The organism is Bacillus nitratireducens (assembly GCF_036320425.1).
Taxonomy (GTDB): Bacteria; Bacillota; Bacilli; order Bacillales; family Bacillaceae_G; genus Bacillus_A; species Bacillus_A nitratireducens.
Map to the genome: position 1 here is coordinate 1 of NZ_JAUMJO010000006.1, position 56,170 is coordinate 56,170.

The 56,170-nt window shown below is 34.6% G+C and carries 62 protein-coding genes, 7 pseudogenes and 1 riboswitch (1 of these 70 cut by a window edge); of the genes and pseudogenes, 29 read left to right on the forward strand and 40 right to left on the reverse strand.

Annotation, left to right across the window (positions count from 1 at the left end; genetic code table 11):
- Positions 1-169: 169 nt before the first annotated feature.
- Positions 170-460: pseudogene (locus Q3V31_RS21940) on the reverse strand (Tn3 family transposase); the annotation flags it as partial.
- 151 nt (positions 461-611) lie between these two features.
- On the opposite strand from Q3V31_RS21940, the gene Q3V31_RS21945 reads away from it, so the two are divergent.
- Positions 612-941, forward strand: a complete 330-nt coding sequence (locus tag Q3V31_RS21945) for a hypothetical protein (RefSeq protein ID WP_000566283.1) — start codon at positions 612-614, stop codon at positions 939-941.
- A 267-nt stretch (positions 942-1,208) separates the two neighbouring features.
- Here Q3V31_RS21945 and Q3V31_RS21950 read toward each other — a convergent pair whose 3' ends face one another.
- From Q3V31_RS21950 to Q3V31_RS21985, 8 genes are all read right to left on the reverse strand, one after another.
- Positions 1,209-1,388, reverse strand: coding sequence for a DUF4177 domain-containing protein (locus Q3V31_RS21950; protein WP_002186527.1), 180 nt, complete (start codon positions 1,386-1,388; stop codon positions 1,209-1,211).
- A 385-nt stretch (positions 1,389-1,773) separates the two neighbouring features.
- A complete protein-coding gene (locus Q3V31_RS21955) occupies positions 1,774-2,211 on the reverse strand; it encodes an NUDIX hydrolase (protein WP_001202613.1) in 438 nt (145 codons plus the stop codon).
- 75 nt (positions 2,212-2,286) lie between these two features.
- Complete coding sequence (locus tag Q3V31_RS21960) at positions 2,287-2,943, reverse strand: uridine kinase family protein (RefSeq protein ID WP_016128862.1); 657 nt, start codon at positions 2,941-2,943, stop codon at positions 2,287-2,289.
- Between the two features lie 811 nt (positions 2,944-3,754).
- Entirely contained in the window at positions 3,755-3,856 is a 102-nt protein-coding gene (locus tag Q3V31_RS21965) for a YjcZ family sporulation protein (protein WP_000505688.1), read from the reverse strand.
- Positions 3,857-3,964: 108 nt separating this feature from the next.
- Positions 3,965-4,165, reverse strand: coding sequence for a hypothetical protein (locus Q3V31_RS21970; protein ID WP_000161623.1), 201 nt, complete (start codon positions 4,163-4,165; stop codon positions 3,965-3,967).
- Positions 4,166-4,220: 55 nt separating this feature from the next.
- Positions 4,221-4,631 (reverse strand): hypothetical protein, encoded by a 411-nt coding sequence (locus Q3V31_RS21975; protein WP_002188570.1) that lies wholly within the window; start codon positions 4,629-4,631, stop codon positions 4,221-4,223.
- Between the two features lie 2 nt (positions 4,632-4,633).
- On the reverse strand, positions 4,634-4,891 hold the full coding sequence (locus tag Q3V31_RS21980) for a helix-turn-helix transcriptional regulator (protein ID WP_033670057.1): 258 nt from the start codon (positions 4,889-4,891) through the stop codon (positions 4,634-4,636).
- 397 nt (positions 4,892-5,288) lie between these two features.
- Entirely contained in the window at positions 5,289-5,618 is a 330-nt protein-coding gene (locus Q3V31_RS21985) for a hypothetical protein (protein WP_033728818.1), read from the reverse strand.
- 669 nt (positions 5,619-6,287) lie between these two features.
- On the opposite strand from Q3V31_RS21985, the gene Q3V31_RS21990 reads away from it, so the two are divergent.
- Positions 6,288-6,575 (forward strand): AbrB/MazE/SpoVT family DNA-binding domain-containing protein, encoded by a 288-nt coding sequence (locus Q3V31_RS21990; protein WP_329767192.1) that lies wholly within the window; start codon positions 6,288-6,290, stop codon positions 6,573-6,575.
- Positions 6,576-6,912: 337 nt separating this feature from the next.
- Here Q3V31_RS21990 and Q3V31_RS21995 read toward each other — a convergent pair whose 3' ends face one another.
- Entirely contained in the window at positions 6,913-7,833 is a 921-nt protein-coding gene (locus tag Q3V31_RS21995) for a Nif3-like dinuclear metal center hexameric protein (protein ID WP_097810367.1), read from the reverse strand.
- Between the two features lie 233 nt (positions 7,834-8,066).
- Between Q3V31_RS21995 and Q3V31_RS22000 the strand changes: the two genes are divergently transcribed.
- Together Q3V31_RS22000 and Q3V31_RS22005 are read left to right on the forward strand one after the other, a co-directional pair.
- Entirely contained in the window at positions 8,067-9,497 is a 1,431-nt protein-coding gene (locus tag Q3V31_RS22000; protein ID WP_329767193.1) for an IS4 family transposase, read from the forward strand.
- A 416-nt stretch (positions 9,498-9,913) separates the two neighbouring features.
- Positions 9,914-10,141: a hypothetical protein gene (locus Q3V31_RS22005; protein WP_329767194.1), complete on the forward strand. Its 228-nt coding sequence runs from the start codon at positions 9,914-9,916 to the stop codon at positions 10,139-10,141.
- A gap of 264 nt (positions 10,142-10,405) precedes the next feature.
- On the opposite strand, the pseudogene Q3V31_RS22010 reads toward Q3V31_RS22005, so the two are convergent.
- Positions 10,406-11,631: pseudogene (locus tag Q3V31_RS22010) on the reverse strand (phospholipase D-like domain-containing protein).
- 210 nt (positions 11,632-11,841) lie between these two features.
- On the opposite strand from Q3V31_RS22010, the gene Q3V31_RS22015 reads away from it, so the two are divergent.
- From Q3V31_RS22015 to Q3V31_RS22030, 4 genes and pseudogenes are all read left to right on the forward strand, one after another.
- Positions 11,842-12,042 (forward strand): DUF1657 domain-containing protein, encoded by a 201-nt coding sequence (locus tag Q3V31_RS22015; protein ID WP_000218933.1) that lies wholly within the window; start codon positions 11,842-11,844, stop codon positions 12,040-12,042.
- A 114-nt stretch (positions 12,043-12,156) separates the two neighbouring features.
- Positions 12,157-12,390 (forward strand): annotated as a pseudogene (locus tag Q3V31_RS22020) (DDE-type integrase/transposase/recombinase); the annotation flags it as partial.
- Positions 12,391-12,482: 92 nt separating this feature from the next.
- Positions 12,483-12,692 carry a glycine zipper domain-containing protein gene (locus Q3V31_RS22025; RefSeq protein WP_000764047.1) on the forward strand — a complete coding sequence of 70 codons (210 nt, stop codon included), beginning with the start codon at positions 12,483-12,485 and terminating at the stop codon, positions 12,690-12,692.
- Between the two features lie 439 nt (positions 12,693-13,131).
- A pseudogene (locus Q3V31_RS22030) lies at positions 13,132-13,341 on the forward strand (hypothetical protein).
- Between the two features lie 205 nt (positions 13,342-13,546).
- On the opposite strand, the gene Q3V31_RS22035 reads toward Q3V31_RS22030, so the two are convergent.
- The 7 genes from Q3V31_RS22035 to Q3V31_RS22065 all read right to left on the reverse strand — a co-directional run bounded on the left by Q3V31_RS22035 (position 13,547) and on the right by Q3V31_RS22065 (position 23,563).
- Positions 13,547-14,455, reverse strand: a complete 909-nt coding sequence (locus Q3V31_RS22035; RefSeq protein ID WP_098561849.1) for an alpha/beta fold hydrolase — start codon at positions 14,453-14,455, stop codon at positions 13,547-13,549.
- 393 nt (positions 14,456-14,848) lie between these two features.
- Positions 14,849-15,499, reverse strand: coding sequence for a hypothetical protein (locus tag Q3V31_RS22040; protein WP_329767195.1), 651 nt, complete (start codon positions 15,497-15,499; stop codon positions 14,849-14,851).
- A gap of 121 nt (positions 15,500-15,620) precedes the next feature.
- Positions 15,621-17,360 (reverse strand): S-layer homology domain-containing protein, encoded by a 1,740-nt coding sequence (locus Q3V31_RS22045; protein ID WP_329767196.1) that lies wholly within the window; start codon positions 17,358-17,360, stop codon positions 15,621-15,623.
- Positions 17,361-17,584: 224 nt separating this feature from the next.
- Entirely contained in the window at positions 17,585-19,969 is a 2,385-nt protein-coding gene (locus tag Q3V31_RS22050) for an immune inhibitor A domain-containing protein (protein ID WP_000739681.1), read from the reverse strand.
- 261 nt (positions 19,970-20,230) lie between these two features.
- Positions 20,231-21,229, reverse strand: a complete 999-nt coding sequence (locus Q3V31_RS22055; protein WP_090814404.1) for a YdcF family protein — start codon at positions 21,227-21,229, stop codon at positions 20,231-20,233.
- 326 nt (positions 21,230-21,555) lie between these two features.
- Positions 21,556-22,512 carry an ATP-grasp domain-containing protein gene (locus Q3V31_RS22060; protein ID WP_016128855.1) on the reverse strand — a complete coding sequence of 319 codons (957 nt, stop codon included), beginning with the start codon at positions 22,510-22,512 and terminating at the stop codon, positions 21,556-21,558.
- Positions 22,505-23,563, reverse strand: coding sequence for an LLM class flavin-dependent oxidoreductase (locus Q3V31_RS22065; RefSeq protein WP_090814405.1), 1,059 nt, complete (start codon positions 23,561-23,563; stop codon positions 22,505-22,507). The genes Q3V31_RS22060 and Q3V31_RS22065 overlap by 8 nt, the downstream gene beginning before the upstream one ends.
- Positions 23,564-23,645: 82 nt before the next feature.
- A riboswitch (SAM riboswitch) is annotated at positions 23,646-23,752 on the reverse strand.
- Between the two features lie 257 nt (positions 23,753-24,009).
- Here Q3V31_RS22065 and Q3V31_RS22070 point away from each other — a divergent pair.
- Both Q3V31_RS22070 and Q3V31_RS22075 read left to right on the forward strand, forming a co-directional pair.
- Complete coding sequence (locus Q3V31_RS22070; protein WP_000792082.1) at positions 24,010-24,216, forward strand: hypothetical protein; 207 nt, start codon at positions 24,010-24,012, stop codon at positions 24,214-24,216.
- 240 nt (positions 24,217-24,456) lie between these two features.
- A complete protein-coding gene (locus Q3V31_RS22075) occupies positions 24,457-25,014 on the forward strand; it encodes a DUF4352 domain-containing protein (protein WP_329767197.1) in 558 nt (185 codons plus the stop codon).
- Positions 25,015-25,134: 120 nt separating this feature from the next.
- Here the strand turns inward: Q3V31_RS22075 and Q3V31_RS22080 are convergent, their stop codons facing one another.
- Positions 25,135-25,305 (reverse strand): DAK2 domain-containing protein, encoded by a 171-nt coding sequence (locus tag Q3V31_RS22080; protein ID WP_390830877.1) that lies wholly within the window; start codon positions 25,303-25,305, stop codon positions 25,135-25,137.
- A 191-nt stretch (positions 25,306-25,496) separates the two neighbouring features.
- Positions 25,497-26,003: an RrF2 family transcriptional regulator gene (locus tag Q3V31_RS22085; RefSeq protein ID WP_016128850.1), complete on the reverse strand. Its 507-nt coding sequence runs from the start codon at positions 26,001-26,003 to the stop codon at positions 25,497-25,499.
- Between the two features lie 210 nt (positions 26,004-26,213).
- On the opposite strand from Q3V31_RS22085, the gene Q3V31_RS22090 reads away from it, so the two are divergent.
- Positions 26,214-26,855: an FMN-dependent NADH-azoreductase gene (locus Q3V31_RS22090; protein ID WP_001044352.1), complete on the forward strand. Its 642-nt coding sequence runs from the start codon at positions 26,214-26,216 to the stop codon at positions 26,853-26,855.
- 226 nt (positions 26,856-27,081) lie between these two features.
- Here Q3V31_RS22090 and dhaK read toward each other — a convergent pair whose 3' ends face one another.
- Positions 27,082-28,833, reverse strand: a complete 1,752-nt coding sequence (gene dhaK, locus Q3V31_RS22095; RefSeq protein ID WP_329767198.1) for a dihydroxyacetone kinase subunit DhaK — start codon at positions 28,831-28,833, stop codon at positions 27,082-27,084.
- Between the two features lie 178 nt (positions 28,834-29,011).
- Between dhaK and dhaS the strand changes: the two genes are divergently transcribed.
- The 3 genes from dhaS to Q3V31_RS22110 all read left to right on the forward strand — a co-directional run bounded on the left by dhaS (position 29,012) and on the right by Q3V31_RS22110 (position 30,998).
- Positions 29,012-29,578 (forward strand): dihydroxyacetone kinase transcriptional activator DhaS, encoded by a 567-nt coding sequence (gene dhaS / locus Q3V31_RS22100; protein ID WP_000204220.1) that lies wholly within the window; start codon positions 29,012-29,014, stop codon positions 29,576-29,578.
- A 19-nt stretch (positions 29,579-29,597) separates the two neighbouring features.
- The gene (gene dhaQ, locus Q3V31_RS22105) at positions 29,598-30,596 is read left to right on the forward strand and encodes a DhaKLM operon coactivator DhaQ (protein WP_016128847.1); all 999 of its coding nucleotides are present in this window, start codon (positions 29,598-29,600) and stop codon (positions 30,594-30,596) included.
- Between the two features lie 294 nt (positions 30,597-30,890).
- On the forward strand, positions 30,891-30,998 hold the full coding sequence (locus tag Q3V31_RS22110; protein ID WP_000505673.1) for a YjcZ family sporulation protein: 108 nt from the start codon (positions 30,891-30,893) through the stop codon (positions 30,996-30,998).
- 243 nt (positions 30,999-31,241) lie between these two features.
- Here Q3V31_RS22110 and Q3V31_RS22115 read toward each other — a convergent pair.
- Together Q3V31_RS22115 and Q3V31_RS22120 are read right to left on the reverse strand one after the other, a co-directional pair.
- Positions 31,242-31,877 (reverse strand): annotated as a pseudogene (locus tag Q3V31_RS22115) (hypothetical protein).
- 141 nt (positions 31,878-32,018) lie between these two features.
- Positions 32,019-32,636, reverse strand: a complete 618-nt coding sequence (locus Q3V31_RS22120) for a VanZ family protein (RefSeq protein ID WP_329767199.1) — start codon at positions 32,634-32,636, stop codon at positions 32,019-32,021.
- A gap of 244 nt (positions 32,637-32,880) precedes the next feature.
- Between Q3V31_RS22120 and Q3V31_RS31005 the strand changes: the two are divergent.
- The 3 genes and pseudogenes from Q3V31_RS31005 to Q3V31_RS22135 form a co-directional block, all read left to right on the forward strand.
- Positions 32,881-32,982 (forward strand): annotated as a pseudogene (locus tag Q3V31_RS31005) (TetR family transcriptional regulator); the annotation flags it as partial.
- A 194-nt stretch (positions 32,983-33,176) separates the two neighbouring features.
- Positions 33,177-33,488 carry an ArsR/SmtB family transcription factor gene (locus tag Q3V31_RS22130; RefSeq protein WP_000433538.1) on the forward strand — a complete coding sequence of 104 codons (312 nt, stop codon included), beginning with the start codon at positions 33,177-33,179 and terminating at the stop codon, positions 33,486-33,488.
- Positions 33,489-33,742: 254 nt separating this feature from the next.
- A complete protein-coding gene (locus Q3V31_RS22135; RefSeq protein ID WP_329767200.1) occupies positions 33,743-34,918 on the forward strand; it encodes an MFS transporter in 1,176 nt (391 codons plus the stop codon).
- A 1,128-nt stretch (positions 34,919-36,046) separates the two neighbouring features.
- Here the strand turns inward: Q3V31_RS22135 and Q3V31_RS22140 are convergent.
- Together Q3V31_RS22140 and Q3V31_RS22145 are read right to left on the reverse strand one after the other, a co-directional pair.
- The gene (locus Q3V31_RS22140) at positions 36,047-36,310 is read right to left on the reverse strand and encodes a DUF3937 family protein (RefSeq protein WP_002094700.1); all 264 of its coding nucleotides are present in this window, start codon (positions 36,308-36,310) and stop codon (positions 36,047-36,049) included.
- 113 nt (positions 36,311-36,423) lie between these two features.
- Positions 36,424-36,730: pseudogene (locus Q3V31_RS22145) on the reverse strand (barstar family protein).
- 153 nt (positions 36,731-36,883) lie between these two features.
- Here Q3V31_RS22145 and Q3V31_RS22150 point away from each other — a divergent pair.
- Positions 36,884-37,225 carry a YolD-like family protein gene (locus Q3V31_RS22150; RefSeq protein ID WP_000543929.1) on the forward strand — a complete coding sequence of 114 codons (342 nt, stop codon included), beginning with the start codon at positions 36,884-36,886 and terminating at the stop codon, positions 37,223-37,225.
- 406 nt (positions 37,226-37,631) lie between these two features.
- Here Q3V31_RS22150 and Q3V31_RS22155 read toward each other — a convergent pair whose 3' ends face one another.
- Positions 37,632-37,802, reverse strand: coding sequence for a hypothetical protein (locus Q3V31_RS22155; RefSeq protein WP_170959306.1), 171 nt, complete (start codon positions 37,800-37,802; stop codon positions 37,632-37,634).
- Between the two features lie 1,148 nt (positions 37,803-38,950).
- On the opposite strand from Q3V31_RS22155, the gene Q3V31_RS22160 reads away from it, so the two are divergent.
- Complete coding sequence (locus tag Q3V31_RS22160) at positions 38,951-39,274, forward strand: hypothetical protein (RefSeq protein WP_329767201.1); 324 nt, start codon at positions 38,951-38,953, stop codon at positions 39,272-39,274.
- 119 nt (positions 39,275-39,393) lie between these two features.
- Here Q3V31_RS22160 and Q3V31_RS22165 read toward each other — a convergent pair whose 3' ends face one another.
- Entirely contained in the window at positions 39,394-39,852 is a 459-nt protein-coding gene (locus tag Q3V31_RS22165) for a putative iron-sulfur cluster-binding metallochaperone (RefSeq protein ID WP_329767202.1), read from the reverse strand.
- A 260-nt stretch (positions 39,853-40,112) separates the two neighbouring features.
- Positions 40,113-40,313, reverse strand: coding sequence for a hypothetical protein (locus tag Q3V31_RS22170; protein WP_002158997.1), 201 nt, complete (start codon positions 40,311-40,313; stop codon positions 40,113-40,115).
- Between the two features lie 331 nt (positions 40,314-40,644).
- Here Q3V31_RS22170 and Q3V31_RS22175 point away from each other — a divergent pair, with 331 nt between their 5' ends.
- Positions 40,645-40,746, forward strand: a complete 102-nt coding sequence (locus Q3V31_RS22175; RefSeq protein WP_000505688.1) for a YjcZ family sporulation protein — start codon at positions 40,645-40,647, stop codon at positions 40,744-40,746.
- Between the two features lie 123 nt (positions 40,747-40,869).
- Here the strand turns inward: Q3V31_RS22175 and Q3V31_RS22180 are convergent, their stop codons facing one another.
- The 4 genes from Q3V31_RS22180 to Q3V31_RS22195 form a co-directional block, all read right to left on the reverse strand.
- Complete coding sequence (locus tag Q3V31_RS22180; protein WP_088007445.1) at positions 40,870-41,241, reverse strand: ATP synthase subunit I; 372 nt, start codon at positions 41,239-41,241, stop codon at positions 40,870-40,872.
- Positions 41,242-41,447: 206 nt separating this feature from the next.
- Positions 41,448-41,936: a DedA family protein gene (locus tag Q3V31_RS22185; protein ID WP_000424600.1), complete on the reverse strand. Its 489-nt coding sequence runs from the start codon at positions 41,934-41,936 to the stop codon at positions 41,448-41,450.
- Positions 41,927-42,460, reverse strand: a complete 534-nt coding sequence (pssA, locus tag Q3V31_RS22190; RefSeq protein ID WP_000120448.1) for a CDP-diacylglycerol--serine O-phosphatidyltransferase — start codon at positions 42,458-42,460, stop codon at positions 41,927-41,929. Before pssA ends, Q3V31_RS22185 begins: the two co-directional genes overlap by 10 nt.
- Positions 42,461-42,505: 45 nt before the next feature.
- On the reverse strand, positions 42,506-42,964 hold the full coding sequence (locus Q3V31_RS22195) for a MarR family winged helix-turn-helix transcriptional regulator (RefSeq protein WP_000198620.1): 459 nt from the start codon (positions 42,962-42,964) through the stop codon (positions 42,506-42,508).
- A 519-nt stretch (positions 42,965-43,483) separates the two neighbouring features.
- On the opposite strand from Q3V31_RS22195, the gene Q3V31_RS22200 reads away from it, so the two are divergent.
- Positions 43,484-44,032 (forward strand): DUF4352 domain-containing protein, encoded by a 549-nt coding sequence (locus Q3V31_RS22200; RefSeq protein WP_016128831.1) that lies wholly within the window; start codon positions 43,484-43,486, stop codon positions 44,030-44,032.
- A gap of 278 nt (positions 44,033-44,310) precedes the next feature.
- Here Q3V31_RS22200 and Q3V31_RS22205 read toward each other — a convergent pair whose 3' ends face one another.
- On the reverse strand, positions 44,311-44,547 hold the full coding sequence (locus tag Q3V31_RS22205) for a hypothetical protein (protein ID WP_000013685.1): 237 nt from the start codon (positions 44,545-44,547) through the stop codon (positions 44,311-44,313).
- Between the two features lie 199 nt (positions 44,548-44,746).
- On the opposite strand from Q3V31_RS22205, the gene Q3V31_RS22210 reads away from it, so the two are divergent.
- From Q3V31_RS22210 to Q3V31_RS22225, 4 genes are all read left to right on the forward strand, one after another.
- Positions 44,747-44,872, forward strand: coding sequence for a YjcZ family sporulation protein (locus Q3V31_RS22210; RefSeq protein WP_016128830.1), 126 nt, complete (start codon positions 44,747-44,749; stop codon positions 44,870-44,872).
- A 288-nt stretch (positions 44,873-45,160) separates the two neighbouring features.
- Positions 45,161-45,502 (forward strand): PadR family transcriptional regulator, encoded by a 342-nt coding sequence (locus tag Q3V31_RS22215; RefSeq protein ID WP_000683184.1) that lies wholly within the window; start codon positions 45,161-45,163, stop codon positions 45,500-45,502.
- Positions 45,495-45,977, forward strand: a complete 483-nt coding sequence (locus Q3V31_RS22220) for a hypothetical protein (RefSeq protein WP_000606930.1) — start codon at positions 45,495-45,497, stop codon at positions 45,975-45,977. The genes Q3V31_RS22215 and Q3V31_RS22220 overlap by 8 nt, the downstream gene beginning before the upstream one ends.
- On the forward strand, positions 45,974-46,501 hold the full coding sequence (locus Q3V31_RS22225) for a permease (protein WP_329767203.1): 528 nt from the start codon (positions 45,974-45,976) through the stop codon (positions 46,499-46,501). Before Q3V31_RS22220 ends, Q3V31_RS22225 begins: the two co-directional genes overlap by 4 nt.
- Before the next feature lie 42 nt (positions 46,502-46,543).
- On the opposite strand, the gene Q3V31_RS22230 is transcribed toward Q3V31_RS22225, so the two are convergent.
- On the reverse strand, positions 46,544-48,019 hold the full coding sequence (locus Q3V31_RS22230) for an MDR family MFS transporter (RefSeq protein WP_329767204.1): 1,476 nt from the start codon (positions 48,017-48,019) through the stop codon (positions 46,544-46,546).
- 142 nt (positions 48,020-48,161) lie between these two features.
- Here Q3V31_RS22230 and Q3V31_RS22235 point away from each other — a divergent pair, with 142 nt between their 5' ends.
- Complete coding sequence (locus tag Q3V31_RS22235; RefSeq protein WP_090814031.1) at positions 48,162-48,737, forward strand: TetR/AcrR family transcriptional regulator; 576 nt, start codon at positions 48,162-48,164, stop codon at positions 48,735-48,737.
- A gap of 49 nt (positions 48,738-48,786) precedes the next feature.
- Here Q3V31_RS22235 and Q3V31_RS22240 read toward each other — a convergent pair whose 3' ends face one another.
- From Q3V31_RS22240 to Q3V31_RS22255, 4 genes are all read right to left on the reverse strand, one after another.
- Positions 48,787-49,446 (reverse strand): NAD-dependent epimerase/dehydratase family protein, encoded by a 660-nt coding sequence (locus tag Q3V31_RS22240; protein WP_329767205.1) that lies wholly within the window; start codon positions 49,444-49,446, stop codon positions 48,787-48,789.
- A gap of 11 nt (positions 49,447-49,457) precedes the next feature.
- The gene (locus Q3V31_RS22245) at positions 49,458-50,096 is read right to left on the reverse strand and encodes an SDR family oxidoreductase (RefSeq protein WP_329767206.1); all 639 of its coding nucleotides are present in this window, start codon (positions 50,094-50,096) and stop codon (positions 49,458-49,460) included.
- A 69-nt stretch (positions 50,097-50,165) separates the two neighbouring features.
- On the reverse strand, positions 50,166-51,074 hold the full coding sequence (locus Q3V31_RS22250) for an alpha/beta hydrolase (RefSeq protein ID WP_329767207.1): 909 nt from the start codon (positions 51,072-51,074) through the stop codon (positions 50,166-50,168).
- Positions 51,075-51,121: 47 nt separating this feature from the next.
- Positions 51,122-52,255, reverse strand: coding sequence for an NADH-dependent flavin oxidoreductase (locus Q3V31_RS22255; RefSeq protein ID WP_329767208.1), 1,134 nt, complete (start codon positions 52,253-52,255; stop codon positions 51,122-51,124).
- Positions 52,256-52,540: 285 nt separating this feature from the next.
- On the opposite strand from Q3V31_RS22255, the gene Q3V31_RS22260 reads away from it, so the two are divergent.
- From Q3V31_RS22260 to Q3V31_RS22270, 3 genes are all read left to right on the forward strand, one after another.
- Positions 52,541-53,086 carry a TetR/AcrR family transcriptional regulator gene (locus Q3V31_RS22260; protein ID WP_329767209.1) on the forward strand — a complete coding sequence of 182 codons (546 nt, stop codon included), beginning with the start codon at positions 52,541-52,543 and terminating at the stop codon, positions 53,084-53,086.
- Between the two features lie 171 nt (positions 53,087-53,257).
- Complete coding sequence (locus Q3V31_RS22265) at positions 53,258-54,145, forward strand: DMT family transporter (protein ID WP_088007424.1); 888 nt, start codon at positions 53,258-53,260, stop codon at positions 54,143-54,145.
- A gap of 230 nt (positions 54,146-54,375) precedes the next feature.
- Positions 54,376-55,272, forward strand: coding sequence for a hypothetical protein (locus Q3V31_RS22270; protein WP_329767210.1), 897 nt, complete (start codon positions 54,376-54,378; stop codon positions 55,270-55,272).
- Positions 55,273-55,310: 38 nt separating this feature from the next.
- Here Q3V31_RS22270 and Q3V31_RS22275 read toward each other — a convergent pair whose 3' ends face one another.
- Both Q3V31_RS22275 and dnaB read right to left on the reverse strand, forming a co-directional pair.
- A complete protein-coding gene (locus tag Q3V31_RS22275) occupies positions 55,311-55,556 on the reverse strand; it encodes a hypothetical protein (RefSeq protein ID WP_328023127.1) in 246 nt (81 codons plus the stop codon).
- A gap of 178 nt (positions 55,557-55,734) precedes the next feature.
- Positions 55,735-56,170 carry the 3' end of a replicative DNA helicase gene (gene dnaB / locus Q3V31_RS22280; RefSeq protein WP_329767211.1) on the reverse strand. It continues 854 nt past the right edge of the window, so only the last 436 of its 1,290 coding nucleotides appear in the window; the start codon falls outside the window, past its right edge; it ends in the stop codon at positions 55,735-55,737.

Consider the following 56,170-nt stretch of genomic DNA (forward strand, 5'->3'; position numbering starts at 1 on the left):
ATTCTCGTCTAACAACTAAAAAAGAAAAATACTTCAGAGCAAAAATCATTTGCAACTTTAAAACAAAGTCATTTTTTTCGTTTTGGGGGTAAATTGTTTTCTTAGGTTGATGGCAATGGGGGAGCACCAACAAAACGCGAATTTCGTACGCTAAGAGATCATCGGTTTCTTACTGTTTAGTTGTTTCTAGTGGTTGTAGAAAGTCTACTGGTGCACTTTCTCTTTTGCTAAATCGGTATTCTCCTAGAAAGTTAATGTGTTCCCAACTTACTGGAGAACTATGTTTTAATAATTCTTCATCAAATTGTTCTTTTTTCTTCAAAGCTTTTATTGCTTCACTTAAATAAATAGTATTCCACATACTAATTGCATTAATTAAGAGGTTTAGTGCACTACTTCTTTGAAGTTGATCTTGTAGCACTCTTTCTCGTAATTCACTATGTTTTTCAAAGAAAATAGCGAAAGGCAAGACGATGAATACATTTACAAAGTGACAAAACTGTAAGAATGCACGAATGTTTGTAAGAAAGTTCGATGTTTTCCTTTTTCATTTTTTATTATAGTGAAAAAGAAGAACGAAATATTCTCTTATGTAGGAAAGGAAGATAATAATGATTGATCTATTAAATAAATGGATGTTAGAAAGTACAGGCAATTTCAATATCGTTGTAGGACTTACAGCACTTCTATTTTTGGGTTCAGTAATTGCACTTATTATTATTTACAAAAAAATTGGTAAACCAGATGAAAGAACAAATCCTATTTATTTTAAAATTATTTCTTGTATGTTTACTACTCAAATTCTAATGAATTGCATATTTATTTCTTTAGTTGGTAAAGATATCGAGAATTTCCGTCAAATCTTTATATTATTTGAAGCCTTTGTATTCTTCGTTGGAGCTATTTATTCGTTTAAATTATATAGACAAGAATTTAAATAATTTACATTTTTAGTTAATTGTATATTCTATACATATGAGGTTAACATAACGTCTCATTATCGGGATTCAATGTATTTAGAAGACTATTAAAAGTCCTCCAGATTGTTTAACTGGAGGACTTTAGTGTTCACATAATTTTTGTTATTAGAAGTTGATTAATATTAGCTTATTTGTCTTATAAGTTAAATTGAGAACAATTAGATCCCCAAATATTCCAGTTCTTTTTGTATGTTATTTAAAGCAAACCTCTCTTGTTTTTGAAAGGAGTTATTTGGTTCGTTTGAAGATAATCTCCAAAGAACTCGTGTATCCTGCCATTGTTAGAGTAAGGACTTGAACAAATTCCCAACCATCTTCAGCATGTTCGGTAATAATACGTTTATAATCTTCTTTAGGTTGCCCTTTCCATCCACCAATTTCGACTTTCACGAATTTGTAATCGTACATATTCTCCCCCCTTTTCCTAATTGTACCATTTAGAAGAAGCGATGTATTGTACCTTTTTGACTGTATACTCTATACATGTGAGGTTGACATAACGTAACATTATCAGTAGCAAGAATAAGGCGGAACCCTAATCTCACAAGTAAATCACCTTTTTTTGTTCTATGGATCTATGCATTTTTTTATCCATTCCTATCCTGGCATGGTTTTTAAGTTACTGGATTAGCAGAAAAACTGTATAAAATCTTGCATGCTCTTAGCGGGGGAGCACCAACAAAACGCGAATTCGTACGCTAAGAAAAAAGCCTTGCTACATAGGTAATGTAGCAAGGCTTTTTAAGTTGTTTAATTCTCGCTCCACGATCGGCTTTGTTAACTAACACTTTAATTATTTTAACAGCCTTTTGTTTAATTCCCACAAAGCCGTTTTGTTACTATCCCATTTTAAAAGCGTTACGGCTTCCTCAAAGCACAGCCATTTATAATTGAAGTGTTCTTTAGATAATTTAATATTTTTTGTAGGAACTTTAACTCCAAAAGAAAATTCTTTTATTACATAAACATCTTCGCCCCAAAGAAATTCACCAACTACATCCTCTACTGGTAGTGAAGACACAGAATCTAGTTTTATATATGGACTTTCTCTTGTAATACCAGCCTCTTCAAACGCTTCTCGTTTTGCTGATTCAATAGGAGTCTCACCATCTTCTCCACCACCAGCTATTCCTTGCCAATAACCATAATCACTTCGATTAAAAATGGCATATTGAATGGAATCATCAGTTTTTATATAAGGAAATATCAATACTTGATACGGTGCTCTCATTGCTTAACCTCCTCTCGAAAAAATATGAACAATTTATTCAATAACTTGCTATTTTAGTAAATAAAGTATTTGCATTTAAACTTTATAAAACTCAAATGTATTTTTTTCTAAACATATTGTTTCATTGGAATTTTTGATAATAATATCAAAACGTTGACTATACGGATGCATAAACACTTCATACTGAATCCGACGTTCTTCATGAGACTTCCTTAAGTAATTAATATCGGCTCCTCTTTCAATAATATCACGGCTAGACCTTCTCATTAATTCTGTTTCTCCATCTGTATAGAAGTAAATTTTCAAATCAAATAAATTTGGATTAATAAATGCGACACTCATTCCTTCTACAATCGTCACCTTATTTTTCGAAGAAATTAACTCACTTTTCATATAATGTGTATCCATTGTATAAAAATCTAAACCAGCTCTTACCATTTGAACATCTCTTTCTAACGCAGACAAATGATGGGCTGATGGATGACAAGCTGTCATTTTATCATAATGATTTTCATTCTGATATGTATAGTGGATATTTGTATACTTTCGTACATTTGAACTAATAATGTATGGATCTGTATTAATATAACTCACTTTATTTTGATTTAATTGGTTTATGAGCTTATTGGCGAACGTTGTTTTTCCGGCAGCACCGTGTCCTGAAATGCCAATAACAATCTGTTCATCGGTCATACTAATCCAATTTATAATTTCTTGTAATAAATTTTTCATTATTCTCCCCCTGTTATTAATATATCCCCTTATTTATATCATCTTAATATAGAGGTATCCTACTGTAAAATCATACATGAAGTGAAAAATGGTATGATTATCCATCATATCATCTCTATTTTTAAAAAACTATATTAATTTTCGAAGGATTTTATTGTTATTTGGGGTAGTACCACATGCCCATCAACCTAAGATTTTGAAGTATCCCAAAAATGAAAATTTCATCTTTTCATAGTTGTCCATAGAAATTTAGTTCATTTTTTTCATTTTGGGGAAGAATGTATTTCTTAACTTGATAGCGGTGTGGCGGTACCTCATTTAGAAGACTAGTATATGCTGCTAGTTTTTTTATTAATTTACAAATTGAAGTAATAAAGAAAAGACACCCTAAGGTGCCTTCCTCCGACTTGAACCACTTTAATTTTAATAATATGTATTGGACATTAAGCAAACACATCCTATAAAACAGAATCATTTATTTTCATCAGATTGTTAGTGTACAAATACAAGAGAATCGAGATCATTTGTTTGGCTAGATTAAAGCAACGCCACATCTATATGGTTGAGATGTGTTACGCCTTCTAATCGAGGAATCTGCTTTATAGAACGTGTCCACAAGTTATATTTTACTACATGTAATATTTATTTGGTGTAATTTTACCGAATATGTATAATTGCATTAAGTTTACGAGAAAATGAGAGTATACTTTGGTATTGTGTAATAAAGATAAAGCCCACCTACGGAAATAGGTGGGCTTTTTAACGCATAAAGAAAAGACACCCATATAAGAGTGTCTTTCCCAATAGTTTTTTAGCAGAAGCAGCTAGCTCCAACGATGATTAATAAAATAAATAATACAACTAATAAAGCAAAGCCGCCACCACAACTACTACAACTACCACCAAATCCCATAATAGTTCCTCCTTTAGATAGGAGGGGAAAACACGGGGTCATTCATGTATTTTAACGGGTTCACTTTACCTTATGTTTTTAGGCATTAATTGAGCAGGTCCCTTTTCTTTATAATTTTGCGGTTATTTTCTTTTGTTTATTAAAGAATTTTTGCATTTCGGGACTATTTGGAAATATCTCTTCAGCTTTATAAGAGTGAAAGTCTACTGGCTTAATCCGTTGTCGTTGTGTTAATTTTTCTTCGCCACGCATTACTCTAAGTACGCGCTGAACAGATTTAGGAAGTTCGCTTATTTGAATTTTAGTCATAATATCAACACCTCACTATTTGAATCATTATAAAAAGAATAGTTCCTTTTTTTAATCATTGATCCCTTTTCTTTGCGATTCTTGGACCAAAAGTTAACCCGACAAAGAAAACTAGGAACACATAACCAAGAACATAATCTACTCGGATTACAGCTTCTCTATTCATAAAATACAAAACAAACAGTACGACAAAGGCGATAAAAAGACTAAGGGCGAAAATTTGAGAAACAATTCTAAAAGTTAAACTTTCAATTCGTTCGTCCGTTTCGGGTAGTGGATAAGCACCAGATTCATTTTTCTTCTTAAAAAACAATCTTCCTATAAGCCCGAAAATTGCTGAGAAGATAATAAATCCTATTACATACTGAAGACTCAATTCAATCCCGCCTTCAAAATAGAGAAGTACAGCTCCTATTAAACAAAGAACAGTATAAGACGTCATTCTTTCCATATTTTTATTTCTCATTGTTATTCCTCCCCAGTTTTATCTAATTGAAATAAGTCCTCCACTTTACAATCAAAAAACTCACATAATTTTAGGGCTAATTCTAAGCTGGGGTTGTATTTATTCTTCTCAATGGCGATGAGGGATTGCCTGGTGATATTAACAGAAGAAGCTAATTGCTCTTGGGTGATGTCTCTAATAACACGGTATTGTTTTACTTTGTTTATAACCAAATTCACTAATTCTCCTTTTTGTAAATTTGTTACATTTATTTTATCCAATTTAAGTAAAAATGTAAATATACATTTACAAAAAGTATATAAAACATTACAAAAAGTAAAGGAAACACTACATAAAATATTAAAACCACCAAGTTTATTTTACTTGGTGGTTTTGTTGCCCTTACGGCTTATATTGTGTTGTTTTTTTTTTGCTTATTGAAGAAACTCAGTTATTAGTATTAGGGGTACCGCCACATCGCTATCAAGCTAAAGAATCAAAATTCCCCAAAACGAAAATTCTATCCATTATTGTCTATTGATAATGAGACGTTATGTTAACTGAGCATGTATAGAATATACAGTTAACTAAAAATGAAAAGTTTACATTTGAAAATGAACAATAAAAAACAGTAGTGTATAAAATCACTACTGTTTTTTATTGTTTCTTGCAAGTAAATCATTTAAGTTCTTGTCTATATAATTTAAACGAATAAATAGCTCCAACGAAGAATACAAAGGCTTCAAATAATATAAAGATTTGACGGAAATTCTCGATATCTTTACCAACTAAAGAAATAAATATGCAATTCATTAGAATTTGAGTAGTAAACATACAAGAAATAATTTTAAAATAAATAGGATTTGTTCTTTCATCTGGTTTACCAATTTTTTTATAAATAATAATAAGTGCAATTACTGAACCCAAAAATAGAAGTGCTGTAAGTCCTACAAAGATATTGAAATTACCTGTACTTTCTAACATCCATTTATTTAATAAATCAATCATTATTATCTTCCTTTCCTACATAAGAGAATATTTCGTTCTTCTTTTTCACTATAATAAAAAAAGAAAAAGGAAAACATCGAACTTTCTTACAAACATTCGTGTATTCTTACAGTTTTGTCATTTTGTAAATGTATTCATCGCCTTGCCTTTCACCATTTTCTTTGGAAAACATAGTGAATTACGAGAAAGAACGCTACAAGATCAACTTCCGCGAACGATAATTATGTAAATGTGGTTACCAAGTCGGGGGAAGGCACCTTAGGGTGTCTTTTCTTTATTTTCAAAAGGACCTGCTCAAATTAAGAGAGTAGTCTGTCCAAAATAAAATCTGTATTTTATATAGAATTATCCAGTGGTTTGTTCTATATAGATAGTGTAAAATATCTTAACTAAACATTGGTAATAGTTTAACTTAACATTATCAATTTACTAAATATTGAATTAATGTGACAATAAATGTGCGCGAACATAACATTAATGTGTAAAAGGGATATTCTTTGAAATTAGTTATCATACAAGTAAACTATTTTTTTGAAGATAGTTTGATACAGTATCGTTTATTCTTTATATTAAAATTCATTAGGTGAGAAGGAATACTTTCTTTTAGGTGATACTATGATTGTCATTTGGATGAATGTATTGAACAACAGATTAAAACAGGAGGAATCTATGAAATTCACAGGTATTATTCGACGTGTAGATGAGAAAGGGCGTATAAACATCCCTATAGAACTAAGAAATATTATAGGTATGCAAGAAGACACAGTGCCTATAGAATTTATTGTAGTAGACGAAATGCTTATTCTACAACGGTATAGAGGAGCTTGTGCCATAACTGGAAAAATATCTAGACGTAATATTTCATTGGCAAATGGACAAATCAAAGTACATCCCAAGGAAGTGAAACAATTGATAAAAGAGTTAAAAGAGTATCTAGGAAAAAATAGATTAATATAAGAGAACAGAGATTTTATTATACTTGCGGTACCCCATATTATTAAAATTAAGATGGTTCAAGTCGGAGGAAGGCACCTTAGAGTGTCTTTTCTTTATATATGGGGTACCTCCACATGCCCATCAAGCTAAGATTTTAAGACACCCCCATAACGAGAATTTTACTTTTTTACAGTTATTTATGAAAATTCCGCTTGTTTTTTTCATTTTTGGGGTGCTAGACCTAAAACTTCAGCAATATGCATAGACTAAAACATCTGGTTTTCACGATATAATTCTCAGCTAAATTCGAAAAAAAGAGCTTGAATTCCCAAGCTCTTTTAAATATTACTTAATAACTTTATAACCACCATTTTTCCTGTGGAATTAAAACTGTTTCAATATCAAAGTTATTCTCAAACCATTCCTTCATCAATGTTTTATGGACCAGATATTCTGATGCAGAATGGGAAACGCCGATTAAAGACATCGAAGTATTAGAAACATAATCCATCATTTGTTTGTATCTTTGTTTACCATATTCGTTATCAATATGGCAATGGATTTCGCCAGTGATATAGGCTTGAACTCCTCTTTTTTCAGCTTCCTCCATCCAACTTACTTTATCGCCACAACCTGCAACAATAGCTATTTTCTTTACGTTATTTATGTTCTTACCTTCAAAATCAACATATGGAATATCGAATATTTCTTTTAAGTGAGAAGTTAGTTCACTTGTACTCTTTTCTTCAATGTTACAAATTAGAACTAGGTCTTCATTATTTATAGAACTTGTTAAAAACCCATCAATAATTTCTGCATTTAATTGTTTAGCAATAGCCACACTTGTACCTAAATTGGCATGATAATCCATTGGTACATGGCATGTATAGAATGATAATTCCTTTTCTTTTATTTGTTTAATGTATTTTTCTTTTATAGGAACAAAGCCTTTGCCCCATACTCCTTTAGGATCTCCACATTCCATCAATAAGGGATGGTGCATAAAAAGTAAGTCGCCGCTATTACTTTCTTCTATAAAACGTTCCAACACTTCATCTGTAGGGAAAACGGCAAGAAAAATTTTCTTTACATTTTCATCTCCTTTTAACATTAGACCATTAAATAATTCCACAAAGTCTTTTTCAAAAACTGATTTCCAGTCAAACTTTAAAGGTTCATAGACCATTGGTATGAATTGACTGAAAGCAGAATCCTTCCCAAATGATTTTATATCAAGTTCAATGTCCAGTTTAGACACTATTTCACTTAGTTTAACCATAAAATTATTCCCCCAAAAATTTTATAATTCAATACAAACGGTTAGAAAAATAACAATTATTATATTCTTTTAAATATTTTAACATATAAATCCATTTTTCTTCATGAAAAAATCACTCCTGTTCTTTAAAGTGGTCCCTCCACATTCCCTTCAAGCAAAGTTAAAATCATACCTTCAAAATGAAAAAACGCTATGCTTATTGTAAACAGTTTATAAGAAAGGATGGCGTTTTGATGAAACCTATCATTTTAAATAGATTGAATCTTTTCGCTCAAGAGCTACAATACTTTTTATCTCCAGTGGTCCTACAAGATATTGCCAAACAAGTTGGCTTTGTACAGCGATCTAGTAAGTATCAAGCAAAAGAACTCATTGCACTTTGTGTATGGCTTAGTCAAGAAATTGCTAGCACATCACTTACACAATTGTGTAGTCAGTTAGAAGTTTCCACTGGGGTACTTATGAGCTCAGAAGGACTGAATCAACGCTTTAATCCAGCAGCTGTCGCATTTCTTCGAGAAGTCTTTACTTCTCTTCTCACACAAAAACTCTGTTCAAATCACTCACTTTCTGCACACATGATCCCTACTTTCAATCGTATCCGTATTTTGGATGCAACAGTGTTTCAACTGCCTGACCATTTCGCCACTGACTATCAAGGTTCAGGTGGGAGTAGTAATACCGCAGGCGTGAAAATCCAATTGGAATATGATTTACTTAGTGGTCAATTTCTTAACGTGCAGCTCGGACCAGGAAAGAATAATGATAAAACATACGGTACCATCTGTCTTGAAACTGTAGAGGCGGGCGATTTGTGTTTACGTGATCTTGGTTACTTCGATTTAGGAAACTTACAAACCATTCATGATAAAGAGGCTTACTATATCTCGCGGTTGAAGTTGAATACACGCATTTATATCAAGAACCCTGAACCAGAATACTTCAACAATGGTAAGTTAAAAAAGCAAACAGAATACATCCAGCTTGATATGACACAAATGTTGTCTGGTCTAATCTCTGGTGAAACGATGGAAATCCCAGAGGTATACATTGGCCAAAATCAGAAGCTTCCAGCACGTGTCATTATCCATCGTTTAACCGATGATCAAACGCAAACACGTCTGAAAAATCAATCGATACGTGAAAAGAAGAAAGGCATTGTCATGAAGGATAAAAGTAAACGTTTAATGGGCATGAATGTATATATCACGAACACGTCGCTAGAAAATGTACCGACGAAATACGTGCATTCGTTATATTCACTTCGTTGGCAGATTGAAATTTTGTTTAAAACGTGGAAGTCATTCTTTGAAATTGATGAATGTAAAAATATAAAAAGAGAACGCCTAGAGTGCCATTTATACGGACAACTCATTGGCATTCTCCTCTGTTCTTCTACGATGTTTCAAATGCGACAGTTTCTACTTGAAAAGAAAAAGCAGGAGCTGAGTGAATACAAAGCGATTTATATGATTAAAGATTACTTTCCGTTACTGTTTCAAGCGATAGCCGTTGGCACAGAAGAACTTTTAAAAATTCTGCATCGCTTTTATCAGCTGCTCGAAAAGAACGGTCGTAAATGTCATAGATATAAGAAGGTGACCGTCTTTGATATTCTAGGGATTGTGTATAAAACGATGGTGAAGGATAGACAAGCTGACTAGCGAAAAAATCACGCTTTAATAGGCTTCTTTCGTATGCCTACTTTTCTATCAATTACTAGATATGAAACAAGGATCGTTTCATATCTAGTAATTTACTTGTTTAGCTTGATGGGCATGGGGTACCGCCAGCATTTCGAAAAAAAACCAGGCTAAGAGTATGCAAGATTTTATACAGTTTTTCTGCTAATCCAGTAACCTAAAAACCATGCCAGGATAGGAATGTATAAAAAAATGCATAGATCCATAGAACAAAAAAAGGAGATTTACTTATGAGATTAGGGTTCCTCCTTATTCTTGCTACGGATAATGAGACGTTATGTAAACATGAAATGAATACTTTATGCAATCAAAATACCTTTCATTATCTATATTCTTGATGTGGTACAATCTGGATAAAGGGTAGAAGGAGAAAGACAATGAAAGAAATCATTAAAGAGATTGTTTCCCCAAACAAAAGATACAAGGTTCAAGTTATCAAACGAAATAATGACTTTTTCACTACAGAAGTTTTTGCTTGGTTTGAGGATTACGGATATGAGTATTGGGCTCCTATTAAACAGGGAATATCGTTAATTGATACAGAAAAACATGCTATAGCCATAGCAATGGAAGATTTAAAAGTGTATTCAGGTGAGAATGATTAGTAGTGTGGATTACACTTATCTCTGAACAAGAGAGGGGATTGCTGTAATATTAAAAATTAGCTTCCAATAACGGTAATTATGTAAATGAGCTGTCCATATGGACAGCTTATTGTATTTTTGCTTAGCGTGGTTTTTTTGATGCATGTTGATTGTTTTTATCGTTTTGGAGTAACTCGCCCTTGTTAGCTTAAAGGATATGGGGTATTTGCATTTCTTATCTTGATGGCAATGTGAAACTATCCCTAATATAAAAATACTTTGTCTTTACAAATAATACTCAAACATTTTTGCAACCTTTTCTTTCATTTTTTCTTTTATAGATAATTGATTGACGTCAGAGGATGTTACTTGCTTTGAATTTTGTAAGTCTGCATTAATCACTGGTTTTATTCTCGAAATATAAATAGGGTCATGAATATAACAGTTCATTTCTTCATTTAAATGAAACGAGCGTGAATCAAAATTCACGGTCCCAACCATCAATACTTTTTCATCAATCAAAAATACTTTACCGTGTAACACCCCATTTTTATAACCATATACTTCAATCCCCTGTTTTAATGCTTTTCGGATATATGGATATGCTGCTTCTTTAACTAATAGTGCATCCGAATGAGGTGAGAATAGAATTCTGACACGGACTCCCCTCTTTCTTGCATCTACTAATGCGTTCCAAATAGTTCTGTCTTTTGGTATAAAATAAGGTGTTAATATAATGATGGATTCTTTTGCTTGTTGAAACAGCATTGCATAATCTTGCCCAAGTTTTTCTCCACTATAATATGCAGTAAATCGTTGCGAGGTTGCTCCCTTTTCCTTTACCGCATTGTGTATCGGAATCGGTTTCTCTGAGTTTTTATTCCAGTCTAATACAAATTGGTGTTCTAAATCTTGAACTCCTTCTCCTCGTATTTGAAGATGATAATCTCTCCAATAACCAAGTTTTTCTTTTTCCCCCAAATACTTCTTTCCAATGTTGAATCCGCCAATGTAACCAACCTTTCCATCAATAACTGAAATACGACGATGATTCCGATGATCCAAAGAAGAAAAAAGATAAGGGAAAACAGGTTTATTGTAATATGTAAAATGAACTCCTTTTTTAACTAATAATTCTCTTTCCTTTTTCTTTAGTAAAATTCCACCTAACCTGTCCACTGCATAGTATACTTCTACACCTTCCTGACTTTTTTTCCGCAATAGCTCTAGAAACTGATGACTTACTTTATCATCAGCAATAGAAAAAAAGTTAATATGCACGTAATGCTTTGCTTTCTCTATATCTGAGAATAATTGATTGTTTAACTGTTTCCCATCTGTATACATAGTAATATCACTTTGACGCATAGGGTATTGACTAGAATTCTGGCTAAATACCCCATTTTTTTCAGCTATTGTTCTGTCAATTCCCCCCCAAACAAACAGAACTAAACATCCACCGATAAATAAAAAGAGGAATATTCGGAAAACTCTCCTATCTTTTTCAGCATATTTAATCTCCTTTATATATTATCGTTTTATTTCTGTTAGTTTTTGTTATTGGGACAAAACTATTCCATACATCTATTAGCTAAAAAATTCTCCTTTGAATGATTAACTATAAAATTTCTCATTCGCATATCCCTAAAATTGGAAATCGTACTATGATAACAAAATAGGCATTCTATATTTTGAAGTACATTTACAAGGAGGAATACTACATGACAGTAAGTACTAAACTTAAACAAACTATCGCTGGATTAAAGAGTGCTCAAGCATGCCTAGAAGGATTTGTTCTTGATACTGATAACAAGCAAGCAAAACAATTATATAAAGGTGCAGCACAACAAACTCAAGAAATTATTGAATCTTTAAATCCTCGTCTTCAACAAATTGAACATGAAGAGCCTCAGTACAAGTAATAACATAATACCTTTCACATAGAATATCGTCCCCATGGAAGAGTGCCCAGCTTAAATAACGATTATCATAATGCTGATTACGATTAAAGGATATCGCCATATGCCCATCAACTTAAGAAACGGAATACACAATCTGCGTATGCTTTTATGAAACGACTCGTTCAAACTTTTGGAGAACCAGCGGTTCTGACAACAGATAAGGCCCTTTCTTTACTTTGTTCACTCAAAAAATTAAAGATGAATGACTTTTATAAAAGTACTACTCATTCTACAATCAAACATTTCAATAATTACATAGAACAAGATCATCGCTATGTAAAGCACCGGTTTGCTAAATCCTCAGGATTCTAACACTTCGCATAAATCTGTCCTTATAGGTCAAAATATGTAAGGTATTGTGCTGGAATGCACTTGCCTATTCTAAATAAGGAGTGAGATGAGTGGCTGATAAAAACGAACGTAACCGTGTTGATAATGATACTGGTGAAGCGGTAGGAACTGGTGTCGGTGCTGTCGCTGGAGCTGCTTTGGGTTCTGTTCTTGGTCCACTTGGTACCGTTGCAGGAGCTGTTGCAGGAGGAGCGATGGGTAACAAAGTCGGCGAAGGTGCCGATGAGGCTAATGACAGTGTTGCGAACCGAGAAGATTAGACTTTAACCAAAGTGACACTGAATGAATTGGATTCCCAAAAAGGGAGTCCTTTTTTTATTAAGTTAATTCAGCTTTTTTAGGTAAATTCCCAGTAAGATTGTGAATCAATTCACTTAAAGTAACGTGTGCGTTAGTTCAACAAGCTATAAGCAGCAATCATAATCATTTTCTTGGTCTTCCGCAATCGGGCGCTATTGCTGAATAAACCTTAGATTATCAATCGACTTTATTGTTATATTTTTGAGTACAGTGAAGTATCTTATATCGGAAATTAAACAACCATATTTTAACCCCGTCCTAAATTTAGAACGGGGTTAAAATATGGTTGTTTTAGCTTTTTAAATTTAATAGCACCACCTAAATGGAAGTTTTATCTCGAAACGAAGAGGTAACTCCAATTCTAAAAGAAGGGCCTGAATTGTTTTGGAGTTTGTAGAGTTGATAGATGCTTTAAAATATGTTTCACCAAGTCGTGATAAACCTTTTAAAGCTTATAAGCATATTACTGAAAATTGGGATGATAACTGGGATAGTGTAAATTCACAGTGGAAAAATATAATTGGATGATTATCAATTTCTAGTGTCCAAGGTGAAGCATTCAAGGAAGTTACTAGTACCATAGAAGGTTTCTTTAAGGAACAGGAATGACTTAATAGTCATTCCTGTTTGTTTTTTTGCGGTATCAAGTTAAGTAGCACATTCTTCCCCAAAAATCATAAAAATGAACTTCGGTGCTACAAAAAAATTCCATTTAGGGGGTACTTTAATATCCTAAAACAAAAAATGAGCTAAATCCTCCTAAATAGCTATATAGAGATAAAGTTGTTATTACAACATATTTTCCACTTTCAACTTAGTTATCATTAGAATGTTTTTCTATAAAATCAAGGATTCTGGCATTAACTTCGTTAGAGAACTCACCATTGATTGCGTGTGATGCATTTTTCCAGTTAACTATATCTATATCTTTAACGTATTTTTTCCCAGTTTCAACTGCTTTTACGGAATTGTGCATTGTACTTTTTTCAGCCATTAATGCAAGCACTGGAACATTGATATTTTTCAAGTCTTCTTTACTAAATAGATCCGGTGCTGGTGTTTTAAGTTTATAGTTACGCATACCCGACTCGATTAACTTAGCGATAGGCTCATCGTCATTTGTTTCTGCTCCCCCAGATACATAGCTTAACATCTTTTGTCTTATAAACTTAGGTACAATAGGGACGGCAGCTGGAATAGATGCAAGAATCATCTTTATGGGCATTTGCGCAAATACAAAGACTGGGTCCAATAAACTAGCCGTAGCAATATGCTCTGGATTATATCTGGCCAAATTCATTGTTGTCCAACCTCCAATGGAGACACCCACGATATGCACTTTTTCTAAACTTAATCCTTCAATTACTTCATTTAACCATTCTGCTTGTTGTTTTTGGTTTTCAATCACCTTCGTTTGCACACTCATTCCAGGTTCACCGAGTAAATCTATCGTGTAAACAGGTCTTTTCTCCCTTAGCCCTTCTAAATTGGGTACCCACATTGGAGTAGATGCACCACGTCCAGGGAGTAAGAGTATTGGCTCCTTATGTTTGTTTTCCTCTTTAGTAAAGTAATAAGCACGAATTGTGCCGTATTTAGTTTTTATATCTTTCGTATCGTTAGGTTTTGGAAGAAGTGCCATTGATTCATCGTAGGCAATTTGAAAGTCTTCCTTTCCTTTTTCAGATGTAAAGTGACCAATCCTATTATCATCTCTCTTCACTTGAATTCCTCCTTTCTACAAATATATTGATGAACTTTATCAATATATTCATGACAATAATCCGTTGAAAATTTATCTTCTTTAAGCCAAAACTCTCATTTAGAAAAAAGAAAAGACACCCTAAGGTGCCTTTCTCCGACTTGAACCATCTTAATTTTAATAATATATATTGGACTCCCATCCAAATATTATTTTACCATGTTAAGTTGTTTTGTTCATTGAGAAATACAATAGTTTATTTATGCTGGTCGTCTGTATTAGGTCTTTTTGTAGTCCATGCAGCGATTAATAAGAGAACAATAGCAGTGATGACACCTAAAAGTATATTAATGATAATCATCCCCATTATCCATACCAAAAACGCTACCTTTTTAAAAGATAGCGTTTTTAGTATTACCCTTGCTTATTCTTCGCTTTCATTTGCTCTTCATAAACAAACTTCACTGTCATAAAGTCATTTGAAAAATCTTTCAATGCATTCTTCATCACATTTAATTCTTCTTGTGATTTGATTTCTACTCCATTTAAGAAGTCAAAAGCTTTTGATTGCTCCTCAGCAACAAAGTTTTGCGTCATATAGTCATCTTGGAAGTCTTGCTTTGCCTTTTCTTTCACTTTATTCATTGCCTCTGTTTTATTTATACTTTTCACAGGATTTGCGAATGCACCCGTAGACTGTTCTGGTTTAGGCTCTTCTTTCGTTTCTGGCTGTGGAGCTGGTGCTGGTTGCTCTGGTTGTTGTTTCGGCTGTTCTTGTTGAACTGGCTGCTGCGCTACTTGTTGCTCTTTTTTCGCTAATTCATCTTTTAACTTCTTAACTTGTGCATCAAGAGATTTATTTTCAGTTTCTAATGTACTCTTATCACCTTTTAACTTTTGCGTTTCTTCAAAATGCTCATCTACTAATTTATTATATTCTTTCTCAGTGTACATTCTTTCACTAGTTGATGTTGATGTCGTTTTCCCTTTCGTGACAACTACATTAATAATTACAAGTAAAACTACGATTCCTATTAACGCAGCAAAAATCTTCTTTTTATTCATTTCTAATCCTCCAAAATGTCAAATTTTTAAGGTTATCATAACAGATGCAGTTATGTCCCTTTGTCACATTATGTCGAACTGAAATAATAAAAAAGCATCTGAAACAGATGCTTTCTCATTATCAATATATAAACGTAATCGTCACCAAAGAATACCCTTCTTTTGCATTATACGGCTCCGCTTTATAAGAAACACGGTTTGATCCTTTTGGATAACCGATTTCTCCAATTGCCTTTTTCACATCTTGTAATGCACCATTCATTGATTGCTTATACAACACTTCAATCTTTTCTGGCTTTGCACTATAGCGCTGCTGCATTTTACTTTTTAATTCATTATAGCTATTCGCGATGTATTCATTTCCTAAATAATTTAACTTTGTATCTTTCAAAATTTGTTGGTATGCAGGAGTTTTCGTACCACCTGCCGCAATTTTATTTGTTAATGTACTATAATAGTTTGTTGTAGCTTGCGGATAGTCCCCTCGGTTCCACACGTGATTCTTCGCAATTTGCTCATCTGATAAGTTGAAATAAGAATACGTTACGCGGCCTTGTACATCTGGCACTGGATCATCAAATGTTGTATCGAGATGGTACCATTTTTTATCGATTTTCACTAAATTCCAAGCATGAGGCTGACCGTCTCCAGTCCCTACTACAAAATGATTCTCAATTCCAGCTTCTTTTAATAATTGATAGGTTAATAGTGTGTAACCTTGGCAAACGGCAGAACGATTCGCGAGTGCCTCATATGCTGTATACGCTTTATAAGACGTATCGTAAGAAACATGTTTTACAACATAATCATGAACCGCCTTCACTTTTTCATGGTCATCCATTCCCGTTTGAATAATAGAAGAAACGATCGCTTTCGCCTGTTTCATCACATACTCTGTTTGTTCTTTCGTTTCGCGATATGTAATATTTAGCTTAAATGTATAATTTCCTGGTGATCCAGATAGTGAGTATGAAACATTCGATCTATTATAATTTGTATACTCATTTTTACTTGCAACTTCTTTATAGGCGTTAAAAAGTGTCTTCATTACTTCTTCCTGATTACTATTTTTCGTTTTATATGGAAGTGTAATATTCGTTTCGTACGCATTAATACGCTTTTGCACTTCATCTTTAAATGCTGCTAATAATGCCGCATCTCCTGTATCTTGCACCGCAACCTCAGGCTTTTTATATTTCAATGCATTATATAAAAACTGTGCATACTGTTCACGCGTTACCGTTTTAGCTGGTTCAAATTTCCCGTCCCCTGTACCAGATGCAATCCCGTTTGACTGCACCGCACTAATCGCGTTTTCTGCCCAAAATCCATTTGGAACATCATTAAATGTATGTTTTTGTTTAGCTGAAACTTGGAACGCATTTTTAATAATTTGCGCCATTTCTGCGCGGCTAACAGAATCTTTCGGTCTAAAACCGCCATTTCCATCACCTTTAAAAATTCCCAATTTCGTTAACGTTAAAACCTCTTCCGGAAACATTGTAGAACCTGAGCGAATATCACGATACGGATTGTTTAAAATAGACCCATCTTGTAATACATAACGAGCACCATCATTACTAAACGTACCACCTTGCTTATTCGGTACTAACACACGATAAATTAACGCTGCAACTTGCTCCCTCGTCGCAACATCACCAAAACCAAACTTTCCATTTCCATAACCTGAAATAATATTTTTACCCGCTAAATCTTTAATCGCCGGATAGGACCAGTGCGATGTTGGTACATCAGAAAAAACGCCCGCTTCAGCAGCTTTCACATCACTACCATTTGTATATAATAAAGCACCACCAATAAGTGATAATGATGTAATTGATTTTAATAGTTTTATGTACATAATGCATTCTCCCAATACGTCTTCTATTTTTGTTATTTTTTGTCGAAAAATCTAAAAGAATATGACAAAAAACATTATACAATTAAAACTTTTCGGAGGATATATTAAATTTAAAAATATGCAAAAAATCATATTTTCATTATGGTTTCTACAATAAAAAGAGAGCTGTCCATAAGTCGGTTTCACCAACTTATAGGGCAGCTCCCTCTTAATTTCACCTTATTCTATCGATGAATCCAAACTGCACCTGCAGACTTGTCTTCAGCTTGACCTACTACTTCAAACTTCAATCCTAGTTTTGGTAACTTACGTCCTGCATCTGGAATCGCGCTGTTGATGTACTGCTTAGAGTCATCAAATTTTGCAACCCCTGGTAATCCTTTATAGTCAAAGATACCGCGAGTTGGCGAATCCACTCTCCATGCTGGCGCTTGATCAAATGAGAATGCAGCATCGGCAATTTGATAACGCGTACTGCTCTTCACAGTCGGTTGTCCGTTTAATGTACCTACGATTGCCTCTGGATGAGAATCTACTACTCCTAAGAATCCTTCACCTGGATGAACGCCTACCCAGTTATCTGTAAAGCTTTGATCCGCATACCATACAACCATTCCTGTATTAAAGACTGGACCACGTGCATGTTGTAACGCCGTGTCAGAACCAGCGTAATTTCTCCACTCTACATAGTAGTTATTTTTTTTCTGTTCCAATCCGTTAGATACAGTAAATCCTTTTAACGTCATTGCTGGCTGACCTTCTGCATCATCAGAGAAAACAACTTTCCCATCGACAGTTAATGCAGCATTATCTAACGCAAATCCTTTATAAGCTACTGCAATATCTGTTAAATACTCAAATTGCAGTTTTACTTTTTTCCCTTTGAATTGGCTTAAATCGTATGATTTATCAACCCACTTACCATCAGTTGTATCTGCTCCGCCTTTTACATCTTTTTCGCCCATTCTATCAATACGTGTCTTCGTTCCGTCTTCTGCAATCGCATATACGTCAAGGAAATCATACTTCGCTTCAAGTTCGTAGAATGCTTTATAATCGAACTTAGCATTCGTTGCATTTGTTAAGTCAAATACTGGTGTCTCAAGTGTTGTATGAATGTCATTTCCTTTTGTGCTGTAATAAAACTTCTTACCAAATGCTGACTCGATATTTTTAATATCTTTGTCTGGCAAGTTAACACGAACGATTCCTGGTCGTTTTGATTTTGTAACACTTTGATCTAAATATGTTGCAACACCGACTCCCGTGCGAAGTTTATCATAATCTACCTCAACGATATTCGCCCAGTTGCCATTCATATTCTTTTGGAAAAACTCTTTATTTTGTGGTGAGAAACTTGTTGGCTCTGTTCCTGCAATTTTTCCAGCCCAGCTGCCGCCACTCATAATAGACCATGACTCAATAGGTTCACCTTGTCCTGAGTACTTTGTATCGTACTCATCTGGTAAGCCTAAATCATGACCATACTCATGCGCAAACACACCAACCGCTCCATCTTCAGGCTCGATTGTATAATCGTATGCAGCCATCTTTCCGCCCCAATTCGAAACAGAAGATTTTGTGCCATCAATCGCATATGGTTTTGATCCAAGTTTTGAACGATGAGACCAAATTGCATCATCTTTCAATTTACCGCCGCCAGCTTCTTGACCAACGCCAGCATGTACAACCATTAAATGATCAATAATGCCATCTGGCTCGTTTTTATTTCCATCACCATTTTGATCGTATTGATCAAATTGATCATAATCTGCTAAATTAATTCCTTTTGCTACCGCTGCTTTTAATGCTTCTTTCACAAGATCACGTGGCCCTAAAGGACCCTTATTATCATGACCAGTTCCTGCATCCGAACCGTAATCTGAAGCTTTCCCTGGAACAGTAAGCCATTCCGTTACAGTTCCATCAACTGTGTAGCTCCCGCCAGATTGTTCTTCATAATATTGTTTAAATGTATTAATCTTCGATCCATCAAATAGAGTAAATGGTTCATCACCAAATAACATTTTTTGATAATGTTCACGATTAAAGTCCTTAGAGTACATGTATCCTGGCTCTTGATCAATATTGTTATGCTTAAAATCGCTAAATTCTACGAGTAAAACAAGCACTTTATCTTTTCGAACAGCACCGTTGTACTCTTCTTGCTTCGCTGGTGCAGTAGGGACTTTTCCATTTAATTTACTAGAATTCAATCCTGCACCTGGTCCAGCTACTGGCCCTACTGTTGGCTGTTGCGCCTTTTCATTTTCCTTCATTTTTGCATCTTTTACTTTTTTCATAAAATCAGAAGCTTCTTGCGTAAGACTATCTCCCGTCAAGATTTCTTTACCAGGGTTTTCCCCTTTCTTTTTCTCAACATATTTTTCGACAGCCTTTGACGTCTCAGCTTGTGATGCAGATTGATCAATTACGCCCCGTTGTTTTAGCGCTTCTGCCAAACGCTCCTCCGGTATTAAATGCTCATCTATTGGTAGAGATGGTGTTGGTGTTTCAGCCGCCGCATGACTTCCAAAAGCAAAACTACTACTTAGTACTGCCGCTGTTGCTAAAACTGATAACGGTTTTAACTTCTTATTCTTTTTCAATGCATTTCCTCCCCAGTGTCTGCGAATTATCGTTTTTTTTGCCGATAGAAACATAATATTCTCTTTATAGAGAATATTCAATCTTTTTCAACAAATAAAATGTTGAGAAATATTTTTTATGCAGGGGGAAATGCGTGAGATAGTAAATTAAAATACAGAGGACGGCACCTTATGGGGCGTCTTTTTTATGAATAGCCCTCCTATGAAAAGTGAAATAAAATAAAAAAATGCTCCAATACTGGAGCATTCAAAATAGTATAACTACATCGACCACAATACAAATAACAATAAAATAGCTACAAAAGTAGCATGCCACCATTTATACATGACTAATATACCGATATATTCTCGTAAAAATGCACTTGGTAAATAATATCTTGCTGTGTTAGAACCAACACCTTCACATTTCAAACCCGATAATCTTGCATAAATACTAGCTCTAAATACATGATAATTATTTGTAACAAATATACTCTTGTGGTCAGTTTTTATAGTGTCCATAATCTTTTTAGAAAATAGCATATTTTGCAATGTGTTTCGAGACTTATCTTCCGTTAACACATCTTTCTCATTCATGCCTTTTTCCACTAAATATTTTTTCATAGCAGCCGCTTCACTTACTAATTCATCTGGACCTTGTCCACCAGAAACTATAATTTTAGGGATACGGCCATACTTAATATACTCATCCATCCCTTTATCCAAACGAGATGCTAATAATGGAGGCACTCTATCCCCACCAATTAAACCTGACCCCAAAACAATAATAAAATCAGGTATGTATTTTACCTTTATAAAATGATAAAGTACTGCATAAGTTAAGTAACTCATAAATATATATGCAAAGTATAAAAATAACAGTACGACTGTTACATAATACATATAGAAACTAGGATGATACACACTAAATGCAAGTTTCATTAATAAACCAATAATACCAAATACTGCAAAACTCAATAATAAAGATAATAAATTACCTAATCTTCTTCCTTCACGTTGCATCATGACTTTTCCATTAAATAAAAGATACAGAGCAACAAACAATATCCCTAAAGGGATTAATCCAAAAACTATTCCTAATAATAATAAGCGAGAAAACTCATTAACCTCTGATTGTGATAAAGCATCAAAAATACTTAGGAAGAAACAGCCTAAACTTAATGTGAGAATAAAAGCTAAACTAATTCGTCTCCGATCTTTAAAAAATAAAAATAAAAATAATATAAACAATAAAGCCCCAGCAATTATAAAATTAAACATCACATGCTCCTTTCATCTATAACTATTATACTGAAAAAGTAAGCATAGAATTTTCTAACTACTTTTGTTCATTTGTTTCGCCACTTCTTTTTTAGATATATCAATCAACTATAAAAAAATCCCCTCCACCACAAGGCAGAGGGGATTTTCTCATTCCTATTTCAAACTACCCGCAATCTCCGTAAAGATAACCCCAACCTGCATCAAGGTATCCTAACCTTTTCCCAGCAACTACAGCTCCTCTAACGAACGATCTTTCACCGATAAAATGTGCTATCTCTTCTTTTTTCCTATATTTGCACCAGAACCATATTTTTCAATCAACATTATTTAACTGACTCTACTTGTTTTTCTAATTCTATTCCAAGGAATTTAGCAAGCTCCAGCATACCAAATTGATTCGCTACAGACTCTGCATCAGAATTATAGTTTGTGTTTGTATTAATATCATACGTATAAATTGTTCCATCCGAACTGCGAATAAATTCAATACCAGCGACGGTAATTTCATTTTCTTTCAAAAACTCTTTGTACTGCTCAATAATCGGCTCTTGGAAATCTGATATAATTTCAAATTTTGATGACGACTCTTTCTTACTCTCTTCTCCTACTGGGCAAAAAGCATCGTGAATAGAGCACGCATCTGCTGGACAAAGCTCAAATCCTTCTGATGTATCTACTTTAACCGCATATACAAACTCGCCGCCTACAAACTCACAACGTGTAATATATGGTTCTGGCGCTTCAATATATTGCTGGATTAAAGTAATTCCATCAATGGGTTCTTCAAACGCCGGACCATCCAAATATTGTTCTAAAGCATCAATGGAATGAAACAGCTGAACACCAAGGCCTTTACCTGCACGGTTATGCTTTGTAATGAACGGTACTTCCCCTAACTCCCTTGCCGCTTTTACTATATGATCACGGCCAACAGCACCAATTGTTTTCGGCACTTGTATCCCAAATTTTCTTAATGCTGCATATTGATTCAATTTGCTTACTTCAAGACGTAATGCACGAGACCCATTAAATACTGTTCGTCCGTACCCCTCTAACCAAGCAAGAACCCCTTCAGTCAGCTCAGGTGCATATCGATGCCCTCTCGTATGTGAAGAAGCACTCATGCGGCTATAAAAAACACCTTGGGGAGGTTCTTGTTCTAACGGCAGTGTTCCCTCATTTAAAAGCCATTCCTCATACGGTAACTCCAGTTCTTCCAACCTTTTCACTAAATGATTCGTCCATTCCTTATTCTCATGTAATATGTAAATTTTACTCATTTGTAATCCATTCCTTTCTTTTTGCTTCAACTAATGGCATCACTTTTTCAGAAAATCGTTTCATCTCTTCAAGCTGTGGCGAAAATTGTAAAAGTAATAACGTAACACCCACTTTTTCAAAAGCAAGTATCCTTTCTGCAATTTGTTCTGGTGTTCCGATTAAATTAGGACGTAACCCACGATTAGATACGGAATAATCATTGAGCTTCACTTGCTGTTCCAAATGCGATTTACTAATAAAGTCTTGGTAACCCGCATAACCTAAAGCATCATCTTTCACATCCGTTATGCGTTTCCATTCTTCTAATGCCTCTTCTTCTGTATCACGACAAATGACGTAAGCGGCAAGCCCGAATGACTGCAATGGCTCCTCTGTAACTTTCTTTCTACGATTCTTCATATCTTCTATTTTCACAGATACTTCTTCTACCGTTCCGCCATGCATTACATATGCATCCGCGTGGTTTACAATGACCTCTTTTCCTCGCTCACTCTCACCACCTGCATAAAGCTTAATGCCTTGTTTCTGCACAGGTTTTGGACTTAAATGTGTATGATGAAGCTCATAAAAGTTCCCTTTATAAGAAAACACTTCTTCTTTCCAAAGTTCCTTCAAAATTGTTACAAATTCCTCCGTGCGATCATATCTTTCATCATGTGCGGTAAATACCCCGCCGTACTGTCTTGCTTCTTCTTCCCACCATGCTGAAACTACATTCAATGTAAAACGACCATTACTTAATTGATCGATATTCGCTGCCATTTTCGCTGTAACAGCTGGATTATGAAAGCCAGGTCTTACAGCTGTCATAATCTCTAATTTATCCGTCACTGCTGCAAGTGCTGCCGCAGTTGTCCACGCCTCTAAACTTGGTGCTGACACACCTTTTATATCATTTAAATTTAATTCTGCAATAAGAGTTGTTGAAAAACCTAATTGTTCTGCCGCTTGCGCTGTTTGTTTTGCATACTCAAACGTAGGCGGCATAGATTCATCATCTACATTTCGAAGCCATCCCCCAAAAATCGGTAACCAAAAACCATACTCCACTACCTATTCCCCCTTTAACTTTTAGTCATAAAAAAAGCTACTCTTATCGAAATAAGAGTAGCCTTCTTGACTAAGTGAACCGCTCTTATCTTTCAGGTGTTTTTTCACCTGCAGGATTTGGCACCTTTCGTCTAAAACGAGGTTGCCGAAGTTTCATAGGGCCCGTCCCTCCACTTCTCAACATAAGAATTGTTTGATTTCCATTTATTATAATCATCAGAATAATAAAAAACAATATTTTAATACTTATTTTTCCGATAAATATTAAATGATATATGGAAAACCATATTGTTATAGAGATTTATAAGGGTATTATGTTGTTTTACTTGCGAATATATAAAGGGGTATGTTGTATCATGTCGAAAACATCATGTATAACCAAATTACTTTACTTCTATCGTAAAAACACATCAAAATAAATACGAACCAAAAGAGGTGTTAGTAGCATGAAAAATAAACGATGCGAGAATTGTGGTTCTACTACATTTAAAGAAGGCAGAGTTGGATTTGCCTATCATGCATATGTTTGTGAAGATGATTCTAGTAGGCTCTTTTCAGTGGGGAAACGTTCCAAACTATTAACTACATTTTGTTTAGAATGTGGTGAGGTGAAATCATTTAGAGTGGAGAAGCCGGAGATATTTGAAGAATAAAATAATACTAATTATATATTATGAAGATGTTTATTAATGATACAGTAGGAATGATAACAACGGACGATTTCACTACAACTAGAGTAAATACACCAATTATATTAATAAAAAACAAGAATAAAGTGTCTAAAATCCCCTATTTTAATCCAATAATGAGACATTATGTTAATATTAATAGAATCGCTTTATAATATGTATAGTTGCACAAAATTGAAAAACTTAAGGAGACAGATCAATTTTATGAGAAAATCATTCATATTACTTACTTTAATTCTAGTATTAGTCAGTGTTACGGCTGCTTGCACACAAGATAAAAAAGATAGCACCGTTGAAAATGGTCCAATAGAAGAACCAACCGCAAAAAATGAAAATGAAGAATTAATAAATTTTGAAGAAAAAGAAAATATGAGCCGCTTGGAACAAGGTATTTTATTAGTTGGTGAGAGTGCTAAGGGAGGCTATTACTTGACTGAGGTTCAAAGTGCATATTTAAATGATAGCAACGATTCCGTCGTTGTTAATGTCTCTGTAAAAAATGTACGAGGTCAAACGATTGGACTATCAGAATTAAAATATAACCTAAAAGATGAAAAAGACGGAAAGGCCTATGAAGGAAAGGTACTTGACCAAAACCCTTCTGATATACAAGTTAAACCAAATGAAACAGTAGAATTAAAAATAGCTTTTGAAGTACCAGGTACCGCAGATGAATATATGTTTTATATTGAAAGCTCTTTAGAATCTCTAGAAGCACACTGGAAAATTGATAAGCTGCAATCACAAAAAAACTTAGTCTAAAATACAATTTAATTGAAGACATCTCTCAAATAAGCAAAAAGCACTGAAAAATTTGATATAGATACAAATGAAGAATATATAAAAGTCCCTCCGCCCTAAGGCAGAGGGACTTTCTAATTCTTATTTCAAACTACCCGCAATCTCCGTAAAGATAACTCCAAGCGCATGCGCACCTGCATCAGGATAGCCTAAACTTCTTTCACCAACTGTACCGGTGCGGCCCATGCGAGCTACGATTTCTTTCGTATACTCTGCTCCTTTTTCAAAGGCAATTTTCACTATATTTAAAATATCTGAACACATAAATTCATTTACTTTTTACGAAAATAAAATTGTATTTTTTAGAATTTTAATGTTAATCAATTTGAAACTTTATGAGTTAATTAAATGTGATATTTAAAGAAGGAATTTGTGATGAAGTACTCACATGATGGAATTAATATAAAAAAACAAAAAAACTCTAACTAATTCGTCATGGCGATTTAGTTAGGTTTTTTTTGTTTGAAGTATTCACGAGTATCTACCCTTATCTTTTCAGGTAAAACAATATCAAGTTCTTTATCTAACCATGCAAGAGTCTTTTTACGAAGAAACTCACGCATGTGTTCTTCTGCTTCAAGCATTACTAAGTTAATTGTACAAGAAGAATTGCTAGGGTCACAAGAATTACAAGCGTCGTCTCGATATAGTAGACCATTCTGTACAATATTTTTACATTGAAAAATAGGTTTTGGGCCTTCGACGGCTTCTATTACATCCCAAAAAGAGATATCTTCTGGAGACTTAGCTAACCTATATCCTCCCTTTACACCTGGGACAGAATTCACAATGTCAGCTTTAGATAATTTACCGAAAACTTTTGAAAGAAATGTTTCAGAAAGTCCTTGAAACTCTGCCAAATCTTTTATTCCAACACTTTCCTTGGAAGGAGTATTAATTAAATAAACTAGGCAATGCAAGGCATATTCAACCCCAACACTATATTGCATATACAAATCACCTGCTTTTTATTTTAAGGGTTATCAAATTGTATCTTAGGACCATTTAGAATTTTAGTCAAATAAAAAAAGGCTCTTTTAGAATAGTATGTATTTCATTTGACAAAAATAATTTCAGAGCTTATATTAAAGACCGTATTAATCGACGATTAATACGGTCGACAATTAAAACGTAAAAACTTTTAAAAAGGGGAAATACAAATGAACAAAACACTTATCATAAACGCACATCCGAAAGTGGATGATACATCATCAGTCAGCATTAAGGTTCTTAACCACTTTTTAGAATCTTATAAAGAATTAATTCCTAATAATGAAACGATTGAACAGATTAATTTATACGATGATGTAGTACCAATGATAGATAAAACTGTTTTAAGCGCATGGGAAAAGCAAGGAAATGGACAGAAGTTAACTGATGAAGAACAAAAAGTAACAGAGCGTATGTCCGAAATTTTACAACAATTTAAAAGTGCAAATACGTATGTGATCGTATTACCTTTGCACAACTTTAATATTCCATCAAAGTTAAAAGATTACATGGACAATATCATGATTGCACGTGAAACATTTAAATATACTGAAACTGGATCAGTGGGACTACTTAAAGATGGAAGAAGAATGCTTGTTATACAAGCAAGTGGAGGAATCTATACAAATGATGATTGGTATACAGAAGTGGAATACTCTCATAAATATTTAAAAGCAATGTTTAATTTCCTTGGTATTGAAGATTATCAAATCGTTCGTGCACAAGGAACAGCAGTACTAGATCCAAATGAAGTATTACAAAATGCATATAAAGAAGTTGAAGAAGCAGCTTCTAGATTGGCTAACAAATAAAGTGAAACTTTAATCAGTGGGGATCTTGTTCATCCCCCACTGATTATTAGTTGAACCAATCGGACGTTTACGGACAGTTGATCTCCCACCTAACTTCTTTGCTCCAACTGAATTTTGAGGTGGGAGTTTTACTGTCCGTTAACGCGGGATAAATTTTTTCACTGGAAGAATGATGGTTATAAATAAAAATCCCCTCCACCATAAGGCAGAGGGGATTTTCTAACTCCTATTTCAAACTACCCGCAATCTCCGTAAAGATAACTCCAAGCGCATGTGCACCTGCATCAGGATAGCCTAAACTTCTTTCACCAACTGTACCGGCGCGGCCCATGCGAGCTACGATTTCTTTCGTATACTCTGCTCCCTTAACGGCTGCTTCTGCTCCTTTTTCAAAGGCAGTTTTCACGTCTACTTCGTTTGAAGCGCTAGCTAACCAAGAGTCTACACATGGAGCAAGTGCGTCAACAAGTGTTTTGTCACCAACTACCGCTCCTCTTCCGAATGATCTTTCACCGATAGATTGTATGCCTTGCAGTGCTGCTTGTAACATTTCAGCGAATTCTTTCACTGTTAACTCACGTTTTTCGCCTGCTGCTTTACTAGCTGCGCGGAATGCTCCGCCCCAAATTGGACCAGATGCGCCGCCGCAATGTTCCATAATAATCATCGAACAACCGTCAAGGAATGATCCGATCGTTACGTTCTCTTGATCTACAATAGAATGCCACTCACGTTTTAATTGCTTAAATCCTTTTGCTACACTCATTCCGAAGTCGCCATCCCCTGCATGTGTATCTAATTCACAGAACGGTACTTCGTTTTTAATAATAACGTCGCTCATTTTATCAACTAGATAAATCATATTGTTTAATGTAATGACATTATTTTTAATAACAGCATGCTCTTCCGCTGTTTCTATTTCAAAGGAAACTTCCTTCTCTTCTACATCTTCAAGCACATTCACGTACTCAACACTTTCAACTGGCCCATCTACTTTAAACGCTGGTGTATTACATTCTTTCGATAGTAATGTTTTTAGCTCATCGTCTAGTTTCATTACTGTTAAAGACATACCAGCCATATCAATACTCGTCATATAATTACCAACGAATACTCTGTTTATTTTAATGCTTCTAGCAGCTAGTTCTCTCGTCACTGCGTTGTTAAATAAGTAAAGTTCTTGCAGTGGTGTTCCGCCAAAACCATTTACTAGAAGTGCGATTTCCTCACCATCTTTTACTCCTAAATCTTTTACAAGATCATTTGTCATACGGTTAGCTAATTCATCTGCTGACATCGTTTTTTCACGTTTAATACCTGGTTCACCGTGAATACCTACGCCGTATTCCATCTCATCTTCCGCAAGTGTGAAAGTAGGTGATCCGCTCGCTGGAACTGTACAAGAAGTTAACGCTAAACCGATTGTACGCACGTTAGCAGCTGCTTTTTCTGCGACAGCTTTCACCGCTCCTAAATCCATACCTGCTTCCGCTGCTGCGCCGGCAATTTTATGAACTAAAATAACTCCCGCAACGCCGCGGCGTCCTACTGTATACAGACTATCTTCTACCGCAATATCATCGTCCACTTTTACGTAGTCTACTTCAATTCCATCTTCCGTCGCTAAATGCGCACCGTTTTTGAAATTCATAATATCGCCGCTGTAATTTTTAATAATTAATAACGTTCCTTTTTTACTAGCTGTTTCTTTAATTGCTTGATACACCTGGATTTGTGAAGGAGAAGCAAACACGTCTCCGCACACTGCCGCATCTAACATTCCTTTTCCGACTAGACCTGCATGCGCTGGCTCATGACCACTACCGCCGCCACTAATTAACGTTACTTTATTTTCGTTCATTTCTTTCTTCTTAATGACTTTATATTTTTTCAAAAGCTCAAGCTCTGGGTGAGCCATAACCATTCCGTTGCACATTTCCATTACTAATGTTTCTGGTTTGTTTATAATCTTTTTCATTGTGATTCTCCCTCAATTCCTTTAATATATTGTGATATATTTGAAATCTTCTTCTTACTACTCATGTTAAAATGAAAGCGTTTTATAGTAAACGGACAAAATGGACAATCTGTCTAAAGACACTGCTCTCATTTGTAGGTAGGATTTTCATATTACTAACATTCTAGGGATGATTGAGATGACCTCTTCTATAATTTCTAAAAAGATAATCGCAAATTCATTGAAGTATTTAATGGAAACAGAGTCGTTTCATAAAATATCAGTGAGCGATATTATGTTACACTGTCAAATGCGTAGGCAAACTTTTTATTATCATTTTAAAGATAAATTTGAACTATTAAGCTGGATTTATAGAGAAGAAACGAAAGAAAACATTATCGACTTTCTCGACTATGAAACATGGGAAAACATTTTCGATTTATTATTTGATTACTTTTATGAAAATCAAAAATTTTACCGAAATGCATTTAAAGTCATTGAGCAAAACTCGTTTAATCACTATTTATTTGAGCATACGAAAAACTTATATATGAAGATTATTGATGAATTATCTGTGAGCTGTGGATTCAGCCTTTCTGATGAAACAAAAAATACGATTGCCTCCTTTTATAGTCACGGCTTCGTTGGAACGATAAAAGATTGGATTGAAAGCAAATGCGAAGTAGATCCGTCCATTATGTCTTCTCTCATGAAAAATATGATAAACAATCAATTACTACTTTTACTCGAGCAATCAGCAAAGTAATCAAAGGGTGGCAAAAGCAATGAAAAAGATTATGAATGATGTACAAAATATTGTTCAAGATATGCTGCATGGCTTTTATTTTGAACATAACGATAAAGTAAATTACGACGAAACACATAACATCATTTATGTAAAAGATATCGCAAAACTGAAGCAAAACGTTGTCATGATAAGCGGCGGTGGTAGCGGACACGAACCTGCTGATATTGGTTATGTAGGAAACGGAATGCTTACGGCGGCAGTAAACGGCAGTATCTTCACTCCGCCTACAGTCGAACAAATTGTGGCGGCAACTCGCTTAATGCCAAAAGATAAGAGTATTTTATTCATCATTAAAAACTTTAAAGATGACGTAGAAAACTTTCTAGAGGCGAAGCGAATCGCCAAAGAAGAAGGAAGACAAATTGACCACATCATCGTAAATGACGACGTTTCAATTGAAGATGATGCTTCTTTTAATAAAAGAAGACGCGGCGTCGCTGGTACTGTTTTCGTTCAAAAAATATTAGGTGCGGCCGCTTTTGAAGGCCATTCTTTAGAAGAACTAACAACACTTGGTCGTTCTATCACCGACAACTTACACACATTAGGCGTCGCCCTTTCACCTGCCAATGATCCCATGCAGGGAAAAGCTTCATTCACATTAAACGACGATGAAGTCTTTTATGGCGTCGGCATTCACGGCGAAAAAGGTTACCGTAAAGAAGCACTATCCTCTTCTGAAATATTAGCGATTGAACTTATGAATAAACTAAAAAGCATTTATCGCTGGAAAAAAGGTGACGACTTCGCCATCCTCATTAACGGATTAGGCGCAACTCCATTAATGGAACAATACATTTTCGCAAACGACATTCGCCGTTTATGTGAGCTAGAAGGCTTACATGTGAAGTTCGTAAAGGTTGGTACTCTTCTAACTTCTTTAGATATGAAGGGTGTTTCACTGAGTTTGCTTAAGGTAGAAGATTTGGATTGGGTGAAGTGGTTGAAGGTGGATGTTGGAGCGAGTAGTTGGTAACAATAAACGAAACATTATGATGATTGAACGTTTAGTAATCAAAAGTACTGACTTATATGAAGAATGTATAAATCTAAGGTATCTGTAAATAAATCGAAGCATACATACTATTTGCAAGTTATCCACCCGTTTCGAAATGCGGTTATCAAGTCGGAGAAAGGCACCTTAAGGTGTCTTTTCTTTATTTTCAAAAGGACCTGCTCAATTATTGCGTTAAAAACATAAAGTAATTTGAATCCGTTAAAATACATGAGTGACCCCTTGTTTTCCCCTCTTATTAAAGGAGGAACTATTATGGGATTTGGTGGTAGTTGTGGCGGCTGTGGATTTTCTGGCGGCTTTGCTTTATTAGTAGTATTGTTTATTTTATTAATCATAGTTGGAGCTTCTTGCTTCTGCTAAACAAACTATCGGAAAAGACACTCTTATATGGGTGTCTTTTCTTTGTAATAAAAAACTCTCCATAAAAGAAAGTTTTTAAATTTATACATTCAAGTCATCAAATTAGTTATTTATACAGCACCTTATCACTTTCGGTCTTTAGTGTGACATACAAATAATCCTTCCGCTACACAAAGTTGCTCAACTAACTTTAATTCCTTAGATCCAAAACTTATATAATTAAAACACACATCATCATTACATTCATTTCCTTACATCAATAGTTAGCTCATCTGTAATCTGCTCAAGACGGAAAAATCTATTTATATAATGGATATCTGACCACTTTTCTTCCCCACCAATAATAAATAACTCTTGCGCATCATACATAAATGAAAAGCTTGGATAGAAACTGTCCGCTTTTATTTCAATCTCACCAGTACTGTTACTGATAATCTTACAGTCTGCTGAATAGCTTAATAACGTATAGAGAGAACCTCGTGCTGATTAGAAGAAATACTTCATAAGTGTAGTTATATCATCACTATCGGTAATGAACACTTTAAAAAAGTTCGTATCCTTTTTCTTATTAGTAAAAACTAGCTCAAAATGAAATGTATTCTCTTCTAAAAAACTTTCAATAAGGTCTCTACACAAATAAGTTTCAAATACCATATACATAGGAAGTTTGTTAATTGCACCTATAAATCCTTTAATGATTTCTTCAAATCCTGTATGCTGATTCCAATTCGTCCCCACTCCTATCATAATAGGACGATTTAAATAGATAGGGTACGGTGATAATCCTTCATCTTTTAACATATACACTCGTTTTCCATCTGTATGAAAAGCAGGTTGAAACTCTTTTAGTAAGTATTGAGATAATTGAACATGTAACATATTTACACCTACCTATCATGTAATACATAAACTGTATCTGTTAAGTCAGAAAATCGGATGTACCATTCACATTTTACCGTGTTTGAGCTTGGAGAACTAGAATCATTTTATAAACGATATCGCAACCATCTTATTGGAGGCTTACAGATCTCCAGGATAATAAATGAACATCGCACCTACAAATGAACACACTAAACAAAAAATAGCCTCGTATTTTATAACTAGAGGAAAGTTGGTGTCAAGCTTTTTTTCCTCTCTTTTACATATCATTTTAAATAAAACTCTATATATTACATACCCAATAATCGCCCCGAGGGTATTCGTAAATAAATCATCAATATCTGTAATTCTATTATTTAGTAATTGATTTAACTCAATTGCCAATGAAAAAAAGAATCCCGCACATACGGTGTTTTTCATTTTTCTAAAATGCGGCCAAATAGTCGGTAATAAAAAACCTAACGGCATAAACAGTAAAATGTTCAAAAGATACGCAGTACTACCTGCAGTATCAAATAGAGTCAAGTTGATTTGACTTACACGAATCCACGTTTCATATCTACTTATATCCCATACAGTCGCGATCTGCGTCACCCCATATACTAGCGAAAGGTAGAATAGAAAAACATATACCCATAGAAAATGCAGAATAGATATATTTCTTTTCGCTTTAAAATAAAACACAATTTGAAACACAATACAAAAAATAATAGTAAAAAAATAAGTATACAAATAATCCATCAAAACTTCTGTATGCATGTAGAATCCCCTAACTTTACATTTTCATCTATGACTTTATCGTTTTTAGTCTCCTTCTTGATGTAACTCATTTATAGGATAGGAAAAACTTTTAAAATAAAAAATGGGGTAAACATAAAATTTTTCTTAAATTTTATGTTGGGTTTTATTATTACTCTTCTTAGGAATCCGCCATCGGTAGCTAGGCAACAACATGCTTAAACCTAACAATATTATCATTTTTGCACGTAATCCTCGTAGTACTTTAACCGATGAAGCATATATAAAATTATGTGAATCGTTTGTTCAGTTAACACATGAAATTAAGAAATATATGACGTACTATAATCACTCTTGCTATCAATAGAATTTAAAGAAGATGACTCCTGTTTGCATACAGAAATCATCTTTTTTAGGTTGCCTAACTTTTTTTAGAATGTTCTTTACAAAGGGTACAGATCAAGAGCACCTTATTCCTATTCAAGGGGATCAACTATACCTTCTCCCCTTAAAATCACCAAAACCCATTTACAAATCTATAAAAGTAGATATAATATCCTTATGGAACCTTTATTGATTTATAAAGCATTGTCAAATGAAACAAGATGTCAAATTTTATCATGGTTGAAAAATCCAGAAAACCATTTCGATGAAAAAGCTTATCTAGAGCAAGGCCTTAGCTTTCAAGTTGGAGTGTGCGTAGGAGATATCCAGCTTAAAACTGGCTTAGCCCAATCGGTTATTTCTAGTTATTTATTAACTATGAAAAAAGCAGGTTTACTACAATCTGACCGAATTGGAAAATGGACCTACTATCGCCGAAATGAAAAAACAATACGAGAGTTTTCTGAATACGTTCAAAACGAATTATAAAATGAAAGCTAATAATTAATTGATTATTAGCTTTCACACATTCTGCTTTTTTATAAAATTGCACTACCTATAAAAGCAAGAAACATAGAAAGGAGAAAATTTTTTAATATATCACATCTAATTATCTAGATATCTGTTATTGTATTTGAAATTACATAGTCCTGATAATATTGGCATCCAATTATGCTTGTAATAATGCTTATTTGTTAATGAATTTACTTTCAAAATACCGATACGAATGGAGAGTTTTATAAATGAAAAAAGTAAATCCTTTACTTATTCTGACACTCGCAATAGGTGTGTTCGGAATTATTACTACCGAGATGGGTATTGTCGGCGTATTACCACAAATCACTGAAAAATTCGGAATTTCAACTACACAAGCTGGATTTTTAGTAAGTATATTTGCACTAGTTGTTGCTATTTCTGGTCCGTTTTTAATTCTGCTCGTCTCTAGTATGAATCGCAAAATAATTTTATTATCAGCAATTTTCATATTTGTTATTTCAAATATAATCTACGCCTATACAACACAATTTGAAATCATGCTTATTTTTCGTATTTTACCGGCAGCACTTCATCCACTCTTCTTTTCAATCGCTCTTGTAACAGCTGCTAAACTTGTCCCTCCAGAAAAGAGCGGTCAAGCGGTTACAAAAGTTTTTATGGGAATTACTGTTGGCTTTGCTTTAGGTGTACCACTAACCTCTTACCTTGCAGATCAATTTTCACTCGAAATTTCTTTCTTATTCGGAGCGCTTGTTAACACTCTTGCATTCATTGGAATACTAATCCTACTTCCTTCTATGCCTGTTAAAGAAAAGATGTCTTTCGGCAAACAAATTCGTATACTCGGCAAACCAGGATTATGGTTAAATATTTTAACCGTCACATTCCTTTTTGCAGCCATGTTTTCCGTATACAGCTACTTCGCTGAATACCTTGCAAAAGTAACTTCCATGAATGGATCTCTCATCAGTATCATGCTATTCATATTTGGTATCGTTATGATTTTAGGTAATCATTTATTTGGAAGTCTCCTGCAAAAAAGTATAGTAAATACAGTAATATTATTCCCTATCCTATATTCTATTGTTTATATATTAGTTTATTATTTAGGTTCCTACCTTGTTCCAATGATTTTTATCGTATTCATTTGGGGAATCGTACATGCTGGTGGATTAATTGTTGGTCAAACATGGTTAATAAGCGAAGCTAAAGAAGCGCCTGAATTTGGTAATAGTCTATTCGTTTCATTCTCAAATCTCGGAATTACTCTAGGAACAACAATTGGAGGCTGGTTCATTTCAAACTTAGGTATTCACCAGCTTATTTGGAGTGGATTTATATTCACACTACTTTCATTTCTATTAATTATAATAAAACTAAAATTTTTCAATTCTAATAGCCAGGCTTCATTATCAAGCTAGTACACTTTCGGTTCAAAATTTGATAAAAAAAATTATAAATTCTTCTCTATATAAAATTTTATAAACTAAAAAGTATAATGCCGAAAGCCTTTAGCCATAATTACGACTAAAGGCTTTTTTGTATATAAAGTGGAACTTTAATCAGTGGGGCTTTGTTCATCTCCCCACTGATTATTAGCCTTCACCAATCGGGCGTTTACGGGCAGTTCATGCGGGATAAAAATAAATCTAAAAGGAGCTAATTTTATGGAACATAATCAAAATGGCGTACTTGCTTTAATTGTTTTGTTTTTAGTATTAGTGTTTTTTGTTAGTGGCATGGTTTATCATTTATGGGGTTCTTTTTAATTTCAACTTTTAAGCAGATAAATAATTCAAATACTACAACGTGTATTGTAATTATCGATATGGAATATTTCCCAAAACAACAAAGCATAGATTTAAATTTTCTTTCTCAATGGACAAAATAACTTAACATGGTAAAATAATATTTGGACGGGAGTCCAATATTATTAAAATTAAGATGGTTCAAGTCGGAGGAAGGCACCTTAGGGTGTCTTTTCTTTTTTGTTAATTAATAGATTGTTCTCTTCTAGGTAACTCTTTAAACTATAAATTTTAATAAAAAGACGCTCATGCAGGCGTCTTTTTCAATAAGTCATAAATATGTTTTTTCTAAAACACTCGTTAATCGTCCATAAAGCAAAGCTTCATCTATTAACACTGGTTATGTACTAAACTTTTTATTATTTCGGCATTCTAGACAATCTTATGAATACTCCCAAACCTGCTAAAAAAAAGCCTAAACAGAGCAAACTACCTGGACTTCCCCAAACTATTTCATTAATCATATTATATACCCCCTATAATTTATAAATACTGTACTATTTTACCATATAAATATAAATACAGATAATTAAATTTCCTTTTTAAATACAGTCATTAATCGACCATATAATGTCTCCTGATATTCATGCAAATATCTAAACATCGTAAATCTACATTTCACTGACAAGAATAAAAAGACTGATTTTTCTACAAAAAACCTTGATTAGGGCTTCTTATTCTGCTTTTACAGCAAGATTCTCCATGAAATTGCTAATTGAATAAATTTGAAAAAAGACGCATTTAGATTGATGCGTCTTTTGGCGATGTCTCTTTTGTGAAATCATATAAGGCTATTGCACCTACAATAACAAGTATGCTTTCAGGAGCATCTATCAAAATAGCTTTCCAAATTTTTGGTATTACCCATTTAATATCTGCTGCTGTTTCAAGATATGTTTGAAAATAACCGATTGTAAAATCAATTACAGATAAACATACAAATAATGTTAGACAAAATCGAATTAATTTCTTATTTTTAAACATGTAACACCTCTCAAAATTCATTGGATATTCCTACTTTTGGTTCGTTATATATTTACATCCTTATATTTAATTTTAACATACAAAAAAACCCAAATAAATACAATATGCATATTTACATATCATATTAACAGTATTCAATTAAATAAGAATTCGCTTTTCCATTCAGAATCCTTTCTATCCTCTTCATTATAATCAAGAAGACACTCTTTCATTATTTTTGTATCTCTCGGTAACCTTTTTTTCTAACTTTGACCATCCGTCGAAGATCATTTTGTTTGGCAAATGACACACAAATCCTGCAATACAATCCCAAAAATCATCCCAGTTTTCCCCGTACAAATCAGGAAACTCAAGCTTCTCTTTAAGAAGTAAATGCAATTCTTTTGCATTATAAATGTTGCTTACATCTATGACAATAATTGATTCACGTTCATTACTCAATTATATATAAATCATGCTTAGTTACATTAGGTTAATTTTATAAAGAGTCAAAAACCTCTAAATATTTATTTTATAATTATATAAACAATCCTAACATCTCCAAAATTTGATATAATGATACAGTTATTAATAGCAATTAGGGAGATATACAGCATGCACGATACACATATGCCAAAAGAAATAGGAATGACTAAGCGGACTCCATTCGCTTCGATACCGAAGAAATTCACCGGTATTGGTAAGATTGTTAAAAAACAAACAAAAGTGGAGCGCCCTACATTAACCCAAGACGAACAAGAAATTATTGAAAACAAGTTAATATGTTCATTTCTTTCTGAAGAGAAGATATTGATTACTTATTATAGGGATGGTCATTTGCTTACTAGATATGTGACTGTAACTGACATAAATCCGATACAGAATTTAATAACTTGCACTGATGCATCTTATAACAGAGTTTTCCTTAAATTTATAGATATAATTAATTTGAGATAAAAACATTCAGTTTTTCAAATGTATCCGGGAATAAAAATGAAAGAATCTTGTATTCTAGGTTAAATACAGATTGTAAGTTCTTGTGAGAGTTAGCAAGATAAAGGCTGTTTGTTTATGTCTTGGACTGTCTGTTATGGTTATCGAATTTACAAATACAAAAGAGGAACAGAACACAATAGAGAAAGATAAGGAAGAATTTACCACCTGATCAAGTATCCATCCACCAAGTAATCTTATCTAACTCTGTAATTCCAAGTTTATGATTTAGGTGGTGCTATAGCGACATTCGCCGCATTTATGGATACTAGAAATAGGATTAAAAATAAAAATTATAAAGCAGCTTAATATAAAAGGCATCCTTTGCGGTTTCCTTTTTTCTATGCAAAATAAAAAAGTAGCGGATTCGCTACTTTAATTGTTTGTTGTTTACTTCTATTTCTTCTTCATTAAATGATTTTTGTACATTTCTTTTTAAAGCCCATCCTTTATAAACAAATTCCTTGAACTCTTTCATAGATAATGGATCATTCAATACTTCCCATAATCCTATCAATTCTGTATATTTAGGTGTCTCCATAAAATACTCGTGTGATTTAACTGTTTCAAAGTGTCTATGGAATTCCCAATGACGTTCTTCGCATAAATAGTAGAACGCGGAACACCTGTCATTTCGGAAATTTCATTTACACTCAAACTATTTTCTGTTCTATGGTTTCCTAGCCCCATTGTTATTCCTCGCTTTCTACTTGTAAATTTCTATTTCAATTGAATATGCAATATTTCATATTTTATTATTTTGATATCCCTTTATTAACTATCACTTTCTAGTTCATCATTAATATCCATTGATAAATCAACGTTTGTAATTTAATCCCTTGTATTAAACCCCTACAAGATTCTTTTAAACGTTATATTCGAATAATCATATTGGAATTTCTTGTTCTACACATCTATACGTGTTTTGTGTATTATATAGCAGAAGAGTAAGGTAAGAGTTACTCTTTGCCATTTTAGAAAAGGTTCTGTTGGAGACAACAGAACCTTTTTTGTTCGAATTTCAATAAAACAATTCTTAAATTCCATCTCATTGGAAATAATTATATAATGAAACTGATTAAATATTAGGAGTGCTATTAATGTCTGATATAATCCGTCTCTTAATTATCATGATGATTGCAACCTTTTTATTTTCTTCCATAATAATGGAGTTTAAAAAACCTCAAAAAAGCATGTTTTGGTTCTCAATTGAAGTCTTGTCTCTCCTCGGAGTTTTACTGCTAATAAAGGAATTTTTTATTAATCATATAACATAGTCCCCTGAATAAAACTCAATATTCCGTCAATACTGTAGACAACCGATTAAGTTACTTTCTCCTTGTTCCCCCTTGGAGAACCGAGCAGTTAGCTTTTGCTGACTGTTCTTTTGTTTGAAATTAAAATAGCGTTTTTGTTCCAAATGATGCCCTTATTCAATTGGACACATTTACCAGTATTTTTACCAAAAAATTCATGATATCGTTAATTAGTCGAGTACGTCATTACTTGACGATTACCCTTAGGAACCCCGCAGACAATCGGGGTTTCTTTTATTTAAATACATTTTCTCTTTTAGGGTGATATAGTCCTTAAGATCTTGTTAAACCTGTGCAATTACGGTTGGAATTTCATTCTGTTTGACACATATCCCCAGGCTATCTGGACATGATAAAAGATGAGGTGACTGACATGAAGGATAAAATATTGGCATTAGTACCAGAATCGGTGAAAAAATTACTCCAGAAAAAAGTTAAAGATGGAAACCGATGCATCATTGATTTAGTTGTGGATGATGCAACTGCTTATGGATTTGAACCGGAGCAAGTAATCCCTTGTATCATGGCGAGTTATTATGTTTATGAATCTACCACCTATCCCAGTGAAATGGAGGAAGAATGGAAGCTGAACTTGGTTTTTCATGCGGCCAATCGCTCGGCAATGAAGCTTCTGTCTTATGGGAAGTATAAAGCGAAACAATCTGAAAGTGGATGGATGAGATATACAAATCCATAAGGTTTACTTAACATACACTAACTAGCTTGGTGAGCATGAGGCAACGTCACATGCCCATCGACTTGAGATTTTGAAATACCCCCAAGTATTTTGGTGAAAAAAAGCAACATTTAAGTTCCTTATGACATTTTTCTAATATAAGTTGTAACATTGCCTAAACAACAACTACCTTGTGGATTGTTTACTTCACAACCACATCGATTTTCTCTTATGTTTTCGCGAATATGCTCTACTGGATTAGGAGTAAGTCCATTTTCCACATATTGTTTGATTTTTTCTTTTGTCCAATCAAAACAATAACAAATTGGTGTAGTTGCTGAGTCATCTTTTTGATTTACAGCTACCTTTATGTCAGGTACAAAGTATTTTTTATTATTCGTATCAAAATAGACTACATCACAATCTTCGTTTGAACAAAAATAGTGATTTTCTTTAGCATTTAATGTTTCTAATGCAGATGGTTTAAGCAATGATTTTAGTGTAATCAACTTTACATTCTTAGCTTTATTTTTACATGATGGACAATGACCATTATTTTCGATTTTTATTCCTTTAAGGTTACTACAACAACCTTCCATTATTCTTCCAACTTTACAATTTATTATTTTTATAAATATTCTTCTGCTTCCTTTTCTGAATCTATTAAAGTTTTGATAATAAGATATTGCATCTATCTCACCTCATATAAAGTATAAACCCTATACCATAGTACAGGGTTAAGGAAAGTATTATTTACTATATTATCGATTTACTTTCTTAAAATAAACTGTCATTATTCAATGAGCCTTTTTCAACAATATGCTCCGATTGCGAAATTCTAAAACTACATTTAGGGCGATTAACCTTTATCACCACGTAACTCTTTACTACAACGTTTTACAAAAAACGCTGTTATTAAAATAATAATTCCTATACTCAACACAAGTAATTGATCGAGTGCAATCACATCACGAAAAATCCAACGAGAAACAAAACCGAAGCTAGACATGCACACACATATAAACCCAAAATAATTTAACCATCTATGTACATTTTTCATTCATCCCCCTCCTTAAACTACATTTTATTATTCCCTTCTGTTTTTGGGTGTGAGTGCTGGCTAGTCGTGTGGTGATACCTCTATATAGGGCTTTTTCTTTTTTCTCAATGACCAATATTACTTAACATGGTAAAATAATATGTGTATGGGAGTCCAATACATATTATTAAAATTAAGATGGTTCAAGTCGAAGAAAGGCACCTTAAGGTGTCTTTTCTTTATTTTCAAAAGGACCTGCTCCATTATTGCGTAAAAAACATAAAGTAATTTGAATCCGTTAAAATACATGAGTGACCCCTTGTTTTCCCCTCTTATTAAAGGAGGAACTATTATGGGATTTGGTGGTAGTTGTAGTAGTTGTGGCGGCGGCTTTGCTTTATTAGTTGTATTGTTTATATTATTGATCATTGTTGGAGCTTCTTGCTTCTGCTAAAAAACTATTGGAAAAGACACTCTTATATGAGTGTCTTTTCTTTATAATAAAAAAGCTCTCCATAAAGGAAAGTTTTTAGGTTTATACATTCAAGTCATCCAAATTAGTTATTTACACAACACTTTATTTCTTCGCATCTCTCATACTGTAATATCCTAAATTAATAATAATCAAGAAATACCCACCCATAATTCCAGCAGCAAATGTCCACATGAAATCATGATGTTCAATTTCATACATAATAATCGCACCGAGTATCGCGGCTGCAAATCGATTCATCATTCCAAGCATCGGTGCTTTTTCTTTTTTTACAATGCTATCTCCAAACTTTTCAATACGCCTTCCTAAAATCCATGCGCAGTACATACTCACCAAAAGGCCAATGCCTATCCCTACAAACTGGGCTGAGAAAGGTGTCATAAACCACCCCAATAACATCACGCCTAGCAAACAATATATTTGTATGTTAAATGATTTTAGTGCCATACGAATCATGTTATGCTCCTTTACCTCTCTCATTGTATTTACGTATCATTAATTATGTCTGCTACTATTCATCTTTTATCTCTCTCCCCAATAACACGGGGGAGTTTGTGAGAACCCTAACTTACAAGTATTCAGTTCCATGTTGTCAAAACTGTCTTGAAACATTTTAAAGTTAATTTTTCCAGTTAGAATCTTTTCGATCATTCAACGTCTTCTTATTCACGAATAATTCCTACACCTCTGCCGATAGTAATAAAAGTGAAGCACCATAAAAATGCACCAATCGCAGCGAACAATATATACGTTTTCAAATTCATTTTGCTAACGCCTGAAAGGTAACATGTTATATGTCTAATGCCTGGAATGAAATACCCAAAAACAAGAGAATAGGGTCCATATTTCTCCATCCATTTTGCAACTTTGTTCATTCTCTTTTCCTTCAAACCAATCCATTTTCCATACTTATCAATGAAAGGACGCCCTGCCTTTTTGCCTATCATGTAGCTGATCACCGTACCCAACAACGCTCCTACAAAACTGACTAAAATGGCAAGTTCATAATTTAGGACATTAATATTTGTAAAGTAACCTACTACTGTCATTATGACTTCATCAGGGATTGGTAATCCTACAATCCCAAGAAGAAGCATCAAAAAAATAGCGAGGTAACCATAGTCTGTTATAACCTGCTGTACTAATTCCATCTTTCAGACTCCAATTTTTCCGATATATCTTTTTTAAAATGTGGGAATTTGATTTTGCTCACCATTAAATATGCGAGTATACATGTACCCAACGCCACGGAAACTGGATTATTCAAAAAGCATAAAATGAGAAGACACATTGCCGCAAATGGAATGGGCATGCCTATAAATGTCGGGAGTTTACTTTGTTGTGTGTTAAATCTCGCAAGCCGCAGCATTCCGCAAATACTGTAAGCAAGCGCACATATCATCCCGATAAACTGTAAGTCTTTTAAAGCGACACTATATGCAAGAATAGACGGTGCTACACCAAAGGTAACTAAATCCGCAAATGAGTCTAACTCTCCGCCAATTTCCGAAACAGCATCAAGTTTCCGAGCGACCATGCCATCAAAAAAATCAAATAACATTCCTGTAATAATAAAAACTGCTCCCAAATACATATCGTGAACGAAAACAGCATAAATAGCCAAAAGCCCACATACAAAATTTGCTATCGTAATCATATTTGGTATATAACTCATAACACGCTTCTCCTCCTTTCTACTAATCCCTTCATATGGACTTTCTTACTCATTTGGATTAATGCCCTTCTGTTTTTCTTCCAATATCACTTTATTTATTTTCGTTAACGTATCAGTCATTTGCTCTAAAGCTTCGATATCAATTTTAGAAAAATATTTCTCAATTAATACGTCATCTAACTCAGACAACCGCTCTATATACTTACTACCGTTTGTACCAAGTGTAAGGAAATACTCCCGTTTATTATTAGGGTTTACTTGTTTCGAAATCATCTTCTGTTTTTCCAATTTCGATAATACTTGGCTCACAGCACTTTTCGATATATTAAAAGTAGTCGCAATGTTATTTGCTGTCGTGTTTTCATTTAAATTGATATAAAATAGCATGCTCTCTTGCTGCCCTGTAAGACCGAACTCATCCTTTAACTCCTGAAATAGTAAAATGTAGAAGTCATTGTAGGCTCGATTCATTTCATTAATTACTTCTTTATACGATCTAGTCATAGCATTCTTCCTCCAGTCATGCTGTTATTTCGTTTCGTAATATAGTTTAGTTAACTTAACTAAACTATATTATACCTTTATGTTCGTGTAAAGGGAAATATAGCTCCATACTTTTCTACACAATTTGTGTAAATTATGAAATAAGGTATGCTCATTTACCTTGTCTACTGCTTTTAATGGATCAAATCCCAACATAATATACAACATCTCGCATTCCAAATAACAAAACGTACCCATTATTTAAATTCCATATAGACCCATTACTGGTTAAAATGTTATAATTAAACCATCCTACATAGTTACTCATGTTCAGGATGAGCAACTAACGTCTTATTAAGTAATGCGCATAACTTAAATAAACAAGACACTGCAAAGTGTCTTGTTTATTTGTATCAAGTTTCCTTTTTATTCCAAAATAAATATAATAAAATGTAACATTTAATACATATAAAGAAAAATATAGATTTATTAAATCATTATGGCACCCATGAAAGTACTTTTATTTCGGAGGAACAAACTATGAACAAAAAGTTAGTAGCATCATTATTATGTAGCACATTCTTATTTGGATTATCAGCTTGCGGTTCACATGATACATCTAGCAGTAACACGAAAAACGAACAAGAGACTTCTAAAGAAACAAAGAATGATGAACTTAGCGACAAGGATCCTCAAAAAGAATTTCCAACTAGTGGAAATTCTTCTGATGTATACATCTCTATAGGCCCTGTCGATTCATTAGACGTTATAGGGAATGGAGAAGTTCAAGCACAAGGTGTATTTAAAGTATTAGACGTCAGAGTGCATAATGATAAAGAAGAACCCATTACACTACATAGCGACAACTTTACATTAATTGACGGAACCGGAAGAGAATATCACATTTCTAATGAATATCAATTAGTACTTAAAGCTGCTAATACCGCTACTTTTAAATTTGGTGTTCTTAATCCTCATGAAAATTCGGAAGGGAACATTGTATTCGATGTACCGAAAAATACGCAAGGATTAACGTTAAAAGTTAATGGAGATATGTTGGGTAAAGGGATCGAGTTAAAAGTGGAATAGTCAAAGAAAATATAAAGTGAAACTTTAATCAGTGGGGGTTTTCTTCATCCCCCACTGATTATTAGTTGAACCAATCAGGCTTTTATGGGCAGTTGATCCCCCACCTAACTTCTTTGCTTTCGCTGAATTTTGAGGTGGGGGTCTTACTGCCCATTAATGCGGGATAAAATAGATAAACCACTTTTACTAACACAACAAAAAGTACAGCCTCTGTATTAACTACAGTAGACTGTACTTTTTCATTTGTGATTTTGTGTAACTTACTATCACAGGATCCCTTAATTCTTTTGAGAAGATGCTCTCCAATCACGAAACGATGTTGGGCGTCCAGAATAAGCTCTTTGCTTTGGAGCAGCTGGTTTTTCCTCAAGAATAGTTGATTTCTCTTCAGGAGTAGTTTGTTTTTCTTCAAGAATAGTCAAAGCTGTTTGCATTTTCTCTAGCTGTTCTCTTAAAGCTTGCTGTTCAATCTTTAAATCCGTAAGTAAACGTAAAATCATCTCAGAATTAGCCATAAAGATCCTCCTTCCCCCAATACACAGAATAAAATAACATATGTAATCAGCGGAATACTCGTGACAAAAATACACTCGTCAACTCTCTTAAAATACCGAGTACTTTTATTTTTCAAAGGGACCTGCTCAAGTTTATCCGTAAAAACATAAAGTGATATAAATCCATTAATATATGGACTTTATGGAAGGAGGAGTTAATATGGGTTATGGCGGTAGTTGTGGTGGAGGCTGTGGTTTTGGCGGTGGATTCGCCTTACTTGTTGTGCTTTTTATCTTATTAATCATCGTTGGCGCTAGCTGTTGGGGCGGCGGAATCAGCTGCTAATAAGAGGCACTCTTGAGAGTGTCTTTTTTTTATTTCTCAATATAGGGCTAACATATATGTGTTACTATCAAAAGGCGAGATTCCCTAAGCGTAATATAGTAGTTTACCAACTATGAAAGCCACTGTCACAAGAAAACAGTGGCTTTTATTTTGTTATTTAAAAAGATGAGAACAGGAATCTCCCTTTGCACGAATCAACATTTTTAAATTGACATAGCACTTCATGCACCATATACTGTTAACAACAGTATACTGTCATTAACAGTATAAATTCCAGGAGGTATATTCATGAAACATACAGGAAGACATACAGGTGCATTTCTTTTGTTATTTTTAGCAGAAGGTGATAACTATGGCGGACAGCTACTTCAGAAATGTGAAGAAGAACTTCCAGTCAATCCAATCGATAGTGCCATCCTTTACCGCACGCTGAAGAAATTAGAAAACGAAGGCGCTATTGAATCTTATGTAAGTACAGATCATCAAGACAAACCGAGAAAGATATACAAAATTACGCCTGCTGGAAAGGAACAATTGGCGGATTTTCAAATAGATATTGAGGGAAAAATGAAAAACTTAACCTTTTTCCTAAACAAATATAAAGACTTAAAGGAATCTAATCATGATTAATGGCGCTATTCTTTACACTTTGGCCATTATTCTTACGGGGATTTCTTTTATGAAGGATCGGAATAAAACGAAAGCTGCCCTATTAAAATCATGGAAAATATTTCAAAACCTTCTCCCTGCCATGCTCTCCATCATGCTTTTCGTTGGACTATCACTTTCTATCTTAACGCCGTCCTTCATCTCTTCCATCATTGGAGAACAGTCTGGATTTTTAGGTGTTATTTATTCTGCAATACTCGGCTCTGTGGCACTTATCCCTAGCTTTGTCGTATTTCCTCTTGGTAATACGTTAGTAGAGTACGGCGCAGGCCTTCCTCAAGTTGCGGCACTTATGTCTACACTCATGTCAGTAGGAATTACAACCTTGCCGATGGAACAAAAGATATTCGGACGAAGCTTTGCTTACGCACGTAATGCATCTGCATTACTCATGTCACTCCTATTCTCCTATATCATTTGGGTGGTGATGGTATGAAAGAACTAAAAAGATATCGCTTCTTTTTCATATTACTGCTTGGGCTTCTCTTATTAACTTTTATAAACCAATCTTTGGGATGGAGCGCATTACAACTAACAGGGAATAGTATTTTAGATATGCTATTTCTACTCCCTCCTGTCCTAATATTTGTAGGGTTACTCGATCAGTGGGTGAAGAAAGAGACGCTAATGAAATACATGGGAGAAAAGTCCGGCATATATGGAATCTTATTCTCTCTATTATTAGGCGGAATTGCAGCTGGTCCCCTCTATGTTGCCTTTCCGATTGCAGCACTACTATTAAAAAAAGGCGCAAGCATTAGGTACATCGTATTTTTCTTAGGCGTTTGGACAACTGCGAAATTACCAATTATGGTGTATGAATTTTCTTCATTCGGAGCTATATTTACACTCATTCACATTTGCTTCGGACTATTGTTCTTCTACGTAATGGGTATTATTTTCGAAAAGTTTTACGATCAAAAGCAATTGCTGCAGTATGACATTACGAAAGAAATGTAAAAAGACATCTTTAATCGTAAAGATGTCTTTTTTATATGAACCTTAATTTTCGTTCTGTAAAACCCCTGCTGCCTTTACTTCCTCTTTCTCTTCTTTTAAGAACAACGATACAACAAAAGCAATAACGATAAAGATTAACCCTAGTGTAAATGCACCCTGGAATCCTGATGTTAAACCGTTTAACTTCTCTACTGGATCCATTGGATTTGCAGAGCTTTCCATATACTTAGTTGTTCCTGAAGACATTTTCGAAATAAAGATAGCTGTACCAATTGCGCCGGCTACTTGCTGTAACGTATTAAACAGCGCTGTTCCGTGCGGATATAGATCTGGTGTTAATTGATTTAAACCATATGTTTGTGCTGTCATGACAAACATGAGTCCGACCATTAATACGCTATGCATGACAATAATTTGTAGCATTGATGTATCAGGAGTAATGCCTTTAAATAAGAACATTGCAATCCCTACTAACACAATGCCGGGAACGATAACAACTTTCGGGCTAAATTTATCAAATAGTTTACCTGCGATTGGTCCCATTATGGCGCTAATAATACTTCCTGGAAGCATTATTAATCCTGATTTAAAGGCTGTAACGAGTAAAACTGTTTGCAGGAACATCGGTAATAAAGTCATCGTTGAAAATAACGACATCATAACAATGACGATTAATCCAACTGATATTGTAAACATCGGAACTTTAAATGCGCGTAATTCTAAAATTGGATTCTCAATTTTTAATTGTCGAACGACAAAAATACATAGTGATATAAGCCCAACAATTAAAGCACCGTACACTTTCGTATCGGACCATCCTAAATCACCTGATGCGCTAAAGCTATACACAATTCCGCCAAATCCTAATGTTGATAAAAGAATTGATGGATAATCTACTTTTGGCCTTGTTAACTCTGAAACATTTTGAATGTACTTCATTCCAATTACAATGGAAATGATTACGATCGGAATAACAATGTAGAATAACCAGCGCCAATTTAGTGAATCAACGATTACTCCAGATAATGTAGGACCAATTGCTGGAGCTGACATCATAACGAGTGCGATTAATCCCATTGTGGCACCACGTTTTTCAGGCGGACAAATAATTAAAATTGTATTCATTAATAACGGTGAAATTAACCCCGTCGCTACTGCTTGGACGATACGGCCGACTAATAAAACGGAAAATGTCGGTGCGAATCCCGCAATTAACGTACCGACTAAAAACGTTACCATAGCGATCAAAAACATTTGTCTCGTTGTGAGCCATTGCTGAAGTAACGCTGTAATTGGTACTAAAACACCAACTACCAACATGTAAGCTGTAGAAAGCCATTGAATAGTTGAAGCTGTTACGTCAAATTCTTTCATTAATACCGTTAACGCATTACCAAGTAATGTTTCGTTTAATAATGCAACCATTGCCCCTAAAAGTAATGCAATTAAAATCGGGGTATGTTTCATATTAGAAGTATCAACTTTGCCACTTGCAGGGCTCTTAGTTGTTATATTCATTTGCAGATTCTCCTCCTGTTTCTTACTTAAAAAGTTTTAAATACGCCGGAACACATGTAATATAATATACATATGTAGATTAAAAAGGGAGAATCAATTTTCAGCCATTGTATATTTAATCTACAAAAAAGGAGAATTGTAGATGAACGATAATGAAAAACAACTTGATTTACGTATTAGACGTACACATAAATTACTTTGGGATTCCTTATTTGAATTAATGACGCAATCAAAACAGAAATATAGTACCATCACGATTAACCAAATATGTGATCGCGCGATGGTACATCGAACAACCTTTTATAAACATTTTGAAGATAAAGATGCTTTATTAGCATTTGGATTTAAGCGCTACAGCAAAATGATTGCGGGAATACCAGTTTCAGATCGATTAAGCAAACCATTTCAAGTAATGGAACAATTTCTACATCATGAAGAAATCGGTAAAATATTAGAGACGCAAATGTCTGATGCACAATTTATTAGCCGGACACAGTATTTAAGTCACGAAACGAGAAAACAGGAAATAGAAGCGTTAAATCAACTTTGCAAAAACCATACGATGCCAAATGATTTAATCATTGAATTTTATTCAGGGGCAATTACCTCATTAAGCGCATGGTGGTTTAAAAATGAAAGAAAAGTTTCTGCAGCTGAAATGGATAGGTATTTCCACCAACTTATTAATCGGGATATTTTTCAGTTTGAAGAGGAATAACTTCACCATCAAAAAACGCCTATATGAAATAGGCGTTTTTTTGTACATATTACATACCGATTTTCTTCAAATCCGAACTTTCAACAATCGAATGGGTATACCCACCTTTCCCAACTCGCACCATCGCTCTTCCTAATTGTTCAGAAGTTATAACACTGCCGAATCTCTTCAAAAGAGGATTAAATGGCTTCATCACATCGTACATCAATTGATATGATTTCGTTTTTGATTTCACACTATTTGTCGGGATAATTAATCCTGGTCTAAACATATACGCAGATTTGAAAGGTAAACGTAATAACTCATTTTCCGTTCGTCCCTTCACTCTCGCCCACATCGTACGTCCTGATTCTGTACTATCTGTGCCGCTACCGGATACGTAAATGAATGTCATGTTCGGATTTAACTTCGCTAATGTTTTTGCGGTAGATAACGTTAAGTCGTACGTAACTTTCGTATACTCATCTTCTTTCATGCCTTGAGAAGAAACACCTAGGCAAAAGAAGCATGCATCAAATCCAGTTATTTTTTCTTCAATGGACGATAAATCAGCCACATTTGTAAGCTCAATTTCGGTTAGTTTTTCATGCATCGCATTCGTACGTTTTCTACCGATTGTTACGACTTCTTTTACTTCCTCATTTAATAAGCTTTCTCGTAATACACTCTGGCCGACCATACCTGTCGCTCCAAAAATTATAACTTTCATTTGCATCCTCCTTATAGAAAGGCTGGTTTATCACCGTCTGTATTCGGTTTATTTACACCTAAGTTTCCGCCAACGTGTAAATCTGGTGCCCCTGCCAATTTCACGACGAAAGCTGCAACACTTTTACGTGATACTTCCGTTCCTTTATACTGCTCACCTTTTTCCGTAATTGCATATTCCACTTCATCATAATCCGTTAACCATGCTGGTCGTAATACGGTGTAATGAAGATTTGAAGCTTCGATCACATCAACAGATTTTCGGTATGGCCCTAAATATTGACCAATCGTACGGTTATTCCATTTACCAAATTCTCCTGGCACTTCATCATAAATGCCAAGTGCGCTAATGAAAATAAGACGTTTCACTTCAGTCTCTTCCATCGCACTCACAACAATTTTCGCCTGCTCTTCTAAATCGTCACCAGCTAAATTTGCATACACTACATCTTGATTTACCATCGCCTCTTTTAACGTTTCGCGATTTAAAACGTCACCTTCCACAATACGTACACGATCAGAAGCGTATTGCTGTACTCGATCTGCATTTCGTAAATATAACGTTAACTTTGCATCCGTTTCATTTAAAAATATATCAATCGCATGATGCGCAATTTGTCCGTTCGCTCCAAGAATTAATACGTTCGTCATATTCAAAACTCCCTTTCCTATTTGTTATGAAGCAGTAGAAAGTGTTTCTACTGCCTCGCAAAAATCAAATTACAAATGCTTGCCAAGAAACTCCGTTGCCTTCACTACCGCTTGATCGACATACTCAGGAATATCGTATAAATCAAAGTGAGATCCACCTTCCAGAACGACTAATTCTTTCGGTTCGTTCGCTAATTCATAAGCTTCTTTACTTTGCCAAAGTGTCCCTGCTTTACTTCCTGCAACTAATAGAAGTGGCTGCGTTAATAAAGTACTAATTTTTTCATCGATTGCCGTAAACGCTAAAATTTTATCAAAGCTTGAAAACAGCAATTTATTTACTGAATTCGGATGATGCGCTCTAGCTGTTCTGTAATATTCATATCCTTCAGCTGTTTCTGAATCCGTATTTTCATCAATTTCATGCGGTACGTAAGAAAGATACATCGGTTCCGCCCCATTTGCTTCAGCAGTACGTTGCTTTGCGACTGCATCAAGCGTCTGAATTGCACTAGATATCGGCGCTTCACCAGTCCAGCCCTCGCGGAACGTTCTTCCCATATCTGCCGCGCTAATTCCTACAACAGCTTTAATACGACGTTCAGTTTGTGCTGCACGTATCGCATAACCACCACCTGCGCAAATACCAACTACACCAATTCGCTCTGGATCAACGAAAGAAAGTGTCGTTACATAATCTACCGCCGCTCGCACATCTTCTACTCTAGATGTTGGATCATCAAGATAGCGAGGTAGCCCTTCACTTTCCCCTTGATAAGCAGCATCGAAAGCTAACGCGACATACCCTTCATCCGCTAACTTCTGAGCGTAAAGACCCGCAGTTTGTTCTTTCACTCCACCAGCCGGATGTAAAACGATAAGAGTCGGGTATTTCTTGTGATGATCCATTTCGTTTGGTACATGAAGATTACCAGCCATATTCAAATTATATTTTTTAAACGTTACTTGCTTTTTCATATAAATCTCTCCATTTCATATTCGTTTTTATTGATACACTTTCATAATTAATCTTCAATCGTAAACCATGCTCCTGAAGCCCCAATGACATTCCACAGCTTTTCTGGAAGCTCCAGCTCACTTACTGTTGATTTCTTAATTGACGCTTGAATTTCATCTTCTTTTCCGTCCTGCACTTTCTCTACCCAGTCTGGATTCATAATTAACCCGTGGCCAATCGCCGTAAGTGTGATTCCTTTTTCTAGTGCTAAAGAAGCATCATCTGGTGTTACGATAGAACCTGCTGCCATCAAAGGAATTCTGCAGTTTACATGCTCGGCGATTAACTCAAGGTACGTTTTCTCGTCCTGACTATCAACTGGTTTTGCAGTAAGGGCACGTGCTAATGAAGCGTGAACATAGTCAATATTTGCTCGGATAAGATGATCTATTAACTCATACGTATCTTTCATTCTTAAAGCACCTTCTTGCGGTTCGTCAGGTGAGAATCTGTAACCTAATGCGAACGGCTTTTTCGCGTACTTTTTAATAACGGATTGAATTTCACGAACGACTGCTAGCGGGAAACGTAAGCGATTTTCTAAAGAACCCCCCCACTCATCTTCACGTCTATTAAAGAATGGTGAGAAGAAGTTTTGTAGTAAAAATCCGTGCGCGCCGTGAATTTCAACGCCGTCAAAACCAGCTTCGATTGCTCTTCGCGTCGTTTCTCCAAAATCACGAATCACCTCTAAAATTTCATCGTGCGAAAGTTCTCTTGGTAATACAGATGGTGCAAACGGAGAAGCCTCTGTTTCTAAAGCACTTGCACTCACTACATCCCCGCCCGGTGTGAAATCAGGTAATGCTTTGTTCCCTGCATGGAAAATTTGAAGAATAGCCGGAGCTCCGCCGCTCTTAGCCGCATCCGCTAACTTACGTAAACTTGGGATGAACGTATCGTCATAACCTGCGAACTCATTTGTAAAACCGATGCCGTTCGCCTGTACGTGTGTACATCCCGTAATCACAAGCCCTACTCCGTTCACTCTCTTTTTGTAATACGTTACTTCCTCATCTGAAATCGTATAATCATCATTACCCGCCCAAGTTGTCATCGGCGCCATCACGACTCTATTTTTCAGAGTAACGCCAGATTTAAATGTAAATGCTTCAAATAAGTTGTTATATTTCGGATTCATAATTGACCTCTTTCTCGTTGTTTTTCATATATAAAATTGTCATTATTTTGTTATTTGTTCTTTTGAAGAAAGTTACTTAGAGCACGAAATCTGACTTCTATCCCCCACTTTCATTCAGAAATGACACTCGGAAGAATTAATGCACATTGATGTATTATCTCTCCCGTGTGTATAATATAAAATGAAAAAGAGATGTTTTCAAACGTCAATTTTAGTGAATTCACGCATTAATACACACATCTATAAACATTGTGTATTAACTCTCAAGAAAGTTTGGTGAAAACAATGGAAAAAGTCGATAGAAGGATCATTAAATCAAAAGAAGCAATCAAAAACGCTTTTATTGAACTAATGGCCGAAAAAGGATTTGATAAAATTACAGTAAAGGACATTTGCACCAGAGCGGACGTCGGAAACAGAACGTTCTACCTTCATTACCTCGATAAATTTGATTTACTCGACAAACTCGTTGTAGAACGTATCGAAGCTCTAAAAACACTGTGCGCTCCCCTCCATGATTTAAGCTTTAGAGAAGCTTGCATCGCTTGGTTCGAAAACATGGAACAGCACTACTTCTTCTTCTCAACAATGCTTGCAGGAAAAGGAGCTTCCGCTTTCCGCAAACACTTCTTCGATTACATCATCGAACAAATAAAAGATGACGTAGATATTAAAGAAGGAATAAACAAAGGATTTAGTGAAGACATGATCATTACATTCTTCGGATCCGCTATCGTAGGAGTCGTGGAGACATACTTTATGAAGGGACTTCCCGATCCGCCGGAAGTTGTCGCGGAGCAGCTTGGATTGTTGTTGGATCGGAACTTTTAAACGAAAAGAGTCTGTTTTATACACCGATGACACCGGATTATAAAACAGACTCTTTCTTATGGAGTAAAACGTCGATAAATTTAAGTTACAAATATTCAGAATTAATATTAAAATAAAAAATGGGGATAGGGGTATGGGATTATAAAATTTATACATAACGAGGGAATAGAAATGAAACTACAATTAAAAGCGGATTTAGGGCTACTACTAGTTACATTCTTTTGGGGTGCATCCATCTTACTTACAAAGGTTGGACTTGAAGGCATAGAAGAATACAACTTAATCGCATTACGATTCATTATTGCCTTTCTTTTATCAGGTTTAATATTTTACAAACATTTATTCAAAATCGATTTTAAAACGGTAAAATATGCATTTATACTCGCTTCTGTCTTATTTATCGTTTACATTTTCGCAACTTTCGGCACAAAGTATACGAGTGTTTCAAATGCTGGTTTCTTACTATGTCTCACAGTCATTTTCATTCCGATATTATCAGCTATATTTTTAAAACACATTCCAGAAAAGAAAGTTATAGTAGGAATCTTTTTAACGATAATAGGAATCGGCTTATTAACATTAACTAGCGAATTCAAGATCGGTAATGGCGATATATTTTGCATACTGTCAGCCTTATTTTATGCGATTCATGTCATCATCACTGGCAGCGTAACAAAACATGTGAACTCAATTGCACTTGGAGTCATACAACTCGGTTTCGTCGGCCTATTTAGTCTTATTTTTTCATTCATTATCGAAACACCAAAACTGCCTAGCACAACCAACTCATGGCTAATCATCTTAGCCTTAAGCATATTTTGCACCGCAGTCGCTTTCATCGTGCAAGTTATCGCCCAGCAATACACGACGCCTACACATACGGGACTTATCTTCTCATTAGAACCTGTCTTTTCCGCAGGATTTGCCTTTGTTTTCACAGGTGAAACACTGACAGGGAAAGGGTATTTAGGAGCGACGCTTATATTGCTGAGTGTGTTGATTGCTGAGGTGGATTTTAAGGGGCTGTTGCGGGTTAGTTATAAGAAGAATATGGAGTAAGTATTTTTTAAGATAGATGAACATACCCCGGGGAAATATTCGTTACTGTTATTTTCATTCTCTACACCAGTATCTATCTGAATGATACTGGTGTTTTAATGTTGAGAATCTTCCACTTCCAACTCGCTCACCATATTTTATGTATTTGATATTAGCGGAAGTTAATTTGACGAACAACATTATACGTTATATGGTAGAAAAGGAAATAAAAGAGAAAAAGAGGGGTATTTATGAAAAAGATTAAAGTCATATTCACACTCGCCACATCACTACTACTTTTACAAGGCTGTAATAGCACTCCAAGTAAAGCAAATGAAAATACTAACTCTAATACTGAATTACAGACTCTCCAAAAGGAAAACGACTCCTTAGAAAAAACAAATAAAGAATTAACAAAAAAACTTGCTGATTTAGAATCTAAACCAAACAAAGAACAAAAAACATATGAATTAGATAAAAAATTAGCACAAAAAATCTACAGTATTTACACAGGCTCTCCTTGGGATAATAGCCTTGAAGATGCTGGTTGGGAATTTAAGAAAAACTCCAATACAAAAGGTACAATCTCCACAAATCGCGGCGGCGGACAAGTCATACAAATACTTTCAAATTACGCCATTATGTTTGAAGTTGGCGGTTTAGATACACCAACTATAAGTAACCTTAAAATCATTGATTTGAATACTGAAAAAGTAATAAATGAATATCCAGATCAAAATAATAGTGATAGTAAAGAAAATAATAAGGAAACTGCACAAAAATCATCATCACCAAACACCGATAAAGAAAAGTTAAAGAGGCAGTTGACTGATAAGACGTTTATTGCTCCCTCACCTGAAGAATCCGGATACAAAACGAAAGAAGTTATGGCTGCAGTGGAAGATTATTTAATCTCTAATAAAAGTAATCCTGAAGACTATCAAGTAGATGTAGAAGGTACAACTGATGATGGTAATACACTACTTGCTTTAAGACAAGATAATCACGCTGGAGCTGTAGTCGTAATGAAACGTTATGTATTAGATAAAAATGGTTATATATATGAATATGATTTTATTGAACAAAAGGCGAAAGATACGCCTGTAACAAATATATATATTAGAGACCTTTTAAATCAAAAAGACTAGTTTACTAGTCTTTTTGATTTTCTCTAGCACTTTTTCTATTATTTACGTCTTTCTTTATAATACTCTTTGTTAAAGACTTTATCGTATTTTGCTTGTCTTCTAGCATCTTTTTTAATCGCACCTTCTTCTCTAGCTGCTTTAAGCCTAACATTTCCCCAAGCCCACATTCCGATACCGATTAGAACCAACAAAAAAGCAATTGATATGTACCCATCAAGTAAAAATACAAGTGCAAAGAAAAAAAAGACTACAGCAATAAGTTTGAATTTCATATGACCAAGCATCCCTATTCTCCTTCTTCCATTTATTGATATATAAGTATCATACCAATAAATTACAATAAATAACAAATATTGTTTTTAAATACACATAAAAGATGGGTAGCTATACGATCCATCTTTTGTTTAATTACTACTTTTATACTGAGTTATTCAACATCCGCATCACCCAAACGAATATGCGCTATTTCACCATCTCCACAAACCGCCCAAACTCCTTCAAAAATCGCAGCTTAAAACTCCCCACAGGCCCATTCCGATGCTTCGCCACATGGATCTCCGTCATCTCTTTCTGCATCGTTTCCTTATCGTAATAATCTTCGCGATACATAAGCATAATGACATCCGCGTCTTGCTCAATCTGTCCTGTCTCTCTTAAATCAGATAAAAGCGGGCGCTTATCTTGACGTGATTCTACTGAACGAGACAATTGCGACAACGCTACTACACAAACATTTAAATCACGCGCTAATAACTTAAGCTTACGAGAAATTTCACTAATCTCTTGAAATCGATTGCCCTTATGCTTCGGATCGCCCGTAATAAGCTGCAAATAATCTACAATAATTAAAAGCTTTTTATCACCGTGCTTCCTCTTTAACTTACGAGTTTGCATCCAA

Bases quoted from the DNA above. Each gene is read 5' to 3' on its own strand.
- Q3V31_RS21950 (WP_002186527.1), bottom strand. From the start codon at position 1,388: ATGTACGATTACAAATTCGTGAAAGTCGAAATTGGTGGATGGAAAGGG.
- Q3V31_RS22130 (WP_000433538.1), top strand. From the start codon at position 33,177: ATGGAACCTTTATTGATTTATAAAGCATTGTCAAATGAAACAAGATGT.
- Q3V31_RS22000 (WP_329767193.1), top strand. From the start codon at position 8,067: ATGAAACCTATCATTTTAAATAGATTGAATCTTTTCGCTCAAGAGCTA.
- Q3V31_RS21970 (WP_000161623.1), bottom strand. From the start codon at position 4,165: ATGACTAAAATTCAAATAAGCGAACTTCCTAAATCTGTTCAGCGCGTA.
- Q3V31_RS22210 (WP_016128830.1), top strand. From the start codon at position 44,747: ATGGGTTATGGCGGTAGTTGTGGTGGAGGCTGTGGTTTTGGCGGTGGA.
- Q3V31_RS21960 (WP_016128862.1), bottom strand. From the start codon at position 2,943: ATGAAAAATTTATTACAAGAAATTATAAATTGGATTAGTATGACCGAT.
- Q3V31_RS22005 (WP_329767194.1), top strand. From the start codon at position 9,914: ATGAAAGAAATCATTAAAGAGATTGTTTCCCCAAACAAAAGATACAAG.
- Q3V31_RS22240 (WP_329767205.1), bottom strand. From the start codon at position 49,446: ATGAAAGTTATAATTTTTGGAGCGACAGGTATGGTCGGCCAGAGTGTA.
- Q3V31_RS22075 (WP_329767197.1), top strand. From the start codon at position 24,457: ATGAGAAAATCATTCATATTACTTACTTTAATTCTAGTATTAGTCAGT.
- Q3V31_RS22070 (WP_000792082.1), top strand. From the start codon at position 24,010: ATGAAAAATAAACGATGCGAGAATTGTGGTTCTACTACATTTAAAGAA.
- pssA (WP_000120448.1), bottom strand. From the start codon at position 42,460: ATGAGTTATATACCAAATATGATTACGATAGCAAATTTTGTATGTGGG.
- Q3V31_RS22185 (WP_000424600.1), bottom strand. From the start codon at position 41,936: ATGGAATTAGTACAGCAGGTTATAACAGACTATGGTTACCTCGCTATT.
- Q3V31_RS22055 (WP_090814404.1), bottom strand. From the start codon at position 21,229: ATGTTTAATTTTATAATTGCTGGGGCTTTATTGTTTATATTATTTTTA.
- Q3V31_RS21975 (WP_002188570.1), bottom strand. From the start codon at position 4,631: ATGAGAAATAAAAATATGGAAAGAATGACGTCTTATACTGTTCTTTGT.
- Q3V31_RS22040 (WP_329767195.1), bottom strand. From the start codon at position 15,499: ATGAATAAAAAGAAGATTTTTGCTGCGTTAATAGGAATCGTAGTTTTA.
- Q3V31_RS21995 (WP_097810367.1), bottom strand. From the start codon at position 7,833: ATGGTTAAACTAAGTGAAATAGTGTCTAAACTGGACATTGAACTTGAT.
- Q3V31_RS22085 (WP_016128850.1), bottom strand. From the start codon at position 26,003: ATGCAATATAGTGTTGGGGTTGAATATGCCTTGCATTGCCTAGTTTAT.
- Q3V31_RS22165 (WP_329767202.1), bottom strand. From the start codon at position 39,852: ATGGAAGGTTGTTGTAGTAACCTTAAAGGAATAAAAATCGAAAATAAT.
- Q3V31_RS22235 (WP_090814031.1), top strand. From the start codon at position 48,162: ATGAACGATAATGAAAAACAACTTGATTTACGTATTAGACGTACACAT.
- Q3V31_RS22220 (WP_000606930.1), top strand. From the start codon at position 45,495: ATGATTAATGGCGCTATTCTTTACACTTTGGCCATTATTCTTACGGGG.
- Q3V31_RS22090 (WP_001044352.1), top strand. From the start codon at position 26,214: ATGAACAAAACACTTATCATAAACGCACATCCGAAAGTGGATGATACA.
- Q3V31_RS22205 (WP_000013685.1), bottom strand. From the start codon at position 44,547: ATGGCTAATTCTGAGATGATTTTACGTTTACTTACGGATTTAAAGATT.
- Q3V31_RS22195 (WP_000198620.1), bottom strand. From the start codon at position 42,964: ATGACTAGATCGTATAAAGAAGTAATTAATGAAATGAATCGAGCCTAC.
- dhaQ (WP_016128847.1), top strand. From the start codon at position 29,598: ATGAAAAAGATTATGAATGATGTACAAAATATTGTTCAAGATATGCTG.
- Q3V31_RS22015 (WP_000218933.1), top strand. From the start codon at position 11,842: ATGACAGTAAGTACTAAACTTAAACAAACTATCGCTGGATTAAAGAGT.
- Q3V31_RS21990 (WP_329767192.1), top strand. From the start codon at position 6,288: ATGAAATTCACAGGTATTATTCGACGTGTAGATGAGAAAGGGCGTATA.
- dhaS (WP_000204220.1), top strand. From the start codon at position 29,012: ATGACCTCTTCTATAATTTCTAAAAAGATAATCGCAAATTCATTGAAG.
- Q3V31_RS22270 (WP_329767210.1), top strand. From the start codon at position 54,376: ATGAAAAAGATTAAAGTCATATTCACACTCGCCACATCACTACTACTT.
- Q3V31_RS22170 (WP_002158997.1), bottom strand. From the start codon at position 40,313: ATGAAAAATGTACATAGATGGTTAAATTATTTTGGGTTTATATGTGTG.
- Q3V31_RS22155 (WP_170959306.1), bottom strand. From the start codon at position 37,802: ATGGAGACACCTAAATATACAGAATTGATAGGATTATGGGAAGTATTG.
- Q3V31_RS22225 (WP_329767203.1), top strand. From the start codon at position 45,974: ATGAAAGAACTAAAAAGATATCGCTTCTTTTTCATATTACTGCTTGGG.
- Q3V31_RS22230 (WP_329767204.1), bottom strand. From the start codon at position 48,019: ATGAATATAACAACTAAGAGCCCTGCAAGTGGCAAAGTTGATACTTCT.
- Q3V31_RS22135 (WP_329767200.1), top strand. From the start codon at position 33,743: ATGAAAAAAGTAAATCCTTTACTTATTCTGACACTCGCAATAGGTGTG.
- dhaK (WP_329767198.1), bottom strand. From the start codon at position 28,833: ATGAAAAAGATTATAAACAAACCAGAAACATTAGTAATGGAAATGTGC.
- Q3V31_RS22045 (WP_329767196.1), bottom strand. From the start codon at position 17,360: ATGTACATAAAACTATTAAAATCAATTACATCATTATCACTTATTGGT.
- Q3V31_RS22160 (WP_329767201.1), top strand. From the start codon at position 38,951: ATGAAGGATAAAATATTGGCATTAGTACCAGAATCGGTGAAAAAATTA.
- Q3V31_RS21955 (WP_001202613.1), bottom strand. From the start codon at position 2,211: ATGAGAGCACCGTATCAAGTATTGATATTTCCTTATATAAAAACTGAT.
- Q3V31_RS22140 (WP_002094700.1), bottom strand. From the start codon at position 36,310: ATGAATTTTGAGAGGTGTTACATGTTTAAAAATAAGAAATTAATTCGA.
- Q3V31_RS21945 (WP_000566283.1), top strand. From the start codon at position 612: ATGATTGATCTATTAAATAAATGGATGTTAGAAAGTACAGGCAATTTC.
- Q3V31_RS22200 (WP_016128831.1), top strand. From the start codon at position 43,484: ATGAACAAAAAGTTAGTAGCATCATTATTATGTAGCACATTCTTATTT.
- Q3V31_RS22255 (WP_329767208.1), bottom strand. From the start codon at position 52,255: ATGAATCCGAAATATAACAACTTATTTGAAGCATTTACATTTAAATCT.
- Q3V31_RS22275 (WP_328023127.1), bottom strand. From the start codon at position 55,556: ATGCTTGGTCATATGAAATTCAAACTTATTGCTGTAGTCTTTTTTTTC.
- Q3V31_RS22260 (WP_329767209.1), top strand. From the start codon at position 52,541: ATGGAAAAAGTCGATAGAAGGATCATTAAATCAAAAGAAGCAATCAAA.
- Q3V31_RS22250 (WP_329767207.1), bottom strand. From the start codon at position 51,074: ATGAAAAAGCAAGTAACGTTTAAAAAATATAATTTGAATATGGCTGGT.
- Q3V31_RS21965 (WP_000505688.1), bottom strand. From the start codon at position 3,856: ATGGGATTTGGTGGTAGTTGTAGTAGTTGTGGTGGCGGCTTTGCTTTA.
- Q3V31_RS22180 (WP_088007445.1), bottom strand. From the start codon at position 41,241: ATGATTCGTATGGCACTAAAATCATTTAACATACAAATATATTGTTTG.
- Q3V31_RS22245 (WP_329767206.1), bottom strand. From the start codon at position 50,096: ATGACGAACGTATTAATTCTTGGAGCGAACGGACAAATTGCGCATCAT.
- Q3V31_RS21985 (WP_033728818.1), bottom strand. From the start codon at position 5,618: ATGATTGATTTATTAAATAAATGGATGTTAGAAAGTACAGGTAATTTC.
- Q3V31_RS22265 (WP_088007424.1), top strand. From the start codon at position 53,258: ATGAAACTACAATTAAAAGCGGATTTAGGGCTACTACTAGTTACATTC.
- Q3V31_RS22110 (WP_000505673.1), top strand. From the start codon at position 30,891: ATGGGATTTGGTGGTAGTTGTGGCGGCTGTGGATTTTCTGGCGGCTTT.
- Q3V31_RS22060 (WP_016128855.1), bottom strand. From the start codon at position 22,512: ATGAGTAAAATTTACATATTACATGAGAATAAGGAATGGACGAATCAT.
- Q3V31_RS22215 (WP_000683184.1), top strand. From the start codon at position 45,161: ATGAAACATACAGGAAGACATACAGGTGCATTTCTTTTGTTATTTTTA.
- Q3V31_RS22175 (WP_000505688.1), top strand. From the start codon at position 40,645: ATGGGATTTGGTGGTAGTTGTAGTAGTTGTGGCGGCGGCTTTGCTTTA.
- Q3V31_RS22120 (WP_329767199.1), bottom strand. From the start codon at position 32,636: ATGCATACAGAAGTTTTGATGGATTATTTGTATACTTATTTTTTTACT.
- Q3V31_RS22150 (WP_000543929.1), top strand. From the start codon at position 36,884: ATGCACGATACACATATGCCAAAAGAAATAGGAATGACTAAGCGGACT.